Origin of the sequence: Blautia sp. MSJ-19, from assembly GCF_018918125.1 — a bacterium.
In the GTDB taxonomy this organism is placed as follows: Bacteria; Bacillota; Clostridia; order Lachnospirales; family Lachnospiraceae; genus Blautia_A.
The window spans coordinates 115,344-171,335 of record NZ_JAHLQA010000004.1 but is presented as its reverse complement, the minus strand read 5'-3'; the positions used below and the strand labels follow the sequence as shown (position 1 = coordinate 171,335).

Annotated in this window: 46 protein-coding genes, 1 pseudogene and 1 riboswitch (1 of these 48 cut by a window edge); of the genes and pseudogenes, 37 read left to right on the top strand and 10 right to left on the bottom strand. The window is 41.6% G+C overall.

Annotated elements, in window-relative coordinates:
* The 3 genes from KQI91_RS02335 to KQI91_RS02325 all read left to right on the top strand — a co-directional run.
* A partial coding sequence (locus KQI91_RS02335) for a hypothetical protein (protein ID WP_216391260.1) occupies positions 1–295 on the top strand: 295 nt, incomplete at its 5' end.
* A 203-nt stretch (positions 296–498) separates the two neighbouring features.
* Positions 499–2,469 carry a L,D-transpeptidase family protein gene (locus KQI91_RS02330; RefSeq protein WP_253288330.1) on the top strand — a complete coding sequence of 657 codons (1,971 nt, stop codon included), beginning with the start codon at positions 499–501 and terminating at the stop codon, positions 2,467–2,469.
* A gap of 24 nt (positions 2,470–2,493) precedes the next feature.
* The gene (locus KQI91_RS02325) at positions 2,494–2,790 is read left to right on the top strand and encodes a DUF3784 domain-containing protein (RefSeq protein ID WP_216391259.1); all 297 of its coding nucleotides are present in this window, start codon (positions 2,494–2,496) and stop codon (positions 2,788–2,790) included.
* Between the two features lie 82 nt (positions 2,791–2,872).
* On the opposite strand, the gene KQI91_RS02320 is transcribed toward KQI91_RS02325, so the two are convergent.
* Positions 2,873–3,493, bottom strand: a complete 621-nt coding sequence (locus tag KQI91_RS02320) for an HAD family hydrolase (protein ID WP_216391258.1) — start codon at positions 3,491–3,493, stop codon at positions 2,873–2,875.
* Positions 3,494–3,642: 149 nt separating this feature from the next.
* Between KQI91_RS02320 and mutY the strand changes: the two genes are divergently transcribed.
* Both mutY and KQI91_RS02310 read left to right on the top strand, forming a co-directional pair.
* Positions 3,643–4,701: an A/G-specific adenine glycosylase gene (gene mutY, locus KQI91_RS02315; protein WP_216391257.1), complete on the top strand. Its 1,059-nt coding sequence runs from the start codon at positions 3,643–3,645 to the stop codon at positions 4,699–4,701.
* Positions 4,698–5,711, top strand: coding sequence for a glycosyltransferase family 2 protein (locus tag KQI91_RS02310; RefSeq protein WP_216391256.1), 1,014 nt, complete (start codon positions 4,698–4,700; stop codon positions 5,709–5,711). The genes mutY and KQI91_RS02310 overlap by 4 nt, the downstream gene beginning before the upstream one ends.
* Before the next feature lie 95 nt (positions 5,712–5,806).
* On the opposite strand, the gene KQI91_RS02305 is transcribed toward KQI91_RS02310, so the two are convergent.
* A complete protein-coding gene (locus tag KQI91_RS02305; RefSeq protein WP_216391255.1) occupies positions 5,807–6,730 on the bottom strand; it encodes a diacylglycerol/lipid kinase family protein in 924 nt (307 codons plus the stop codon).
* A 168-nt stretch (positions 6,731–6,898) separates the two neighbouring features.
* Here KQI91_RS02305 and KQI91_RS02300 point away from each other — a divergent pair, with 168 nt between their 5' ends.
* From KQI91_RS02300 to KQI91_RS02275, 6 genes are all read left to right on the top strand, one after another.
* Positions 6,899–7,564, top strand: a complete 666-nt coding sequence (locus KQI91_RS02300; RefSeq protein ID WP_216391254.1) for a response regulator transcription factor — start codon at positions 6,899–6,901, stop codon at positions 7,562–7,564.
* 120 nt (positions 7,565–7,684) lie between these two features.
* Positions 7,685–9,874, top strand: coding sequence for a DNA topoisomerase III (locus KQI91_RS02295; protein WP_253288329.1), 2,190 nt, complete (start codon positions 7,685–7,687; stop codon positions 9,872–9,874).
* A gap of 87 nt (positions 9,875–9,961) precedes the next feature.
* A complete protein-coding gene (gene ade / locus KQI91_RS02290) occupies positions 9,962–11,665 on the top strand; it encodes an adenine deaminase (RefSeq protein ID WP_216391253.1) in 1,704 nt (567 codons plus the stop codon).
* 88 nt (positions 11,666–11,753) lie between these two features.
* Entirely contained in the window at positions 11,754–13,238 is a 1,485-nt protein-coding gene (locus KQI91_RS02285) for an AAA family ATPase (RefSeq protein ID WP_216391252.1), read from the top strand.
* A 126-nt stretch (positions 13,239–13,364) separates the two neighbouring features.
* A riboswitch (PreQ1 riboswitch) is annotated at positions 13,365–13,409 on the top strand.
* A gap of 90 nt (positions 13,410–13,499) precedes the next feature.
* Positions 13,500–14,483, top strand: coding sequence for a nucleoside hydrolase (locus KQI91_RS02280; protein ID WP_216391251.1), 984 nt, complete (start codon positions 13,500–13,502; stop codon positions 14,481–14,483).
* 12 nt (positions 14,484–14,495) lie between these two features.
* Positions 14,496–15,110: an ECF transporter S component gene (locus KQI91_RS02275; protein ID WP_216391250.1), complete on the top strand. Its 615-nt coding sequence runs from the start codon at positions 14,496–14,498 to the stop codon at positions 15,108–15,110.
* 451 nt (positions 15,111–15,561) lie between these two features.
* Here the strand turns inward: KQI91_RS02275 and KQI91_RS02270 are convergent, their stop codons facing one another.
* From KQI91_RS02270 to KQI91_RS02255, 4 genes are all read right to left on the bottom strand, one after another.
* Positions 15,562–17,367, bottom strand: coding sequence for an alpha-amylase family glycosyl hydrolase (locus KQI91_RS02270; RefSeq protein ID WP_216391249.1), 1,806 nt, complete (start codon positions 17,365–17,367; stop codon positions 15,562–15,564).
* Between the two features lie 126 nt (positions 17,368–17,493).
* Positions 17,494–19,098, bottom strand: a complete 1,605-nt coding sequence (gene pckA / locus KQI91_RS02265) for a phosphoenolpyruvate carboxykinase (ATP) (protein WP_216391248.1) — start codon at positions 19,096–19,098, stop codon at positions 17,494–17,496.
* Positions 19,099–19,460: 362 nt separating this feature from the next.
* The gene (locus KQI91_RS02260; protein ID WP_216391247.1) at positions 19,461–20,810 is read right to left on the bottom strand and encodes an MATE family efflux transporter; all 1,350 of its coding nucleotides are present in this window, start codon (positions 20,808–20,810) and stop codon (positions 19,461–19,463) included.
* An 82-nt stretch (positions 20,811–20,892) separates the two neighbouring features.
* The gene (locus KQI91_RS02255) at positions 20,893–21,954 is read right to left on the bottom strand and encodes an AraC family transcriptional regulator (RefSeq protein ID WP_216391246.1); all 1,062 of its coding nucleotides are present in this window, start codon (positions 21,952–21,954) and stop codon (positions 20,893–20,895) included.
* Between the two features lie 188 nt (positions 21,955–22,142).
* Here KQI91_RS02255 and KQI91_RS02250 point away from each other — a divergent pair, with 188 nt between their 5' ends.
* From KQI91_RS02250 to KQI91_RS02230, 5 genes are all read left to right on the top strand, one after another.
* On the top strand, positions 22,143–23,498 hold the full coding sequence (locus tag KQI91_RS02250) for an MFS transporter (protein ID WP_216391245.1): 1,356 nt from the start codon (positions 22,143–22,145) through the stop codon (positions 23,496–23,498).
* Positions 23,498–25,075 (top strand): alpha-L-rhamnosidase-related protein, encoded by a 1,578-nt coding sequence (locus tag KQI91_RS02245; RefSeq protein WP_216391244.1) that lies wholly within the window; start codon positions 23,498–23,500, stop codon positions 25,073–25,075. Before KQI91_RS02250 ends, KQI91_RS02245 begins: the two co-directional genes overlap by 1 nt.
* Positions 25,076–25,136: 61 nt before the next feature.
* Complete coding sequence (locus KQI91_RS02240; RefSeq protein ID WP_216391243.1) at positions 25,137–25,370, top strand: HPr family phosphocarrier protein; 234 nt, start codon at positions 25,137–25,139, stop codon at positions 25,368–25,370.
* Positions 25,371–25,372: 2 nt separating this feature from the next.
* Positions 25,373–27,886 (top strand): glycoside hydrolase family 3 protein, encoded by a 2,514-nt coding sequence (locus tag KQI91_RS02235; protein ID WP_216391242.1) that lies wholly within the window; start codon positions 25,373–25,375, stop codon positions 27,884–27,886.
* Between the two features lie 253 nt (positions 27,887–28,139).
* On the top strand, positions 28,140–28,844 hold the full coding sequence (locus KQI91_RS02230) for a hypothetical protein (RefSeq protein WP_216391241.1): 705 nt from the start codon (positions 28,140–28,142) through the stop codon (positions 28,842–28,844).
* A gap of 96 nt (positions 28,845–28,940) precedes the next feature.
* On the opposite strand, the gene KQI91_RS02225 is transcribed toward KQI91_RS02230, so the two are convergent.
* The 4 genes from KQI91_RS02225 to KQI91_RS02210 all read right to left on the bottom strand — a co-directional run bounded on the left by KQI91_RS02225 (position 28,941) and on the right by KQI91_RS02210 (position 32,438).
* The gene (locus KQI91_RS02225) at positions 28,941–29,750 is read right to left on the bottom strand and encodes a sulfite exporter TauE/SafE family protein (protein WP_216391240.1); all 810 of its coding nucleotides are present in this window, start codon (positions 29,748–29,750) and stop codon (positions 28,941–28,943) included.
* Positions 29,747–31,066, bottom strand: coding sequence for an amidohydrolase family protein (locus KQI91_RS02220; protein ID WP_216391239.1), 1,320 nt, complete (start codon positions 31,064–31,066; stop codon positions 29,747–29,749). The genes KQI91_RS02225 and KQI91_RS02220 overlap by 4 nt, the downstream gene beginning before the upstream one ends.
* A gap of 75 nt (positions 31,067–31,141) precedes the next feature.
* Positions 31,142–31,588, bottom strand: a complete 447-nt coding sequence (locus tag KQI91_RS02215) for a hypothetical protein (RefSeq protein ID WP_216391238.1) — start codon at positions 31,586–31,588, stop codon at positions 31,142–31,144.
* 1 nt (position 31,589) lies between these two features.
* Positions 31,590–32,438 (bottom strand): DUF3100 domain-containing protein, encoded by an 849-nt coding sequence (locus KQI91_RS02210; protein ID WP_216391237.1) that lies wholly within the window; start codon positions 32,436–32,438, stop codon positions 31,590–31,592.
* Positions 32,439–32,733: 295 nt separating this feature from the next.
* Here KQI91_RS02210 and KQI91_RS02205 point away from each other — a divergent pair, with 295 nt between their 5' ends.
* From KQI91_RS02205 to KQI91_RS02105, 21 genes and pseudogenes are all read left to right on the top strand, one after another.
* The gene (locus KQI91_RS02205; protein ID WP_216391236.1) at positions 32,734–33,429 is read left to right on the top strand and encodes a Crp/Fnr family transcriptional regulator; all 696 of its coding nucleotides are present in this window, start codon (positions 32,734–32,736) and stop codon (positions 33,427–33,429) included.
* A gap of 197 nt (positions 33,430–33,626) precedes the next feature.
* Positions 33,627–35,087: a hypothetical protein gene (locus tag KQI91_RS02200; protein ID WP_216391235.1), complete on the top strand. Its 1,461-nt coding sequence runs from the start codon at positions 33,627–33,629 to the stop codon at positions 35,085–35,087.
* Positions 35,088–35,106: 19 nt separating this feature from the next.
* Entirely contained in the window at positions 35,107–36,354 is a 1,248-nt protein-coding gene (locus tag KQI91_RS02195) for a DNA polymerase Y family protein (RefSeq protein WP_216391234.1), read from the top strand.
* A gap of 30 nt (positions 36,355–36,384) precedes the next feature.
* Positions 36,385–36,939, top strand: coding sequence for an NUDIX hydrolase (locus tag KQI91_RS02190; protein WP_216391233.1), 555 nt, complete (start codon positions 36,385–36,387; stop codon positions 36,937–36,939).
* 2 nt (positions 36,940–36,941) lie between these two features.
* Positions 36,942–37,598, top strand: a complete 657-nt coding sequence (locus KQI91_RS02185; RefSeq protein ID WP_216391232.1) for an SDR family NAD(P)-dependent oxidoreductase — start codon at positions 36,942–36,944, stop codon at positions 37,596–37,598.
* Positions 37,599–38,745: 1,147 nt separating this feature from the next.
* The gene (locus tag KQI91_RS02180) at positions 38,746–39,663 is read left to right on the top strand and encodes a DUF6602 domain-containing protein (protein ID WP_216391231.1); all 918 of its coding nucleotides are present in this window, start codon (positions 38,746–38,748) and stop codon (positions 39,661–39,663) included.
* Between the two features lie 66 nt (positions 39,664–39,729).
* Complete coding sequence (locus tag KQI91_RS02175) at positions 39,730–42,747, top strand: DUF3427 domain-containing protein (protein WP_216391230.1); 3,018 nt, start codon at positions 39,730–39,732, stop codon at positions 42,745–42,747.
* 2 nt (positions 42,748–42,749) lie between these two features.
* Entirely contained in the window at positions 42,750–43,151 is a 402-nt protein-coding gene (locus tag KQI91_RS02170; RefSeq protein ID WP_216391229.1) for a (deoxy)nucleoside triphosphate pyrophosphohydrolase, read from the top strand.
* Positions 43,152–43,748 (top strand): class I SAM-dependent methyltransferase, encoded by a 597-nt coding sequence (locus KQI91_RS02165; protein WP_216391228.1) that lies wholly within the window; start codon positions 43,152–43,154, stop codon positions 43,746–43,748.
* Entirely contained in the window at positions 43,712–44,884 is a 1,173-nt protein-coding gene (locus KQI91_RS02160) for an HNH endonuclease domain-containing protein (RefSeq protein ID WP_216391227.1), read from the top strand. Before KQI91_RS02165 ends, KQI91_RS02160 begins: the two co-directional genes overlap by 37 nt.
* A gap of 77 nt (positions 44,885–44,961) precedes the next feature.
* Positions 44,962–45,774, top strand: a complete 813-nt coding sequence (locus tag KQI91_RS02155; protein WP_216391226.1) for a hypothetical protein — start codon at positions 44,962–44,964, stop codon at positions 45,772–45,774.
* 69 nt (positions 45,775–45,843) lie between these two features.
* Entirely contained in the window at positions 45,844–46,539 is a 696-nt protein-coding gene (locus KQI91_RS02150) for a metallophosphoesterase (protein ID WP_216391225.1), read from the top strand.
* A gap of 440 nt (positions 46,540–46,979) precedes the next feature.
* Positions 46,980–47,603: an HNH endonuclease gene (locus KQI91_RS02145; RefSeq protein WP_216391224.1), complete on the top strand. Its 624-nt coding sequence runs from the start codon at positions 46,980–46,982 to the stop codon at positions 47,601–47,603.
* An 81-nt stretch (positions 47,604–47,684) separates the two neighbouring features.
* Positions 47,685–48,602: a DUF4268 domain-containing protein gene (locus KQI91_RS02140; protein ID WP_330654431.1), complete on the top strand. Its 918-nt coding sequence runs from the start codon at positions 47,685–47,687 to the stop codon at positions 48,600–48,602.
* 32 nt (positions 48,603–48,634) lie between these two features.
* Positions 48,635–48,859 carry a hypothetical protein gene (locus KQI91_RS02135; protein ID WP_216391223.1) on the top strand — a complete coding sequence of 75 codons (225 nt, stop codon included), beginning with the start codon at positions 48,635–48,637 and terminating at the stop codon, positions 48,857–48,859.
* A gap of 34 nt (positions 48,860–48,893) precedes the next feature.
* Entirely contained in the window at positions 48,894–49,235 is a 342-nt protein-coding gene (locus tag KQI91_RS02130; protein ID WP_216391222.1) for an arsenate reductase family protein, read from the top strand.
* Positions 49,236–49,423: 188 nt separating this feature from the next.
* A complete protein-coding gene (locus KQI91_RS02125) occupies positions 49,424–50,071 on the top strand; it encodes a TetR/AcrR family transcriptional regulator (RefSeq protein ID WP_216391221.1) in 648 nt (215 codons plus the stop codon).
* 45 nt (positions 50,072–50,116) lie between these two features.
* A complete protein-coding gene (locus KQI91_RS02120) occupies positions 50,117–51,478 on the top strand; it encodes an MFS transporter (RefSeq protein WP_216391220.1) in 1,362 nt (453 codons plus the stop codon).
* Positions 51,475–52,461 (top strand): alpha/beta fold hydrolase, encoded by a 987-nt coding sequence (locus KQI91_RS02115; RefSeq protein WP_216391219.1) that lies wholly within the window; start codon positions 51,475–51,477, stop codon positions 52,459–52,461. Before KQI91_RS02120 ends, KQI91_RS02115 begins: the two co-directional genes overlap by 4 nt.
* A gap of 190 nt (positions 52,462–52,651) precedes the next feature.
* Positions 52,652–52,750 (top strand): annotated as a pseudogene (locus KQI91_RS16375) (flavodoxin family protein); the annotation flags it as partial.
* Positions 52,751–52,837: 87 nt separating this feature from the next.
* On the top strand, positions 52,838–55,992 hold the 5' portion of the coding sequence (locus tag KQI91_RS02105) for an EAL domain-containing protein (protein WP_216391218.1). It continues 238 nt past the right edge of the window; 3,155 of the gene's 3,393 nt are visible here — the first part of the coding sequence; the start codon lies at positions 52,838–52,840; the stop codon falls past the right edge of the window.

Here is a 55,992-nt window from a genome sequence, read left to right as displayed (position 1 = left end):
ATTTACAGTACAGAATAAAGAAATCAGTGCGACCCTGACCGCATCGCCATCCGGAAGTGCAGCAAGTGGAATACAGGTAAAACTGAGTGCAAAAGCAACGGGAGGAAGCGGAAGCTATACTTATAAATTCATCATTTGCGATGCCAAAGGAAACTGGTATAAGATCCGCGATTTTGGAACATCCTCGACCTGCACATGGAAAACAGGAGCGAAAGGAAAGAAGACCCTGTATGTAGATGTCAAAGACAGTACAGGAACAGTAAAACGAGCAGCACTTTCATTTGAAGTCAGATAATGTACAACTTAAGTCGCTAAGGCATGGAAAATCACTCTGTGCTTTAGCGACTTTTTCTGTACCATATTGAGAAGAAAAAGAATTCAAAAAAGCGATAATTTAAGGTGCAAAAATACAGAAGTATGTTATAATGGAAACGTTACAGGAAAATATAGGCATATAATGAATGGCGTTTAATTGATTATATTCAGGGAGTATATTAAATGAGCAACGGAGAAAACAGGCGCAAACTGCCGGAGGGTGACACAGGAGTACCTGGCGGGAATGCAGACATTGAGGCAAAAATCAATGCAGCCATGGACAAGATCATAGCAGATACAGAAGATGATGAGCTGGATGATCTTGGAGATTATGATGATTCCGTACCGGAGTATGAAGAAACATACGAAGATCAGCATGAATATGAGGAAGCTGAAGAGGAGTATGAGGCAGAGGACGAATACGAATCCACAGATACGTATGAATCGGAAGATGAATATGATTCAGAAGAATATGACGATGATTCTGATGAGGAATATGAAAACGTCGATGACGAATACGAAGATGCAGAGGAATATGAAGAAGAGCCCCAGCCGGTGAGAACGAAGCGCAAATCTGCGAGACCCGGTCCGGTGGTATATGTTCCGATTGATGATTATGAAGAACAGTCACAGCAAAATGTACAGCAAAGGACAGTACCGCAGAAAAAAGCCTCATCTCAGTCGACCACTTCCAGAGAACCTGTTCAACAGGAAACGGAAGTTCCAAAGAAAAAAGGAAAACATAAAGGACTCCGTATCTTTGGATTGATCATATTGATGGTTCTGGTACTTGGAGGATGTGCATACGGTGCGGTCAGCTATTATTTTGCGGATCGATTTTTTGAAGGCACCTGGATCAATGGAGTAGACTGTTCACAGATGACTGCATATGAAGTAGAGGATGCTTTTAAACAGAAATTTCAGAGTTATTCGATTGAAGTTTCATCCAGAAATCTTGCGGCACAGTCAATTTCCGGGCAGGATATCAGTTATCAGTATCTTTCCACAGGTGAAGTACTGGCACTGTTGAAGCAGCAGAAGCCATACGAATGGATTAGAGGACTTTACGAACAGAAGAGCTATACGGTATCCGAAAATACAGGATACAATAAAACACAGCTTCAGGAACAGTTAAAGGCTCTGGAGTGTGCAAAAGCAGAAAATCAGACTGAACCAGAAAATGCATATGTTGCGTATCAAGATGGGCAGTTTGTGATTGTTCCGGAAACAGAAGGAAGTAAGCTGGATATCAAGGCAGCTTATCAGGTGCTGAATGAAGCTGTTTCCGAGGGAAAGACATCTATCGACTTTAATGATACACCAGAAGCATATGTCAGTGCAGATGTGAGAAGTGACAGTCCGGAATTGCAGTCCGCTCTGGAAGCGTGCAACAACTACACAAAAGCAAGTATCACATATACATTCGGAACGCAGACAACGACGCTGAATGGAGATACGATCAAAGACTGGCTGCAGTTTGACGAAAAAGGTCAGCTGATCTGGGATGACAATTCCTTCCAGCAGCATGTGGCAGATTATGTGGCACAGCTTGCTGCAACCTATGATACAGTTGGTACCGAGCGAGAGTTCCAGGCAACAAGTGGCAGAACGGTCTATGTTTCCAGTTCTGTATACGGCTGGAAGATTGATCAGGCAGCAGAAGCTGCACAGCTGAGTCAGGAGATACAGTCCGGTACACAGACAAGCAGAGAGCCGATTTATGCACAGACCGCAAATTCCTATGGTGTGAATGATCTGGGAGATACTTATATAGAAGTAGATCTGAGCGAACAGCATATGTACTATTATCAGAATGGAGCCGATATTTTTGAATCGGATTTCGTATCCGGTAACATGAGCTACGCAGACCGGCAGACACATTCAGGTATTTTCACTCTTTATTACAAAAAGAGCCCGGATGTATTACGAGGTGCACAGAAAGCGGATGGCACGTATGAGTACGAACAGAAAGTAGAATACTGGATGCCGTTTGATGGTGGTATTGGTTTCCATGATGCGACCTGGAGAGATGAATTTGGAGGAGATATTTATCTGACCAATGGTTCTCACGGATGTATCAATCTGCCGCCGGAAAATGCAGCAGTACTTTATGATCTGATACAGTATGGCGTACCGATTGTCTGCTTCTACTAAATAATTGGATTACAGGAGAGAAAAATGGACAGATCTTTTGATTTTATTCTTGCCGGAGCTGCACTGATCGTGGGGATCATGCTTCTGACAGGACACGGAGATATTTTCCTGAAAGGCGGAAATACCAAGCTCCGTAAAGAAAAATACGATGAGAAAAAAATGACATGGGGTTCCGGTGTAGCACTGATCCTGATCGGAATCGCAACATTTATTGATTCTTATACGACAGCACTTGCTGCAAAGATTGGTTATATCATAGTGTTGCTGGCAATCCTTGCAGGTCTGGTACTTTATCTCAAGTTTAAATGTGCCAGAAAATAAAGCATAACAAAAAAGTATGGAAGGCATTCAAACCTCCCATACTTTTTTTGTGCAATAATTATGTCGTGAGTAAAAAGAAAATTTACAGAGAAATTTTAACAAGGTCCATTGGCTTACTGATGCGTGCATCCGGATCAGAGACTTCTCCGAATCCATATTCTGCCAGAATAAAAGGAACACCGGCTTTCTGGCAGGCCTGGTAATCGCCGAGTGTATCACCGACATAGACGGGGGCTTTCAGACTATAAGTGTCTGCAATGCGACGAATATTAGAACCTTTATCCAGACCGGTATCTCCATTACAGAGATGCCCTTTGAAATATTTGCCCAGTCCGGAAGTTTGGAGAAAAACTTCGATATAGCCACTCTGACTGTTGCTTACGATGTAGAGAGGGTATTTCTGACTCATAATCTGAAGCATTTTTTCCAGATCCTCATAAAGAGGTGCGCATTCCTTAAGAAGTGCATCGTGTTCTGCCTGACAGCAGCCATCGATCAGGCGAAGCTGTTCTGATTCTGGAAAATCGGGAAAAATCTGTCGTGCAATATCTGAAAGGGGCTGTCCGAAAAGTGTCATCAGTCGTGCTGATGTCAGCGTAATATCCAAATGTTCTTCGTTTTGCAGATATGCGGTCCAGGCTGTGGCTACGATCTCGGTAGAATCCCATAAAGTGCCGTCAACGTCAAAAATAATGCTGTCCATAATATGATCCTTTCAAATAATCAGAATTATTAGAATTACTATTGTTAATATTCTATCTGCTAAAATAGAAAAAATCAACTGTCATTTGACATGATTTATGGTATACTAAAAGATACAGTATTCCGTAGCAACAAAACTGGAGGAACTTTATGCTGAATGACATTGTACAGCCACTGACGGACTGGTACAGAAAGAACAAACGGATTCTTCCGTGGAGGGATCAGGACAAAGCCTATTATACCTGGGTGTCTGAGATTATGCTTCAACAGACCAGGGTAGAAGCGGTGAAGCCCTATTTCCTTCGATTTGTCGGAGAGCTTCCGGATGTACAGGCGCTGGCAGAATGTCCGGAAGAGAAGTTGATGAAGCTGTGGGAGGGACTGGGATACTACAATCGTGTCCGTAATATGCAGATGGCGGCACAGACAGTCGTTGCTGAGTATGAGGGCGAACTTCCGGCCTCTTATGAAAAACTTCTGGAACTTAAAGGGATTGGCAGCTATACAGCTGGCGCGATCGCATCCATTGCCTATCATATTCCGGTACCGGCCGTGGATGGAAATGTTTTACGTGTCCTGTCCAGAATCACAGAAGACAGACAGGATATTATGAAGCAGTCAGTACGCCGTCAGGTCGAACAGAAACTACAGGAAGTGATGCCGCAGGATGCTCCCGGCGATTTTAATCAGGCACTGATGGAGCTTGGGGCTGTTGTCTGTGTGCCAAATGGTCCGGCACACTGCGAAACCTGTCCGGTGGCAGCATTTTGTATGGCTTACAGACATGGTACGGTAGAAGAACTTCCGGTCAAAGCACCAAAGAAAAAACGCCTTCTGGAGAGCAGGACCGTACTTGTGATTCAGGATGGAGAGCGGACTGCGATACAGAAACGTCCGCAGACAGGACTTCTTGCGGGGTTATATGAACTTCCGAATGTAGAGGGACATCTCAGTCGGAAAGAAGCCCTGGAAAAAGTAAAAGATATGCAGCTGGAACCACTTTATATAGAAGAACTTCCAGATGCAAAACATATTTTTTCACATATTGAGTGGAGAATGATTGGATATCGTATCCGAGTGGCTTCACTGGATACAGACAGAGAACTGCCATTTATTTTTGCAGGAAAAAAACAGTCTGAAAAGCAGTACGCGATTCCGTCTGCATTCAGAGCCTACGTTAAATACATGAAGGAGGAATCAGGAAAATGAAATTGTTGAGTATCGCAATTCCATGTTATAATTCAGAAGCATATATGGGAAAATGTATCGAATCCCTGTTAAAAGGTGGAGAAGAGGTGGAAATCCTTGTCGTTAATGACGGATCTTCTGACCGAACTGCTGAGATTGCAGATGCCTATGCCGAAAAATATCCGACGATCGTCAAAGCTGTTCATCAGGAGAATGGTGGACATGGAGAGGCGGTAAATGCAGGAATTCGCAATGCTACAGGGCTTTATTTCAAAGTTGTGGACAGTGATGACTGGGTAAATGAGGAAGCTTATATGCAGATCCTCCGAACGCTGGAAGAACTGACTCGTGGTCCGAAAACACTGGATATGCTGATCAGTAACTTTGTTTATGAAAAACAGGGGGCAACCCGCAAAAAAGTTATGCAGTACAGACACTGTCTTCCGGTTAATGAGATTTTTGGATGGGACAGTGTGCATATGCCAAAAGGCAAATATCTGCTGATGCATTCTATCATTTATCGTACAAAACTTCTTCATGAATGTGGATTAGAGCTGCCGAAGCATACGTTCTATGTGGATAATCTGTTCGCATTTGAACCGCTTCCGTCCGTAAAGAATATGTACTATCTGGATGTGAATTTCTATCGTTATTTTATCGGAAGAGATGACCAGTCAGTCAATGAAAAAGTAATGATCAAGAGAATTGATCAGCAGATTCGTGTGAATAAACTCATGGCGGACGCGTTTCACAGATGCCAGTTTGACAATAAGCATCTCAAGAAATATATGCTGAGTTATCTGGACATCATTACAACAGTTTCTTCCATTATGCTGGTACGTGCCGGCACACAGGAGGCACTGGACAAGAAAAAAGAAATGCTGGAATATATCCGTGAGCAGGATCTCTGGCTGTATCACAAGCTTCGTTACAGCATCCTGGGACGTGCTGCCAATCTTCCGGGAAGAGGCGGACGTAAGATGTTTGTAGCTGCGTACAAGATCTGTCAGAAATTTTATGGATTTAACTAATTAATCATGATTAATCAAAAAGACTTCTGGAGAGTTTTCTCAGAAGTCTTTTTGTGATTAATGGAACTATTGAACCGACAGGGACTCAACTTTGATCAGGAAAGCATATTAATCTGCTGATCTTCCATACAAACAGAAAAATCATGCAGAAGACCGGCAGATTCTCCGTCTTTATGTACTGCCAGTCTGGCTTCACTGTGGATATCGATTTTTTTGCAGCGGAAAATGTGAATTCCCTTAAAATGTGTATGTTTTCCGAAAAAAGCAGTCGGAAGACAGCACAGTACTTTGGGTTTACTTAAGCTGTCCACGACGATCACATCCAGATAACCATCAGACGGGCTGGCATCCGGGCAGAATTTGAAACCGCCACCCTCGTATTTCTGGTTCATAACAGCCGTAAAATAAACTCTGGAAAATTCTTCTTTTCTGTTTCCATCCATGATGAGCGTCATGGGGGAGGGGGTGAGGAAAAGCAGTTGCTTTAATGCCACAAAAAGATAGACCAGTTTGCCCAGCCCAAGTTTGTTCAGTACTTTTTTCATAGGAGTGACACCGACTTCGTGACATACAGCTGCATCGAAACCGATTCCGCAGCTGATCGCAAAGCGACTGCTGCTGGAGCCGCAGGAAATGTGCGGAACATCCATAGGATGCGGACGTTTGTCTGAAAGAATCAGTTCGAGAGCTTTCATAGGATCCTGGGGAAGTTTCATACTGCGGCAGAAATCATTTCCGGAACCGGTAGGGATATAGCCAAAAGTAATGAGAGAAAGATCTCTGACACCACTTAAGACCTCCTGGATCGTTCCGTCTCCGCCGACCGCGATTAATTTGAGGGTGTCTCCGTCGGGCAGATCTTCGGTAATAGATGCTGAAAGAAGAGCCGCATGTCCTTTGTATTGGGTAAAAAATGTTTTATATTCGATGTTGCGTTCCTGTAAAACCTTTTCCAGATCTTGCCAGATCAAAGCTCCTTTGCCGGAGCGGGAATTGGGATTTATAATAAAATAGTACATGATTTCCTCCATTATATTCTTGTTTATCATAGCATGTTCGACAGGAATTTACAAACATTTAACATGCTGCGGACTGGAAATTTAACGTTCGTTCCGTATACTTTGCAAAAAGATAAAAAAGGTCCTGGTCAGAGTGAAAGATGAAAAAGAACAGGCAGGAGGAAATAAATGATTTATCTCGTAGAAGATGATGAGAGTATTCGTGAACTTGTAGTATATACATTAAAGAGTCAGGGGATGGATGCAAAGGGATTTGAACGTCCCTCTCTGTTCTGGAAAGAGTTGGATAAAGAATTGCCGGCACTGATTCTTCTGGATATCATGCTCCCGGAAGAAGATGGTATTTCTATTCTCCGAAAACTTCGTACCAGACCGGATACACGCAAACTTCCGATTATCATGCTGACTGCAAAAGGAACAGAATATGATGTGGTCATGGGGCTGGACAGTGGTGCGGATGACTATATCCCAAAACCATTCCGCATGATGGAACTGATCTCACGTATCAAGGCGAGGATGCGAAGGGCAGAAGATACCGGAGCAGAAGAGTATCATCTGGAAAATTTGTATCTGTGCCCGTCAAAACACGTGGTGACTGTAGATCAGGAACCGGTAAATCTGACATTAAAAGAATATGAAATGCTTGCGCTTTTGTTGAAAAACAGTGGTATGGTACTCTCCAGGACACAGCTGTTGAATCAGATCTGGGGATATGAATTCGATGGAGAAAGCAGAACGGTTGATGTGCATATACGAACACTCCGCCAGAAACTGGGAAGCGCAGGAGAACTGATTGAAACCGTGCGTGGAGTGGGATACAAAATCGGAAAATAAAAGGAACAGAATCCGGAAAAACTATAAAGTTTCTGATACAAAGGAAGGTGGCTTACCTTCCTTTTTTAGTTGGGATATGCTATACTCACATCAAAGCAAATTTGAGAAAGAGGCAGAATTATGAAGTCATTGGTAATAGCAGAGAAACCATCTGTGGCGAGGGATATCGCAAGAGTGCTCCACTGTACGCAAAAAGGGAACGGAATCCTGGAAGGCAAAGAATACGTTGTGACATGGGCACTTGGACATCTTGTGACTCTTGCAGATCCGGAAGAGTACGATAAAAAATATATCAAATGGGATATGGAGACTCTGCCGATGATGCCGGACAAGATGAAACTGGTCGTTATCCGACAGACTTCCAAACAATACCAGGCTGTTAAGACGCAGCTGTTCCGCAAAGATATCGGAGATGTGATCATTGCAACGGATGCAGGAAGAGAAGGAGAACTGGTTGCACGCTGGATTCTGGATAAATCCGGATGTCGCAAACCGATCCGCCGTCTGTGGATCTCGTCTGTAACGGACAAAGCTATTCGCGATGGATTTAAGAATCTGAAAGATGGCAGAGATTATGATAATCTTTACCGTGCAGCAGTTGCGAGGGCAGAAGCTGACTGGCTGGTTGGAATCAACGGAACAAGAGCACTGACCTGCAAACATAATGCACAGCTTTCTTGTGGAAGAGTACAGACGCCGACACTTGCGATCATAGCCAGACGAGAAGAAGAAATCCGTAAGTTCCAGCCGGAAGATTATTTCGGAATGACTTTGCAGGCAGGTGGCATACAGTGGACCTGGAAAGACACAAGGAGCGGAAGCTATCGGACGTTCCAGAAAGAGCGTGTAGAAGAAATCCAGAAAAAGGTTTCCAATACAGCACTGGAAGTTGTGAATGTATCCAGAAAGCCTAAGAAAACCATGGCTCCGGGACTGTATGATCTGACCACGCTTCAGCGAGAGGCAAATCAGAAATACGGATTTTCAGCAAAAGAAACGCTGAATATCATGCAGAGACTTTATGAGAATCACAAAGTTCTGACATATCCGAGAACAGATTCCCGCTATATTGGCAAGGATGTTGTTCCTACGCTCAAGGAACGCCTGAAAGCCTGTGGTACAGGTCCGTACAGGAAATTTGCAGGAGCTCTGATCAGCAAACCAATCCACACAAACGGAAGTTTTGTGGATGACAAAAAAGTCAGTGATCATCATGCAATCATTCCGACAGAGCAGTTTGTACAGTTGGATCATATGACAAATGAAGAGCGCAAGATTTATGATATGGTCGTGCGGAGATTCTTAAGTGTGCTGTATCCGCCATTTGAATATGAGCAGACTTCTATGGAAGCGAAGGCTGCAGGACAGAGTTTTGTTGCAAGTGGAAAGGCAGTTGTAAGCGCTGGATGGAAAGAAGTCTACGAAGGTGGAAGTACGGAGGATGACGAAGAAGAGCAGACACTGAAGGATCAGAATCTTCCGGTACTGAAGCAGGGAGAGAAGCTTTCGATAGACAGCATCCGTATAATATCAGGAAAAACAAAGCCGCCGGCACATTTTACCGAAGCTACGCTGCTGGCTGCGATGGAGAATCCGGTAAAATATATGTCTTCAAAAGATGCACAGGCAGCAAAGACACTTGGAGAGACTGGTGGACTTGGAACGGTTGCGACCAGAGCCGATATCATTGAGAAACTTTTCCATACCTTCCTTATGGAAAAGAGAGGAAACGAGATTTATCTGACATCAAAGGCGAAACAGCTTCTGGAACTTGTTCCGGAAGATTTAAAGAAACCGGAACTGACGGCAGACTGGGAAAAGAAACTGTCCGATATTTCAAAAGGCAGACTGCAACAAAAAGTCTTTCTTGACGGAATCCGGGAGTACACAGAAGAAATTGTTGGAGAGATCAAGGCAGGAACCGGTACATTCCGGCATGACAACCTTACGAACAAGATCTGTCCGAACTGTGGCAAACGAATGCTGGCAGTAAATGGCAAGAACAGCAAGATGCTGGTATGCCAGGACCGTGAATGTGGATACAGAGAAACGATTTCCCGTACAACAAATGCGCGTTGTCCGAAATGCCACAAGAGAATGGAGATGCTGGTAAAAGGCAAAGAAGAAACCTTCGTATGTGGATGCGGATACAAAGAAAAGCTGTCTTCTTTCCAGGCGAGAAGAGCAAAAGAAGGGGCCGGTGTCAACAAAAGAGACGTACAGAAATATCTCAAAAAGCAGCAAAAAGAAGCAGCAGAACCAGTGAACAATGCATTTGCACAGGCTCTTGCCGGGCTCAAACTGGATTAATTTTCGGCTGCAGATTTTGGATAGAAATAAAAGAAGGTAAAAATAGAACTGCTGCTGGCAGCAGACATAAAAAGGAGAGTGGGCTTTATGAAGTTACAGAAGTATCAGAAATGTTCAAACGTAACCCGTGGACTGGAAAAAGCAGAACTTGTACTGAAGAATGCCCGTATTGTGAATGTTTTTACCAGAGAGATCCTGGATGGTGATGTTGCCATTACTGATGGTATGATTGTCGGAATCGGCAGCTACCAGGGCGAAGAAGAAAGGGACATGGGCGGCAGATATATCTGCCCGGGCTTTATAGACAGTCATCTGCATCTGGAATCCACTCTTGTGACACCCGCAGAGCTGGTGACTGTAGCATCCAGACATGGCACGACAACGTTTATCGTAGATCCACATGAATCGGCGAATGTGTCCGGTTTAAAGGGCATTGATTATATTCTGAATCAGACAGAAGATGTGGATGCAAATGTTTTTGTAATGATGCCGTCCTGTGTTCCGGCAACGGCAATTGATGATAATGGATGTACCCTTACAGCGCGGGATATGGAACCGTATCTTTCCAATAAGCGGATTCTTGGTTTGGGAGAAGTCATGGATTATGTATCTGTGGTGAATGGTGATGAAACCATGCATCGCAAACTGGAACTGTTCAGTGACAGAGTCCGTGACGGACATGCGCCTTTCCTTTCAGACACAGATCTGCAGGCATATGCGATGGCGGGAATCGCCACCGACCACGAATGCTCTGATTTTGCATATGCAATGAAAGAGCGGCGGAATGGAATGACCGTACATATCCGTGAGGGAAGTGCTGCAAGAAACCTGAAAGCAATCGTTACAGGAATCGTACAGAACCAGATGAATGGTGAAGGATTCTGTTTCTGCACCGATGACAAACATATCGAAGACATTGAAAAGGAAGGTCACATCGATCATAACGTGCGTAAGGCGATCAGACTTGGAATGAATCCGGTGGATGCGGTCTGTATGGCAACGATTAATTCTGCAAAATGCTATGGACTGTCTGATATCGGAGCAATCGCGCCGGGATATCAGGCAGATCTGCTCATTGTGGATGACCTGGACGCAATGACGATTCAGGAGGTCTATTATAAAGGAAAAAAAGTGGAGCAGGACGGTGAGATCATTGTACGGGAATGCCCGGAGAAATTAAAAAATACTGTTCATGTAGGAAAATTTTCAGAAGATGATCTCAGACTGGAATCACCGAATGGCATATTTACCGTGATTGGTATGCAGGAAGGTGAGATTACAACTGTACGTAAAAACGTACAGATACTTCCGGGGCAGGGAACATTTGCGTCGAATGAACAGTATCAGAAGATTGCAGTAATTGAGCGACACAAAGCAACCGGAAAAACAGGTGTTGGTGTCGTGAGCGGGTTTGGAATCCGGGGTGGTGCAATTGCATCGAGTGTTTCTCATGATTCTCACAATATAATTGTGATTGGAGATAATGATGCAGATATGTATCTTGCAGTACAGGAACTGATTCGCACACAGGGCGGATATACACTGGTGGCAGATCAGCAGATATATGATACACTGGAGCTTCCGGTAATGGGTCTGATGAGTGATGCCGGTTTTCAGTACAGCCACAGAAAACTGGAACGCATGATTCGAAAAGCGCACGAAATGGGTGTGCCGGCAGGAATAGCACCATTTATCACGCTTTCTTTTATGGCACTTCCGGTTATTCCGGAGATTCGTATCACTCCACGTGGAATCTACGATGTATGTACCGGTGAGTTTTATCAGAATTAGTGATACACTGTCCGCAGTAATGAGAAATGTGACTGTAAAATCAGTCATTGCAATAATACAAACAATAAAAGAGGAGTAGCAGTTTATTATGCCAGTATTTGATTTCAGCAACAGCAAAACAGAAAAGAAAGATCCGGAATGTACTTACACAACATTTCAGTCAAACGAAAAAGTACCGTCACCGGAGAAACCGATCCTGATCATTGAGAATAAGAGCCGTCAGTGGAAACACCATTCCTGTGGTGTCTTTTCCAATCCGAACCAGAAATCTTCTTTTGAGTTCAAAGAAGAGGATGGTGTTTTTCCGGCAGACATCCTCAAGATTGATGCTCGCTTTGTAAGTCTTGTGAAATGGCTTGGCGAAAACTATATCAGTGTACGATTATCCGGACAGAATACAGCGGAAGGGTATGCAGTATATAAGATCCGCGAGACTGCTTTTGGCGGTGGTGGAAAACTGTCTGCAGAGGATGGGTTCCTGCAGTTCATGATTGAACGTCTCCTTGCAAGTAATGCACCGACAGAACTTCCTGAGGGAGATGAGGAAGACGAAGACGGCGATGATATGAAGCTGACCAGTATTCAGAGCATCACTGACTTCATGACCTGTGCAGGAAGAACCATGCCGGATAACATCCGTCTCTGGGCAAGAAGAAACCTTGCGGTTGCAAGATCACATGAAGTATCTCAGGAAGAACGCAGACATGCACAGAGAGCACTGTCCATTATGATGAACATTCAGTGGAAGAATAACTACTTTGAATCCATTGATCCGGTGGAAGCACGCCGCATTCTGGACGAAGAACTTTATGGAATGGAAAAGGTAAAACAGAGAATCATCGAGACGATCATTCAGATCAACCGTACCCATACACTTCCGGCATATGGACTGCTTCTGGTTGGCCCTGCCGGAACCGGTAAATCTCAGATTGCCTATGCGGTAGCTCGTATCCTGAAACTTCCGTGGACAACACTGGATATGAGCTCCATTAACGACCCGGAACAGCTTACAGGAAGTTCTCGTGTATATGCCAACGCAAAGCCTGGAATTATCATGGAAGCATTTTCTATGGCAGGTGAGTCCAATCTGGTATTTATCATCAATGAGCTGGATAAGGCAACCAACGGCAAGGGAAACGGTAACCCGGCGGATGTGCTTCTGACACTTCTTGATAACCTTGGATTTACAGATAACTATATGGAATGTATGGTTCCGACTGTCGGTGTTTATCCGATTGCGACAGCCAACGACAAAGCACAGATCAGTGCTCCTTTGATGTCCCGTTTTGCGGTCATTGAACTTCCGGATTATACAGCAGAAGAAAAGAAAGTTATCTTTTCTAAATTTGCACTTCCGAAAGTTCTGAAACGTATGAGCCTCAAAGCGGAAGAGTGTGTGGTGGCTCCGGACGGACTTGATGCAGTGATTGAGCAGTTTGCAGATACAACCGGTATCCGTGATCTTGAGCAGGCGGCAGAGCATATTGCGGCCAATGCGTTATACCAGATTGAAGTAAATCATGTATCTTCTGTAACCTTTGATGCAGAGATGGTAAAGAAATTATTTGAATAAAAATTATCTCAGGATTCTATTTCGAGAATTTACTCCGGGATGCAAAAAGGGTCTTGCATTCCGGAGATTCTTTTGTTATACTACAGAAAGTTTCATAAGTAAGTTTTATGAAAAACTTTATAAATTTCATAACTGGTTCGAAACCCTCCCAGTATAAAAAACTAGGTCTTTTCAGGTATCTTCCGATCGTTGATGCCTTTTTCTGTGGAGGATTTTTTAATAGAAATTCTCGTAGAAGAAGGAAAGGTTGGAAGTTTTTTTATGTGCAAAATTATCATAGACTGTGATCCGGGAATTGACGATGCACTTGCAATCATGCTTGCTGTGAATTCTCCGGAACTTGATATTCTGGCAATTACAACAGTATCCGGCAATGTGCCGTCTGACATGGGAGCTGCAAATGCAAGAAAGGTACTGAAACAGCTTAATAGACTGGATATCCCGGTTTATATCGGAGAAGCGGTTCCGCTTCGGGAAAAATACATTGATGCGAAGGACACCCACGGGATGGATGGTCTTGGAGAAAGTTTTCTCCCGGAAGTAGAAGGGGAATGCGAACAGCAGAATGCCGTTGATTTCCTGACAGAACTTCTGGAAAGAGAAAAAATTTCTATTATCGCACTTGGGCCGATGACAAATCTGGCAAAAGTATTTTCCAGGAAGCCGGAGCTGATTGGCAATGTAGAAGAGCTTGTTTCCATGGGAGGAAGTTTCAAAAGTCATGGAAACTGTTCGCCGGTAGCGGAATACAACTACTGGTGTGATCCGGATGCAGCTGCAGTTGTGTATGATCTTTTTGCGAAAGCAGGAAGCAAGATTCATATGATCGGGCTGGATGTGACGAGAGAGATTGTTCTGACACCGAACAGGCTGGAATATATGTGTCGTCTGGATTCGGAAACGGGAGAATTTATCCGTAAGATCACAGGATTTTATATGGATTTTCACTGGGAACAGGAAGGTATTATTGGCTGCGTGATCAACGATCCTTTGGCAGTGGCATATTTTATTGACCGCTCCATGTGTGATGGGTTTGACAGCTTTACAGCAGTTGCAACCGACGGACTCTGTCGTGGGCAGACGGTTGTAGACTCCATGGACTTCTGGAAAAAAGAACCGAACAGCAGAATTCTTACAGATACAGATTCTGAGAGATTTTTTGCATTCTTTATGGAACGGGTACTCAGAAAAAAAGACGGAAGCAGATGGAAAAAAGAAGAGTTAAAACTTCTGCATGAGCTGTAAAGAGGTGACAGGATGAAGACAACAATGGAAAGAAACAAAAAAGTTCACACAGGTAACAGGATCAATGCGTATCAGATCTGTCTGGTAGCGCTTGCGGTAGGAATTAATATTGTCGGTGGTCAGATCGCACTGTTTATGAAACTGCCGATTTATCTGGACAGTATCGGAACGATTCTGACAGGAGCCGTTCTTGGTCCATGGTTCGGTATGCTGCCGAATCTGATCAGTGGAATCTTTATGGGAATGACAGTAGACATCTATTCTCTGTATTTTGCACCGGTAGGAATCATTACCGGTATCATGAGCGGACTTGTTTTTCGTAAGTTATCCGTAAAGAAAGCAAAAGTGTTGTTTGCGGCAGCTTTGATCACGGTTCCGGGAACCATTGTGAGTTCTGTAATCAATGCAGTATTATTTGGAGGCGTCACTTCTTCAGGATCTTCCATTCTGGTACAGCTTCTTTCCAGAACACCACTTGGACTGACGGGAAGCATTTTTGCAGTACAGTTCCTGACAGATTATCTGGACAGATGTATTTCTGTATTTGTAGTCAGTGTATTTGTGACAATGCTCAGTGGAGAACTGAGACAGAGACTGACCGGGAATGTGCATAACAAAGCAGCGTAGGAAACATCTGTAGAGATGTAGAACATATGTGCAGATAAGAATTTTTAACAAAACTGTGGAGCAGTTATTTGGTCATGAGCAAGTAGTCAAGCGGATTGTGAATATCCGTTTGACCTCCATAAAATAAAAAGTGAAAAGAGGAGCAGTCACACAAAATGATGTGTGAGTTGCTCCTCTTTCGTTGTGAAGTAAATTGTATGAAAAAGATTTCATCGATCTAACGGAAACTTACATTCTCCGATGCCACACTTTATCGATTTAATACTGATTTTCCTCGATTAAGGGATAAAACTAAAATTCCGATGTCGAAATTTAGCAATGTAAAACAAATATGCCCCGAATAAGAAGTAACTTCGGATTTCCGATGTTGATTTTTAGTAATTTGTCTTAAACGGGCACCGAGAATAAAGGCTAAAGAGATTCCGATGCAGTATGTTTTTTATGATATGAATCAGCGGAAACTCTTGATCCAGTTTACAAGTGAGTCGTGCCAGATGTTGTCATAGACAGTCTTCTTCATCTGGTCGGTAACTGGTCCGTTGTTTGCCATCTTCGCGAGGATGGCAGCCTGAAGCTCTTCGACAGTCATATCTTCCGGAGATTTGTTCGGATCAACTTTGATGGTCTCTTTTTCCACGGAGTTTTCTTCGGTTGTAGCAAGAGGCTCTTCGGTAGCAGCAGTTTCCTGTACAATGTTTGTATCTGTGGTTTCGTCAGCCTCTTCTTCCGTTGATCTAACAGTTTCTTCTGTACTGATGATTTCTTTAATGGAAGCTTTTTCTGCATCAGTTTCCTGTGCTGCACTCTGATCCTCTGAAATAGTTTCTTTTTCTGTCAGAGCACCAGCTTCTTCTACAGATTCAGCTTTTGGAATTTCAGCCTTTGCTGAGAATTCGGCCTTAAATGGCTGATATTCTTCAAGATCACCGGCAGGTACCCAAATTTCACCGCTGTTTGCACCCACAGATACATTGATGCGTCCACCTTCGACAGTAACTTTCTGTCCGGTTAGGGTACCAACATATTCTGAAGCATTTCCGGCAGGGAGATTCATCCAGGCATCGTTATCGTCATTGTTGACAGTTACGATCACACGGACACCATCCAGGTCACGTGCAAATGCAAACTGGCGGTTGGTAAGCTGCAGTTCTGCATAACTTCCGTAGTTGAGAGCAGGGATATTCTGTCTGATCTTTCCAAGAGCGGCAACCAAAGCTGTACATGGATTTGTTTCTTTCGCATTTGCGTAGTCTGCAAGATCCAGGGCAGGTCTCAGGCTGTCGTCGGAAGAACGTTCCTTGCGTCCTTCAATTCCAAACTCAGAACCATAATAGATACTTGGAACTCCAGGAAGAGTATAAAGAAGTACATGAACTGGATTAAAATGCGCTTTATTGGACAGTTTTGTATAGATTCGCTCTACATCGTGGTTATCGACAAAGTTGTACAGAGTAAGATTTCCCATGTTCTGGAGATATTTCACGGTATGAGCAATCTCGAAATAATTATGGTCATTATGGCCACTGTAAAGAGCTTTGTGCAGTGCATAGTTTGTGACACTGTGCAGTGTCTCGCCGTTTACCCAGCGGCTGTAATCACCGTGAATCACTTCCCCCATCAGCCAGAAATCAGGTTTGACTTCCTCGGCAGTACGGCGGAGTGCACGCATGAAATCAAAATCCAGGACATCAGCGGCATCCAGACGGATTCCATCAACATCAAACTCAGAAACCCAGAAACGGATCACATCACAGATATAATTCTGTACTTCCGAATTACGCTGATTTAATTTAACAAGCAGATTGTATCCGCCCCAGTTGTCATAGGAAAATCCGTCATTGTATTCGTTGTTTCCCAAGAAATTGACATTACAGTACCAGTTCAGATATCTGGAGTTCTCACGGTTCTGCTGAATATCTTTAAATGCAAAGAAATCACGTCCTGTGTGGTTGAATACACCGTCAAAGATTACCTTGATGCCTTTTTCATGACATGCTTTGACAAAAGCAGTCAGATCGTCATTGGTTCCAAGACGGGAATCCAGTTTTTTATAATCAGTGGTTTCGTATCCATGTCCGACACTTTCGAAGAGAGGTCCGATGTACAGGGCAGTGCATCCGATCGCTTTGATATGGTCGATCCATGGAAGAAGAGTGTTCAGGCGATGTACCGGTTCTGTGTATTCATTCTGTTTTGGAGCACCGGTAAGACCTAATGGATAAATGTGATAAAAAATAGCTTCGTTATACCAACTCATGTGTTATCATCTCATTTCATAGTATTTTCTTTTTCATATTTAAAATATTTTATCCTGTTTACAGGGATAAAAATTATGGGGCTGTCGTTAAACGGCAGCCCCTGGGTTTTGCTATCAGTTATGAAATTATGCCTGAGGACCAGCAGCAACAAGTGCTTTACCTGCAGCATTTCCTTCGTATTTAGCGAAGTTCTTAACAAATCTAGCAGCAAGATCTTTTGCTTTTTCTTCCCACTGTGCAGCATCTGCATATGTGTCACGTGGGTCAAGGATTCCAGCGTCAACGCCTGGAAGTTCTGTAGGAACTTCGAAGTTGAAGTAAGGAATTGTCTTTGTAGGAGCTTTCAGGATATCTCCGTTCAGGATTGCATCGATGATACCACGGGTATCTTTGATGGAGATACGTTTTCCGGTTCCGTTCCATCCTGTGTTAACGAGGTAAGCTTTTGCTCCGCTCTTTTCCATTTTCTTAACAAGTTCTTCTGCATATTTGGTTGGATGCAGTTCCAGGAATGCCTGGCCGAAGCAAGCTGAGAATGTAGGTGTAGGCTCTGTGATTCCACGCTCTGTACCAGCAAGTTTTGCTGTGAATCCGGACAGGAAGTAGTACTGTGTCTGCTCTGGTGTCAGGATAGATACTGGCGGCAGTACGCCGAATGCATCTGCGGACAGGAAGATAACGTTCTTAGCTGCCGGTGCAGAAGAAATCGGGCGAACGATTTTTTCGATGTGGTCGATCGGGTAGGAAACACGAGTGTTTTCTGTTACGCTCTTATCAGCGAAGTCAATCTTTCCGTCTTTATCAACAGTTACGTTCTCAAGAAGAGCGTTACGTTTGATTGCATTGTAGATGTCTGGTTCAGATTCTTTGTCAAGGTTGATAACCTTAGCGTAGCATCCACCTTCGAAGTTGAATACACCGTTGTCATCCCAGCCGTGTTCGTCATCACCGATCAGGAGACGTTTCGGGTCTGTGGAAAGAGTTGTTTTACCTGTTCCGGAAAGTCCGAAGAAGATAGCGGTGTTTTCTCCGTTCATATCTGTGTTTGCAGAGCAATGCATGGAAGCCATGCCTTTCAGTGGAAGGAAGTAGTTCATCATAGAGAACATACCTTTTTTCATTTCTCCGCCGTACCATGTGTTGATGATAACCTGCTCTTTGGAAGTAATGTTGAACATTACAGCTGTTTCAGAGTTCAGACCAAGTTCTTTGTAGTTTGTAACTTTTGCTTTGGAAGCATTGTATACGATGAAGTCTGGCTCGAATGTTTCAAGTTCTTCAGCTGTTGGTTTGATGAACATGTTTGTTACGAAATGTGCCTGCCATGCAACTTCAACGATGAAACGGATAGCCATACGAGTATCTTTGTTAGCACCGCAGAATGCATCAACTACGAAAAGTCTCTTGTTGGAAAGTTCTTTCTTTGCAAGATCTTTAACAGCTGTCCATGCTTCCTGAGTAGCCGGATGGTTGTCGTTTTTGTATTCATCAGAAGTCCACCAAACTGTATCTTTGGAGTTCTCATCCATAACGATGTATTTGTCTTTAGGAGAACGTCCGGTGTAGATACCTGTCATTACGTTAACAGCGCCAAGTTCTGTTTCCTGGCCTACCTCAAATCCTTCAAGACCTGCTTTGGTCTCTTCCTCGAATAATACTTCGTAAGAAGGATTGTACACAATTTCAGTTGTTCCTGTGATGCCATACTTAGTTAAATCGATTTTTGCCATCTTACATTTACCTCTCTTCTTTAATAGAGCCATCTACATGCTGGCTTCTTTAACCTCTAAGAAGTGGATGCCACCAACTTCTCATAGAGTTAATTATACATAATTCATCAATAAAAGCAATAAAAAAACAGTGAAAATTTAAAAAAATGATAATATTTTAACATGATACCAGGGGGAAAAGATCTAAATCCACATGAGCTTGCTCATATGTGGATGAAAGAGCTTGGACCCCGCCCCTATATGAGCATAAAAGTGGGATGGTAATCCCGCGATATGCGAATAGAGGGTAGGATTGTGAGAGTGCACAGCACGGAACAATCCGTGGGTATCATATAACCAACGATAAAAAATCACCTACAGGATCAGAGTTTCCTGTAGATGATTATAAAATAAGTGATCTCTGCGATGGATGTAATGATCCAGGAGAAGAGATAGAGAAGAAACAGTGCCGGAATAGTGTGAACCCAGGCAAATACGGTATAGATCCAGATAATACGGAAGACGCAGGATCCCATAATGATAATGAACGTAGGTATGATAGTTTTGCCAAGTCCACGTGAGGCTGCGATCGTACAGTCCATAAAGGAGGATACACAGTAGGAAAATGCCATGATCCGGATCCTCTGCATGCCGGCATCAATGACGGCTTTGTCAGTTGCAAACAGGGACAGGAACTGATGACCGAAGATAAATAGGAGCAGTCCCAGAAGCAGCCCCATGCTAAAAGAATAAAACAGGCTGACAAAATAGCTTTTGAGAACTCTTTTCTTATTCCCTGCACCGTAGTTCTGCCCCATGAAACTGGAACATGCGATATAAAACGCATACATGACATTATAAATGATCGTATCGGCATTGGTAGCTGCGGCATTGCCAGAAACCATATAAGTGTCAAAAGAATTGACGCCGCTCTGCACGAACAGGTTTGCAATCGCGAAGATTGCATTCTGTATGCCGGCAGGGATACCGATCATCAAAATATCAACGCAGGCTTTTTTGTGAAAACGAATCTTTTCCGGAGACACCTGACATTCATCTTTGCGGCGAAGCAGATGGGCCATGATAAGTCCTGCAGAAACATACTGTGCGATTGCGGTTGCGGTGGCGACACCTGCAGCAGCCATATGTAATACAATGACAAAAAACAGGTTCAGAATGACATTCAGTACGCCTGCAGCAGCCAGATAATAAAGAGGGCGCTTGGTATCTCCGCGGGCACTTAACACACCATTACCAAAGTTATAGACGCCCATGGCCGGCAGACCGATCGCATAAATTTTCAGATAAAGAGAAGCCTGTCCGATCAGATCATCTTTGGTGTGCAGCATTTTCAGCATTCCACCGGAAAAGAAAAAACAGACGGCACCGACCAGCAACCCCATCAGGGCACAGAGAATCAAGGCCGAGTGAACGGTTTCCTCTGTGTTATGACGGTTACCGGAGCCAAGTGCGTGGGCGGTTCGTACATTGACTCCACTTCCCATACCAATCAGAAAGCCGACAAATAATGTTACGAGCAGAGTAGTAGAACCAACTGCTCCAAGTGCTTTGTAATCTGCAAACCGGCCAACGACAGCGACATCACTTAAGTTAAATACAACCTCCAGAAGCTGTGAGCACATCAGCGGAATGCTGAACAGAAAAATATTTTTCCACAAAGAACCCGTTACCATCTCGATGGAACGGGCCTTTTTCTTCGTATTTTCACACATAAACAAATCCCCAATACTTCAAAAATTTCTCATCCTTTTAATAAGATACGACAGTTGCTGCGGATTGTAAAGATGAAGATTCTCAGGAACTTTCTTCTTTATATTTACGGCGGTATTCTCCCGGTGTCATACCGTAAGTTTTCTTAAAAGTACGCATAAAATGCTCCGGACTGTCGTAGCCGACCAGCTCGCAGATTGCACTGTTACTGAGCGTGCTTTCACGGAGTGCCCGGCAGGCCTGGCTCAGCTTGATATTTCGGATGATCTGGAGAAATGTCTGGCCGGTACCTTCTTTGATCAGTGTACTGAAATGAGAGGTACTGTATCCGAAGTGTTCCGCCGTCTCACTTAAAGTAGCAGTCTGATAGTGTTGATTCAGGTAATTCAGAATTTCCGTCATGGAATTCCCGGAAGTATCTTTTGTGAGAATAGATTCAATATCATTTTCGTGGTAGCGCAGCAACATTGCCCAGAACAGGATCAGCATGGAATTCAGAAACGTGTAGCTGTATTTTTCCTGAGCAAGATACTCAATGTACATCGTTTCCTGCATCTCGCGGATCGCGGAATCTTCTCCACTGTGGAAAATCAGATAGTTGCCCTCGGTCTTACGGTACAGAACGTGTGCAAAAAACTGTGCCAGTGCACTGTCGGCTGTCAGAGCCTGGAAAAATGTGGACTGGAAAGTAGTGCCGCGAATCAGGATGTTGAAGGCTGTGCTGTCATCAAAGATTCCCACACTGTGTTTCGTGTGAGGCGGAATGATGCAGACATCCCCGGTATGCAGGGTGTGATCAATTCCCTGAATCGAGGTATGAGCAGTTCCGTCATAGATGCACAAAATTTCAAAAAATTCATGTTCATGGACAAACTCAGGAGTATACCGGTAATGTTTGTAGAGCATGATGTTTTCGGCCATGTCATGGAACATAACTTTTTCTTCCAGATACGTATACCAGTTTTCTTTCAGGAGTTCCGGAACATAAAGAGCATGGCTTGCAATCAGATCACGGTCCAGATGAAGGCAGTATTCATGGAATGTTTTCGGTCGTTCTTTTTCCTCAAAATACAGTTTTTTGTAAAAAAGCTCATCGTCGTTATAAGCGTACAGCTGCTTGCGAAATTCTTCTCTGGTAAGTCTCATAATACTCCTCAAAATGTCTGTGTCCTGTAATTGTTTCCTAATATAATAGGCAGAAATCTCTGCCGGATGCCCACAGTATAACACCATAACTGTCGAAAAAAAAGTCAGTGTTTTGCAAAAAAAATCACAATTGGAGGAATTGTTAAAAAGAAGTAAAGTAATGTCAGAAAAAGTTGGAGGTAAGTAAAATGAATGAAGTTGAAAAGAAAGTAAAGGTCGGCCTGTGGCGTCAGAGAATCGGTTATGGTTCTTCCGACTTTGCATGTAACCTGATTTGGCAGATGATTTCTCTGTATCTGCTGTATTTTTACACAAATGTCATGCATCTGAATGCCGGTGCAGTCAGTGTCATGTTTCTTGTAACCAAAGTAATTGATGGAGTTTCTGACCTGATCGTAGGATTTCTGATCGATAAAACAAATACAAAATGGGGTAAATCAAGACCGTGGATTCTGTTTGGCGCAATCCCATTTGGTGTAGCGGCAGTTCTTGCATTTTCTGTACCGGATATCGGACAGACAGGTATGCTGATCTATGCATATGTTTCTTATATTTTATTATCCACAGCATATACCGTTGTAAATATCCCGATGGCATCCATTCTTCCGGCATTGAGCGAAGACCCGCATGAGAGAACTGTTCTCGCATCATGCAGAACTTTCTTCTCCTCCATCGGTTCCACAGTCGTCAGCGCATTTGCTCTGACATTGGTAGATAAGTTCGGAAACGGCAATGAGGCACTTGGATTCCGTATCGTTATGATGATCTTTGGAGTGATCGGATGTCTGGTATTTTTCTTCTGCTTTTTTAACACAAAAGAGCGTGTAACGATCAAACAGGAAAAAGTCAGTCTCAAAGCAAACCTTTCCTGCCTGATCCACAACAAACCGTGGAAACTTTTTGCGCTGAATATCGTATGGTTCTTCGGTGGTTACGTCATTCAGGCAAGTGCAGTTATTTACTACTTTACATATGTCGTACAAAATACTACACTGGTACAGGTTGTTGCAACTATTACCACACTTGTACCAATCGTAACAAACTTATGTGCACCGTTCCTTGTAAAGCTGACAACTAAGAGAAATCTGATGGTTGGAGGCAGTGTCGTACATCTTGGAGGACTTCTGATTATCTTCTTTGGTGGAACAAATGTACCGGTCCTTATCGCAGGTGCCATAATCGCAGCAGCAGGATATGGACTGAAAGGAAGTATGCATTTTGCGATGCAGCCGGACCCGGTTGACTATGGTGAATGGAAGAGCGGTGTAAACACAGCCGGAACTCTTTCTGCAGTAAATGGATTTATCGGAAAAGTCGGTATGGCGATTGCCAGCAGTATCGGAGCTGCCCTGCTTCAGTTTGGCGGATTTGACGCAAATCTGACCGTACAGACTGTAACTGCACAGCACTATATTACAGCAATGTATATCTGGGTTCCGATCGTAATGAACGTAGCAACGATTATCACAATGATGTTCTATGATCTGGATAAGATCTATCCGCAGATCGTAAAAGAACTTGATGAAAGGAGAGCCAACGCATAATGGCAGAAGTAAGTATTGATCTTAACATGGTCCGCGTGACCAACGATGATTTTGTAAAAAAAGCAGAAGCATGTACACCGGAACTCATCAGGACAGTAGTCCGTCCGGTTTCTATCGTGGATATCGTAAAAACAGAGGACATTTATCCGGACGTCCGCAAAAAAGATGATATCGAAAACCTTTCCACCTATCATATGGCGAAGGGAGACAAGATCTGCCTGGATTTCGGAGATCATCAGGTAGGATATGTTACCCTGAAACTGAATTCCGTAGGAAGCCCGCAGGATGCACCGGCATTTTTCAGACTGAAATTCGGTGAGATCGCAAAAGAAATGACTGAGGATTCCGCAGATTATGACGGATGGATCAGCCGTGGCTGGATCCAGGAAGAATTCATCCATATCGATGTCCTTCCGGCAGAACTGAAACTTCCGAGAAGATACGCATTCCGTTACATGGAGATCGAAGCAATCGACACCTCCCTGAAATGGCAGATGGTAGTGGAAGATGTATATTGTACCAGTGTCTCTTCTGTTCGCATGGAAGATGTGAAACCAGTAGAGCGTGATGACGAAATGATCCGTAAACTGGACAGAGTGAGCCTTCGTACCCTGCACAACTGCATGCAGTCCGTATTTGAGGACGGACCGAAGAGAGACCGCCGTCTGTGGCTCGGAGACCTGAGACTTCAGGCACTTGCAAACTACGAAACATTCCACAATATGGATCTGGTCAAAAGATGCCTGTACCTGTTCGCAGGACAGACAAAAGACAATGGTCAGGTAAGTGCCTGCCTGTTCACAGAGCCAAAATTCATCGTAGATGATACCTTCCTTCTGGATTACTCCATGTTCTTCGGGGCAACGCTGCTGGATTATTATGAGGCATCCGGTGACAGAGAAACTCTGGAAGATTTAAGCAAATGTGCCTATCGCCAGATGGAGATTGCAGGGGAGCAGTTTGATGAGAAACATCTGATGAAAAACGGCGAAGGATTCTGGGGCTTCATCGACTGGACCGAAGGACTGAACAAACAGACTGCCATGCAGGGTGTCTACATCTACTGTGCAAAAAAAGTACAGAAGATCGCAGAGATCCTCGGAGACACCGCAAAGGCAGAAGAACTTGCAAAAGAAGCAGAAGAAAAGACTGCAGCAGCAAAAAAATATCTTCTGGATGAAGAAACAGGACTGTTTGTAAGCGGCGATGAAAAACAGGTCAACTATGCAAGCCAGGTATGGCTGATACTTGCAGGCGCAGTCAGCATCGAAGAAGGTACTGCAATGCTCGAAAAACTGGATGAGCTGAAACCGGAAAAAGGAATGGTTTCTCCGTATATGAACCATCATTATGTAGAAGCACTTCTGATGTGTGGCAAAAAAGATCAGGCAATGGAATATATGAAATATTACTGGGGCGGCATGATCAGCCACGGTGCAGATACTTTCTGGGAACTCTACAATCCGGAAAATCCGGCAGAATCTCCATATGGAAGCAGCATTGTAAACAGCTACTGCCACGCATGGAGCTGTACACCAACTTATCTTCTCAGAAAATACTTTAACAAAATTAAGTAAGTAGCGAAGCGGATTGCGAATATCTGCCTGAATAAGAACGTGAAAAAGGAGGAGTCTGATTATGGTAAAATTAACAGTAAAGATCGTATCTATGCAGGATGCAGATAAATTCAACAAACTTTGCAGTAAATTTGACTGTGATATGGATCTGCAGAGTGGGAAATATTATGTAGATGCCAAGTCCATTATGGGAATTTTCAGCCTGGACTTAAGCAAGCCGCTGGTTCTGAATGCAGACCTGGATGATGAACAGCTTGTAAGAGAAACCTTTGCAGATTTTATCGGAGAGGAATAATTATGACACGTATTTTAAAAGAAAGAACATTTTCCGGAACTACAAATCCGGAAAGCCAGCCATGGGAAATCGAACACCGTAAGCTTGCCCGCCGTGCCGCAGCAGAGGGAATTGTCCTTTTGAAAAATGAAGATCACGTTCTTCCACTGAAAACAGGAAGCGCAGTTGCTCTTTACGGTGCAGGAGCAGGCAGGACGATCAAGGGAGGCACCGGTTCCGGTGACGTTAATGAGAGAGAAAAAATCTCTATCTGTCAGGGAATGAAAAATGCCGGTTTTCAGGTGACCACGGAAGACTGGATCAACAGCTATGATAAGATTTATGCTCAGGCACGTCAGGACTGGAAGAATGACATTCTTTCCAGAACAGGAGCCGGGGCAGATACGATGGATTTCTTTTCTGTCTACAGTACAACACCATTTATCATGCCGGCTGGTGACCCGATCCGGAAGCCGGCAGAAGGTGAAAGTACAGATACAGCAATCTACATACTCAGTCGTATTGCCGGTGAAGGAGCCGATCGCACAGCTGACAGAGGCGACTATTATCTGAAAGAGGAAGAACATCAGATGCTGGTTGATATCTGTACATATTATCGTAACGTGATCGTAGTGATCAACGCGGGTGCACAGGTAGATCTTTCTTTTATGGATGAGTTTGAGAATATTAAAGCACTTCTGACCGTTGTACAGCCGGGAATGGAAGGCGGAAATGCATTCGCAGATATTGTTTCTGGAAAAGTAACTCCATCCGGAAAATTGACAGATACATGGGCTTACAAATACGAGGATTATCCGAACTCAGAAACATTTTCTCACAATAACGGAAATGTTGAGACAGAAGTTTATAAAGAAGGTATTTATGTGGGATACCGCTATTTCGATACTTTTGATGTGCCGGTTCGCTATGGATTCGGATACGGACTTTCCTACACAGATTTTGAGATATCCGACTACAGTCTGGAAAGTGTAAGTGGCGGTAAGCTTAAAGTGGCTGTACAGGTGAAGAACAGCGGTGAAGTTTCCGGTAAAGAAGTAGTACAGATTTACGTTTCACTTCCGGGCGGTATCCTGGAAAAAGAAGCACGCCGTCTGACTGCTTATGCAAAAACATCTGAACTGAAACCGGGAGAGAGTGAAAAGGTATCTCTGGAGATTTCTGTGGATCAGCTGACATCGTATGATGAAAAGAGAGCTGCATGGATTCTGGAAAGTGGATTCTATGGAATCTGGACTGGCAACAGTCTTGCATCTGCAAAACTCTGCGGAGGCATAAAACTGGATAAAGAAGTCATTCTCCGTCAGGTGAAAAATCTGTTCCCGCTGAAACAGGAATTAAAAGAGATGGGACAGGAAGCAGGAAACACAACCAGTCGCGAAAAAGCGGCGGAGCAGCAGGCGCAGAAAGAAAATCTGACAGTTGTGGAACTGCATGCAAAAGATTTTACTACAGAAGTTGTAGAGTACAGGAAAAACAGTACATTATATGAAAAAGAGGCAATGGATTTTGTTGATACACTGTCTGAAGAAGAACTGATCGATCTGGCAGCCGGAGATCCGGGAAAAGCACAGGGAGGAAACCTTGGCGCGGCAGGAATCTCTGTTCCTGGATCAGCAGGGGAAACACACAGATGTGCTATTGATAAAGGACTGGCAAGTATCGTTCTTGCTGACGGACCTGCAGGACTTCGCCTTATGAAATACTATCATGTAAATGAGGGCAGCATTGTTACCATGCCGTTCGAGTTCAGCCTGGAGGGCGGACTTTTCTATGATGATTCAAAGGAGCTTCCGGGAGAAAGATACTATCAGTACTGTACAGCGATTCCGGTCGGAACTCTTCTGGCACAGACATGGAATCAGAAGCTGATCCGAGAAGTTGGTGCAATGATCGGTACAGAGATGGAGCATTTTGGCGTGACACTCTGGCTGGCACCGGGTATGAATATTCACAGAAATCCACTTTGTGGAAGAAACTTTGAGTATTATTCCGAAGATCCGTATGTGGCAGGAACAATTGCAGCAGCCATGACAGAGGGTGTGCAGTCCAATTACGGATGTGGCACGACCATCAAACATTTTGCATGCAATAACCAGGAAGACAATCGTATGGGATCTGACAGTGTAGTATCAGAAAGAACGCTTCGCGAACTTTATCTGAAAGGCTTTGAGATTGCAGTAAAAGAATCTCAGCCGCTGTCCATCATGACAAGCTACAATCTGATCAATGGTGTTCATGCAGCAAATAACTATGATCTCTGTACAGACGTTGCTCGAAATGAGTGGGGCTTTAAAGGCATGATCATGACAGACTGGACAACGACAGAAATTGATGAGAAATGTACAGCATCCGGATGTATGAGAGCAGGAAATGATCTGGTAATGCCGGGATGCTTCGGCGATCATGACAATATGCGTAAAGAACTGGCAGAGGGAACTCTTAAGATTGAAGATTTGAAGGCCTGCATTGCCAGACTGGTAAGTGTAATCTGGAAATCAAATCAGTATCTGCAGTAAATTGGATAATGTGAGAACGGAATAACAGAAGATAAAACAAGGCAGAGTAGAGAGAATCTATTCTGTCTTATTTTTTGCAGAATTTTGAGCGGATCAGATTCAAGAAAGCTTTTGCTGTGAAAACAGGTTTACAGATGAAGGCTTTCGGTATATGATTAAAAATCAGTAAAGAATGTTTTTAATAAGAAAAGATTTCTGCTTTACAAGAGACAGATAAAATTATGCAGGAAATTTACAGATAAATGGAGGATTCATGGCGGACAGAGATTACACAGAATTATATGCATCGCTGCAGAAAGAAACAACGATTCTGACGGCACAGATTCGTGCACTGTACCGGGAACTGGACAAAAAATATCATCTTCGCGGAGCTCAGATTCCGATTACATTTGGCTTCGAAACGGACACTCTGGGTTCCTATACAAGAGCAGGACATCATGAGAAAGAACACTTTCATTTTTCTCTTCTCTTCGTAGGATACGGGGTAAAAAATCCACTGAAAAAAGAAGACCGGCTGGACCTTTACAGACACGAATATGCCCACTACATGGAACATCATATCACGATTCCACGGGAATACCAGTGGCAGCCGGGACTTCATGGAAGTGCGTGGAAATATTGCTGCTCGCTTGTCGGAGCTACACCGACACCGTATTACAAAGCGGGTGAGGCACTGATGAAGCATGACTATGAGAAGAAACTGAAAAGTCCGATTCATGATAAGACCGTGGCGATCCGTGATACCTACCGGAGACAGCAGGAACACAAAAGCAGTCAGGCGAGCATCGTGCAGTATGAAGTCGGCGAGCAGATCAAACATCCGAAATTCGGAGAGGGATGTATTGAGAAAATTGAACAGGCGGCAGGTTCTGTGACACTGCATATTCGATTTGGAGTGGGTGTAAAGGTGATTGATCAGAAATGGCTGTTGCGGACGAAATATCAGAAAAAAGAGTAAGATAAGAAATACGATATGAAATAAAAAGAGCTTCGAAAAGGGCAGATCTGAACATATAGAGTGTCATATGAATCCGCCTTTTCGGGGCTCTTTTGTTTAGAAAAGCATATAAATTGCGATGCAGACGGAAAATACTGCAACAAAGATTTTCAGTCCCTGTACCGGAACCTTGCCGGCAAAGCGGCTTCCAAGCCACACACCGATCCCGTGAGTGATTATGATCAGTACCAGAAGTTCAAGGATTTCTGACCAGGAAATTCTGGAAAGATAACCAATGCATGCAGGTACGGCGATAAATACAGAATCAAACAGTGCAACACCGACGGCGATACGGGCAGATACACCGCAGGCTACCAGAAGCGGCATGACAAGTACCGGACCGCCGGCTCCGGAAAGAGAGCAGATTGCACCGGTTGTGATTCCAAGGAAGACAAGGAATATAACATTATCGGCGATAGTTTTAGTGCTTGTGTTGTTGGTGGCTGTTGGTTCGGTATTGCCCGAAGTGGCTCTGTCAGCATGTCTTTTTTCATTCCACATACGTACCAGAATGGATGCACCGGAGAATAAAACAACAAGATAGAGAATTGTTTTTGCTGTGCTTTTTTCAATCATAGACTGGAGAAACACACCTCCGACAGCACCGATCAGGCTGCCGATGCCAAGCTTTATGGACATTTTGATATCCAGATTTCCTGCTTTGTAATAGTTAAAAGAACCGATGATTCCGGAAACAAGAAAAGCAAGAAAACTTAAGGCGAGTGCATAGGTAACATCAAATCCAAGAGCTCCGGAGTACAGCATTGGAAGCAGGAAACCGGCGATTCCACAGATGCCGATACAGCCTCCGACTGCCATGTTTGCAGCTCCGATGATAACCAGAGTAAGAAGTGTCAGTGTACTCATTCGATAACCTCCCCTGTGGCAAAATAATGTTCTGCCTGCCACATCAGTTTTTCTTCATCTAATGTCTGAACCTGGCGGTTACGCATGAGAAGTTTTCCGTTTACGATACTGTCATTTATATCATTTCCAACGACACATTCCAGCAATGTATTTACTTTATTATTGGTGGCAAGAAGCTGTGGCTGTCTCCAGTTGACAGAGATCATGTCAGCTTTGTAACCCTCCTTTAACACACCACAGTTTTCTTCTCCAAGGATTTTGGAACCATTTTCTGTTGCTATTTTGAGAATCGTTCTGGCTGGCATGACTGCCGGATCTGCATTTCCGGTTCCCCAGAAAGCGTTCATGACAGAGCGGAAAATTTTCATTTCATTCCAGAGACTTAATCCGCCATGTGCTGTTCCGTCCGTACCAAGCCCGGTGCAGATTCCACGTTCCAGAAGGTCAGGCGTATTCGGAACACCTTTTCCACAGTTGCTGAACGGGCAGTGGACTACCTTTGCACCGACTTTTTCCAGAAGTGCACGTTCGTGGGAAGAAAGCATGATTCCGTGTGCAGCAATGAAACGGTTATTTAAAGCATTCAGAGATTCCAGATATTCTACCGGACGCATCTGATAATTCTGCAGAGTGTAATTGACTTCACCGGCATATTCATTCATGTGTGCCTGATAAAACGTATTACGATCCAGCGCACGCTGTGCAGTGGCAGCAGTAAGTTCCGGTGAGCAGTTCATCAGTGCACGGAGAGAATAGAATACTTTGAGATTGCCTTTTCCGTGAAAAGCATCATACAGACGATCCTGAGATTTCAGTACTTCCTGTGTAGTCTGACGGATGGAATCAGGGAAATTGCCCTGGTCCATGGAAGAGTGAGAAAGCGCACCACGCAGACCGGAAATGACGTAAACTTTTGCAGCTTCTTCCATATAATAGCTGCCTGCATCTATGAATCCGGTAGTTCCGTTTTTAATCATTTCCAGAGCAGCGAGACCGGCACTCAAACGCATCTTTTCTGGTGTCAATGTGCTCTCAAATGGAAGCATGATACGTGTCCAGATCATTGGAAGCTCATCAAGAACAGCCCCTTTCAGAAGCTGCTGACCGGTATGCATATGCCCGTCTACAAGACCCGGCATCCAGAGAAGTCCGGATCCGTCAATAATGTCGACGGCCTGAAGAGCGGTTGGATTTTCTGTATATATTTTCTGGATAGTTCCATCTGAAACAGCGATGGAAACATGTTCTTTAACCTGGAAGTTCTCATCCAGATAAGAGGTGTTTTTGATTAAAATATCTACTTCTTTTTTGTTCATTTTGTCCTCGCAAATAAAATCTGTGGGTGACTGAATAGGATACCTGCGGATTTAGACCTTTTGACCCTGGTATCGTTAGATTACATGAGTCAGAGACAGAACTACCTGTGCGATGATCGCAGAGCAGGTAAAAGTTCCGACCATTACAAGTGCCGCGATGAGCAGCATTTTCCATCCCTGTTTTGCAAATTCTTTCAGCTGATCGCTGATGGAGATTCCGGCATAAGCACCAACCATAGTAAGTGGTGCAGTGAAGTTGATCTGTCCTGCAGCATCGATCACGAACTGACGGATCGGGCTCAGCGGACTTGCGATAAACAGACCGATCAGAGAACAGTAAGCAATCACCGGAAGCTTAAAAGGTACGATGTTACTGATCACTACAGATACAAAAGAGATCAGAAGAAGGATTGCAATTCCCGGAAGAGAATCCATAAAATTCACCTGAAATCCTACAAAGTTTGCAAGAGCAATTCCAAGCCCTGCGACAATAAACATTACAGCCCATTCAATATATCTCATCTTATCTGTATCCTTTTTTTGCAATCTTGTCATGGATTGGTCCAAGCTTCGGTTCAAGCTTTCGGTACAGCCAGTTACATAATGGAATACCGACAAACAGTGCCATGTAAATGCCGTCAATACCGGAAATTGTCTCACTGGCACTTGCCAGAGCAGAAATCTGATCGGCCATTGCCGGGAACATTTCGGAAAGGGTAGCGGTGGCTGTTGCCATCATGATACCGGCACCTACACCAGAAGCCATACCAAGTGAATATGGATGGAAAAGACCTGTGGATGCAATGACAGTAGCCATGAATCCGAAGAAAATAGTTCCGACCATACCACCGATGATATAGATGGAAAGGCTTCCTCTTGCTTCAGCAGAATCCGGTCCAAAAACGTCCTGCATAAGAGCCAGGTTTGTTTCACGGTTGATGGAATGACATGCTCCGACAGCTTCTCTTTTCAGTCCCAGGAGAAGTGCGATCGGAAGAGATAAAAAGATGGTTCCAAGGTTTCCAAACTCCTGCAGAAGCAGTGCCGGACCGGCAGAAATTACTGTTTCGATACTTGCACCTGCGTTAATGCCAAGCTTTGCAATAAACGGACAGATACATACAATAACAAGTTTGGATGCCGCTTTAACCTCGGGTTTTTTGAAAATCTTCAGGATCTGTGGACCTGAAAGAATTCCAAGAAAAATAGAATAAAAGATAGGAAACAGAATCAAGGTTCCTGGCCCCAGGGGTACTTTGATCTGGCCTATGGAATCAGCAATAATGATAAAGATCAGTGCAGCGAGATAGATTTTCCATTCTTTTTTCAGACGCTCGCCTACGCCTGAATACATGTAGTTCTGTTGCTTCATTTCTTCCTCCCTAGTGTTTGAATAGACGACAGCTTTTCGGGGCTCCCATGATATTGCAACTGGTTGGATGCAAAAAACTGTCGGTATTAAGTTTTACGAGGAGGATTGTACTCTTATGAAAAAATAAAAAAAAGGACAAAAGGTACTTTTTATAAAGATTCTGTAAAATTTTGTAGGATGCTGTCGAGGGGGCATGGTATAATGAATGAAAACTGTAATATAAGAGTATTGCATTCTTAGAGAAGATTCAATAGCAGAGCCGTTATAGGGAATACATATTTTGTGAGGGAAAATTATGACACTCGAAGAACTGATCACGACATATCCGGATGTGGCGACATATTTTGAGCATATGCCGGATGAATTAAAGACAAGATATACCATAAAGACATTTCCGCCGGGAACCATCATTCATCAAAAAGATTATCCTTTGGATTATTTCGGAATTGTGTGCAGCGGAGATCATCGTGTGATTAACGAATTTGAAAATGGAAATGTCTTTATGATCGAAAAGAACGAGGCAATTGATTTCGTAGGGGAAGTGGCGATCCTTGCGGAAAAAGAAAAAACTTCCGTATCCATTGAGACTCTGACGGAATGTGTTGTTTTTATGATTTCAAGAGAAGATTTTGAGATGTGGATCGCACAGGATATACATCTTCTGCGACTTGTGGCACATAAGATCGCCTACAAACTTTACCGTTCCTCCTATAATCGGGGAGCACGACTGTTTTATCCGCCGACATTTCTTCTGCTGGACTATATGTTGAAATATGCGGCGGCGCATGAGATTGAAGAGAATGGTGAAGTCACACTTCGCAAGACCAGAGAAGGCATCCGTGAAGAACTTGGTATGACAGTCAAAACCATCAACCGCACGATCACAAAACTCAAAGAAGATGGAATGATCGACACACGCAAAGGGAAGGTCGTTATGTCACTGGAACAGTACCGAAAAGCACAAAAAGAAATTACTTATTATGTATCGTAACAAGGTCTGAAAATGGTGAGAATTGCTGAAAAGTGATTCAAAAATAATAACAATAAAAAAGCTGTGTGACATTGAAAAAAGAGTAATGTCTAGAAATGCAGTAAAATCAATGCTTTCAGAAAGTTAAAAAAACGTATAAGGTAAGTATATATTAATATTATAAATAGTGTAGTGTGACAACAGAGAAGGAGCAAAGCATGTCTGGGAGAGCTATAAAGGTACTGGAAAAATATGGACCGATGCTTTCGGGTGAACTTGCCCGAAGAATAGAAGAAGATTATGGAGTGTCAAATACTACTGCACGACAGATTCTGTCACGAGCTAAAAAGCCGGTCAATAAGATAGCAACATTATCGTTTACAAAAAATCAGAAATTTTTTTATCTTGAAAGTCAGTATATGAAGCAGAAGTATGCGGAAAGTCTGATGAAAGCAATAGAAAAAGATTCAATGATTAACTGGATCTATATACGGGCATTTCAGAACCAGTACGGATATGTTTCAAAGGGCATACTTCCGGCACTTGTGGCAGCACCTGTAAAAAATGTAAAGGGTCATAAGAAACATGAGAGAATTATACAGGATTTGTTAAAATGCAATATCATTGAAGAGGCTGATGAGGAGCACTGGAAATTATGCGATTGGGTACCGGCAGCAGAAATGAATGCTATGCGTTCAACTGGTATCGAAGTTGTCAAAAAACAAATTGTTCATGATTTTGCCGGTTGGGCCAGAAATATAAATATGGTTGGGTATGATTCTGCAAAAACTCTTTTTGAAGAGGCAGAATTTGCAAATTTCCAGTGGGCGTTTTCTGCACCATCTTATGTTCAGCCACTATATAATATGCAGCTTGAAAAAAATGGATTCGTTGTTGCGGATGTTTTTTATGGGAAGACAGCAGATGTAGAAGACATTCGCTTTTTTCTTGATAAAATATCTATAATAAGACGCTTCAAAAAACTTCCGGTGTTTCTTCCGATCCTGCTGGTTGAAAGTGTTACTCCGGAAGCTTTGGCAGAGCTGAAAAAGCAAAAAGTCCTGATTGCTCTTATCAGAAATTTGTTTGATGAAAAATATACGGAATTGCTGGCAGATATTGTAAATATATTTACTCATGCGAGTGCAATCGTATCGAAAAACCCGACACAGATAGAAAAACTTTTTGCAGAGATTGCAAAGGCAGATGGAAAGTTTAATGATATTGTCGGAGACCTGTTTGAACTTATGGTAGGATACTATTATTATCGAATTGGCAGCAGTTTTCTTATGATTGGCAGGAAAATACGCATTCCGGACAGTGAAAAAACAAACGAACTGGATGTTCTGGTGCAGCGTGAGGGTAAAGTGATCATTGTTGAATGCAAGGCAAAGCACTCCATGCTTGATGCAAAATTTGTGCAAACATGGTTGAATAAAAATATACCTCAAACCAGGAAATGGTTGTTGAACCAGTATACGGATTATAAAAATATGGAGTTTCAACTTTGGGCATTGGGAGGATTTACCCCGGAAGCAGAACAATTACTTAAAAAGGCTGTTGATAGTGCAAAAAAATACAAAATAGAATACCTGGACAGAAATCAGGTAATGCAAAGATTTCGAGAAGGAAATGTACAACATGCAATTGATCTTCTGAATCAGTATTTTCGGAATTAGGGATAAACAGGAGAACGAGATGAGTCGATTGATCTTTCATATAGATGTAAACAGTGCATTCCTTTCCTGGGAATCCGCACGAAGAGTAAAACAGGGATTACCGGATCTCAGAGACATTCCGGCATGCATTGGAGGTGATCCAAAGAAGCGTACCGGAATCGTTGTGGCGAAATCTATTCCGGCAAAAAGATACGGAATCACGACCGGGGAATCGATGGCAATAGCGGTCCGAAAATGTCCGGAGCTTGTCATAGTAAAGAGCGATTTTGAACTTTACATTAAATGTTCCAAAGCGTTTAAAGAAATTTGTGCGTCCTATGCACCTGTGATGGAATCCTTTTCTATAGATGAAGTTTTTCTTGATATGACCGGGACTTCTCTGATCTATCCGGACCCCATACAGACAGCTCATGAGATCAAAGATAAGATCAGAAATGAACTTGGATTTACAGTTAATATTGGAGTTTCTACGAACAAATTGCTGGCAAAAATGGCATCAGATTTTGAAAAACCGGACAAGGTGCATACCCTTTTTCCTGATGAGATTCCGACAAAAATGTGGCCTCTTCCGGTACGTAATCTGTTGTTTCTGGGCAAGGCATCTGAGAAGAAACTGACCGAAGCAGGCATCCATACAATTGGCGATATGGCACATGCACGCGAGCGAGAGATTCAGGCATTGCTGGGTAACAAAGCAGGGCATCAGCTGTATCAGTATGCCTGTGGAATCGATGATTCTCCGGTCAAAGCACAGCCTGATGAGGCAAAAGGATTCAGTGTGGAAACTACTTTTAATGATGACATTGTTTCGGTAGATCAGGTACTTCCGATACTGCTTGAACAGTGTGACATTGTAGCGACGAGAATGCGCCGACAGCAGAAAAAATGCCTGTCTGTAGCTGTTACCTTCCGAACTTTGGATTTCAAAAACAAATCTCATCAGACCACACTTCCGAATGCAACAGATACGACCGATGAAATCTATAAAAATGCAAAAAAACTCTTCACAGAAGCATGGAAGGGCGAACCATTACGCCTGATCGGTGTTGCATTGACGAACCTTACAGACGAAAGCTTTGAGCAACTGTCACTGTTCGAAGACAACGAAAAGAAAGAGCGAAAAAGAAAACTTGATGCGACGATGGATGCGATTCGCCAGAAGTTTGGAAATGATAAGATCACCCGTGCGAGTATCATGAACAGCAACGCAGGTATCGCACGGAAGGCACGCGCGCAAATGAAAAATGAGGATGAAAAGACAGAGTAGCAAAATAATAATAAAACGAGGATAACAAAAATGGAAATATTTGATGTAATAGATAAAGAAGGAAATCCGACGGGAGTGACTGTCACCCGCGAACGGGCACATGCAGAAGGCATTCCACATCGAACTGCACACATATGGATATTACGCGAAAAAGAAGGACGCATACAGGTTTTACTGCAGAAAAGATCAAAGAATAAAGATTCTTTCCCGGGAATGTTTGATACCTCTTCAGCAGGTCATATCCAGGCAGGAGATGAACCACTTGAGTCAGCACTGCGCGAACTCGAAGAAGAACTTGGAATTCATGCAACACCAGAACAACTTTATTTCGCCGGAACGTTTCCAATCTCGTTTGCAAAAGAGTTTCACGGCAAGATGTTTCGAGATGAAGAACTGGCATTTGTATATAGCTATGACCAACCAGTGAAAATTAATGATCTGGTTTTGCAGAAAGAAGAAGTAGAATCCGTAGAGTGGTTTGATCTCGAAGAAACCTACGAAGAATGTAAACGATGCAGAGACAGGTTCTGCGTACCGACAGGTGGACTGGAAGTTGTAAGAGAATATCTGAGGAGGAAAAAATGATTATGAGAGTACTGATTACAGGAACAAGTTCCGGCATTGGAAAAGGAATTGCAGAAAAATTTCTGAAAGAGGGACATAACGTCACAGGCATTGACCGCAAAGAAGCATCAATCAGACATGAAAGTTATACACATATCTGCATGGATATCCGCGAAAAAGAAAAGTATCCGGAACTAGAGTCGTTTGATATTGTGATCAATAATGCAGGCGTGCAAAACGAAGAAGACATTGATGTAAATTTAAAAGGAACCATCGGTATTACGGAAAAATACGGAATTCATCCAGGCATCCGTTCCGTGCTGATGATTGGCTCAGCCAGCGGGCACAATGGATCAGAATTCCCGGAATACGTAGCAAGCAAAGGCGGAGTCCTTTCCTATACAAAAAACATCGCACTTCGCATTGCAAAATACGGTGCGGTATGCAACAGCCTTGATTTTGGCGGAGTCCTTACCGAACTGAACAGACCGGTCATGGAGGACAAAGCTTTGTGGGACGAGATCATGGAGCAGACGCCCTTGAAACGATGGATGACCGTGGAAGAGACCGCAGACTGGGCATATTTTATGACCGTTACCAACCGCTTCTGCACCGGACAGAATATCCTGATTGACGGGTTGGAGGCAGGAAATGCACATTTTGTATGGCCGGAGGAATGAAATGAGAGACAGTGAAGTTTTTAGATTTGTTTAGCAGAAATGAATTGGGAGAGCTATTCAGCGTTTGCAAATACAGATGGCGGTACAATATTTGGTCAACAATATCCTCACCCGCACAAGACAACATTATCAAAACAGAACACTGCAAAAAGATGCCACACTTTACATCATCGGACACGAACATTTGTTTTTTAATGTGGATTCATCCTGCGAGTAAGGCAAAGGGGAAGAAAGAGAAATATAATAGGTTGTAAGAGTGTATGGGGAGCCGGATTCTGAAAGGAGTCCGGTTTTTGTAGGCCATAGAATGATACAAGCAGATGAAATATATTGCAAATATGATGTTTAAAAATGCGAAAATTGTCGAAAAAATTATATTATATAGAAAACATGTCGAATATCAGGTATAATATCATAAAAATAATCAAAATAAAATTTGGTGAATTAATTGATTAAAAATGAGTTGCGTTAAGAAAAATTAGTATGCAGCATTCTATAATTAAAATTAGAAGGCAAGTAGTAGAGTACAGAGTAAACCAAACCTACTGAGGAGGAAAGATTAGTGAATTGTAAATTCGTTGCACAGTTAAGTAGACTTCGTAAGTTGTCGGCTGAGTCGGTTGAGAACACAAGTATGTTTGATTCATTTAAAGAATAGTTACATGTTGAACGACAAGTAGGGATAGAACTTCGGAAGTTATTACGCAATATAAATGCAAATCAGAAAAAAAGTTTAGTGTTACTTTGTGGTAGCGCCGGAGATGGTAAATCGCATTTGATTTTTTACCTTAAGAATGCAGATGAAGAAGCTTTACTTATGGATTGGGAACCATACAATGATGCAACGGAAAGTACCATTGGAAGAGATTGAAAATTCAGTTAGAATCAGTTGGGGAGCGGATATTCAGAGCGAAGAATTTCGTGAGAGTATTGAACAGTTATTGATGATTGTGAAAAGTTTTGTGTTTTAAAATTAATGGATTATTGATGAATTGAGAAAAGGAGTGTTGTAGTGCAATGATGAAAACGGGGCGGTGTTTATAGAAATGGTTGTATATATACAGAGATTTAAAATATAACACAAAAATCGATTTATGAATATATGAAATAATTAAAAGAGGGTTATATATAGAATGGGAGGAGAAATATGAGCACTTCGACGCATGATTTATTCGATTTTTTTAAAAAAGCAAATACCAATATTTCAGATGAATATACAAGAATTTGTAGAAGAGTGAATGAGGATCCGGGAACTGCAGGAGATCAGGGAGAAGAAAATTGGAAAGAACTTTTAGAATCTTGGATTCCTCCATATTTTCAAATAGTTACTAAGGGAAGGATATTAAGTGATTCAGGAGAAACGAGTCCGCAAGTAGATGTGATTGTTTTATCACCAGATTATCCTAAAAGTTTGTTGAATTGTAAGGAATACTTGGCCGGAGGAGTAGTGGCTGCTTTTGAGTGTAAAACTACATTAAGACGTAAACATATTGATGAATTTGTAGAACATTCAAGGAAGATAGAAAAATTAGCAGTTAATGAGGGGGGAACTCCGAGAAAAGATTTGCAAAGTAAAATTTATTACGGATTATTAGCACATTCACATGAATGGAAAAAAGAAAATTCTAAGCCAAAAGAAAATATTGAAAATGCTATTTGGGAATATAATGAAAAGTATATTACACATCCTAGAGAAATTCCAGATGTTATATGTGTTGCTGACTTAGGAGTATGGAAGTCCCAGAAGATAATTGCCCCAAACTATGATAATGGCAAAGGACTAAAGGGAGATTATGTTATGAGTGGGTATATAGCATCGGACAGCAAAGAAGAATTTTTTACTCCTGTAGGTGCGTGTGTTTTTTATCTGCTTCAGAACATTGCATGGAGATATCCGAGCGTAAGAGATATTGTAAATTACATGAGAAAATTAAATGTTTCTGGTGGGGGTAGAGGATATTCGCGATCATGGGAATGGACTACATTGTCTGAAGAAACACGAGAAAAAATATATATGTTAAAAAATGGGGGATTTTGGAATGAATGGAGAATGGTGATAGATTAAAAATTATATCTGAGGTGGGAAAATAATTATAGAAATACAAAAAGGTAAAAACAGGAGAGAGTCATTTTGAAAAAGAATCTTATTCATGAAATAAATACTGGTCTAAAAACAGCTTTTATCAACAGCACAATAGATTCTAACCTTGCTTACAGACCGCAGTTTATAACCAATGACCACAAACGAGGAATTAAAGTATTAACGCACATAGAAAATCAGCTAATGCATTGTGACGAGTTTTCAATAAGTGTGGCATTCATTAATCGGAGTGGCTTCGTCGAACTGTCAGAAACTCTCAGAGAGTTGGAACGTCGTGGCATTAAAGGGCGTATTTTAACGACAGATTATCTGTGCTTTAGTGATCCATATGCATTGGACAGGCTGACTGCATTGAAGAATGTAGAATTAAAAATGTATCATGTCGATGAAGCAGGGGTGGGATTTCATACAAAGGGATATTTATTCAAAGAGAATGGAATTTATAGGATTATTATCGGAAGTTCCAATATGACACAAACGGCTTTGTCGACAAATATGGAATGGAATACGCAGCTTGTAAGCACTGAACAGGGTGAAATGGCGCAGTCTATTGTGAAGGAATTTGAGGCGCTTTGGTCAGATGAGGCAGCCAGACCTTATGATGAGTTTATAGAGATATACAGAAAGAAATATAACAGGAAAAAACAGATTGATAAGTTAATCCGTGAGCAACAAAAAATTGCTTTGCAGGAAGATATAGTTGATTATGATGCATACAAATTAAAGCCAAATAAAATGCAGGAAGAATTTACTTGTAGTGTGCATGATTTGATTGAACGAGGGGCAAAAAAAGCATTACTTATCAGTGCAACAGGGACCGGAAAAACATATGCTTCTGCGTTCGCAATGAGAAATGAAAGACCGAAAAAAGCTTTGTTTATCGTACATCGTGAACTGATTGCAAAACAAGCATTGAAGAGTTATAAAAAGGTGTTTGGGAACACGAAGAAACTAGCTTTATTATCGGGAAATTCAAAAGAATATGATGCAGATATTTTATTTGCAACAATGTCTATGATGGCAAAGCCAGAGACACTGGAAAGATATAAGCCAGAAGAATTTGACTGGATTTGTATTGATGAAGTGCACCGGGCAGGAGCTGAAAGTTATCAAAAAATCATGAGTTATTTTCAGCCGAAATTTTGGCTGGGAATGACTGCTAGTCCGGAAAGAACGGACGGTTTTGATATATTTAATTTATTTGACCACAACATTGCTTATGAGATCAGGCTACAGCATGCTTTAAAAGAAGATTTGCTTTGTCCATTTCATTATTTCGGAATTACAGATATAGAAATAGATGGACAAACAGTAGATGACAAGACTGATCTGAGAAACTTTTCATATTTGGTTTCGGATGTACGGGTTCAATATATTTTGGAACAAGCGAATTATTTTGGCTATAGTGGGGAAAGAGTAAAAGGTTTAATTTTTTGTAGCGGGAAGAATGAAGCGCAGGAACTTGCAACAAAATTTAACGAGCGTGGTTATTATACTTCTGTATTAACAGGGGCTGATTCAGAGAAAGAAAGAGAACATGCAATTAACCTTTTGACGAAAGAAATTTCAGAAGACGAGATCGAAAAGCATGAAAAAAATATCTGTAATCATGTCAAAAATGATACAGATGAGATGCCGTTTCTGGATTATATTTTTACAATAGATATTTTTAATGAAGGTGTAGATATTCCCGAAATTAATCAGGTCTTAATGCTTAGACCGACGGAATCACCGATTATTTTTGTTCAGCAGTTGGGGCGAGGACTCCGTAAAGCAGAGGGAAAAGAGTATGTAGTTATTATCGATTTTATTGGGAATTATACGAATAACTATATGATTCCGATCGCACTGTCAGGTGACAGAAGTTACAACAAAGATTCTATCCGAAGATATGTTTCTGAAGGAACCAGAATTATACCTGGAGCGTCAACGATTCATTTTGATGAAGTTTCCAGAAAGAGAATTTTTCAATCGATTGACAGTGCAAGAACCAATGATGTGAAGCTGTTGAGAGGGGCTTTTGAACAGTTGAAATATCGTCTTGGGCGTATACCAACGGTGCTGGATTTTCGGGAATATGGTTCAATTGATGTGAATAAATATTTTACGAAATTTGGTTCATATTATGCATTTTTACTCAAGTATTATTCAAATGAATATGGAGTAAGACTGACTTCAGAAGAAGAAAATATTATAGAATTTCTTTCAAAAAAAGTGACTAATATGAAGAGAATTCATGAGTTGGTTTTGTTACAGCAGCTTTTGAAACAGCAAAGAAGAGTCTTTACTTATTATAAAAAAATATTGGAAACGATCTACCATAAACAATTAAATTTGCAGACAGAAGAATCGGTTGTAAGAAATCTTACCAATGAATTTTTGAAAAAAGAGGATCGTGAGAAGTACAAAGATTGTGTTTTGATAAGAAAATCTTCAGCTGGATATGAACTGGAAGATAAATTTGAAAAAATGTTAAACGATAATAAGGACTTTTTTCAAATGGTAAATGAACTGATTCAATATGGCATTGAAAATTATTTGGAAAATTATTCGGAGTCTTACAGGGATACAGAATTTCAGTTATATCAGAAGTATACATATGAAGACGTATGTCGACTGTTGAATTGGCAGCGCAATATGAATGCACAAAATATTGGTGGGTATTTTTATGATACCACGACGAAAACTTTACCAGTATTTATTAATTATGATAAGGCAGAAGATGCAATCGCATATGAGGATAGATTTGTAACAAGAGAAAATTTAATAGCTTTATCGAAGCATCCAAGAAAAATTAATTCCAGTGATGCGGATCATTTCTTTAAAAGAACAGAAGCGGATAAAGAAAACAAAATTCTATTGTTTGTAAGAAAGAATAAAGATGACAAAGAAGCAAAAGAGTTTTATTTTCTGGGAGAAATATTTGCGCAGGGAGAGCCAATTCCAATTAAGATGGAAAAGACTGGTGATGATGCCTTTGAAATTAATTACAGGTTGGATGTACCAGTAAGAGAAGATATATACGAATATATAGTAAGTGAGGCTTAAAGATGAAAACAATACGAGTAGTAGCGGCAGTAATAAAGGCAGTAAATAAAGATGGAGAGCCCATTATTTTTGCAACTCAGCGAGGATACGGTGAATTTAAAGACGGATGGGAATTTCCAGGAGGAAAAATCGAAGAAGGAGAAACTCCACAAGATGCATTAAAGAGGGAAATCAAGGAAGAATTGGACACAGAGATTTCTGTTGGTGAACTGATTGATACGATAGAATACGATTATCCGGCATTTCATCTTTCTATGGATTGTTTCTGGTGTGAGATTGTAAAGGGTGATCTTGTTCTTAAGGAACATGAGGCGGCACGATGGTTAGATAAAAAGTCTATTGAAGATGTGGAGTGGCTTCCGGCAGATATTACTTTGATTGAAAAAGTTAAGGGAAAATTATAAGTGAGTGACAAAACGTTACAGTATTATAATGCAAATGCAGAATCTTTTGCTACAAACACATTCGCTGTAGATTTTTCACAAATCCAGCAAGAATTTCTAAACACACTTTCACCAGGTGTCCACATCCTCGACTTTGGCTGTGGCTCAGGAAGGGACACCAAATATTTTCTTGAGCAAGGCTACAAAGTAGATGCAATAGACGGTTCATCTGAGCTATGCAAACTTGCAAGCGCACACACAGGAATCAAAGTTCGCCAGATGCTGTTTCAAGAACTGCATGTAAAAGAAAAATACGACGGCATCTGGGCGTGTGCATCTATTTTGCATGTGGCAAAAAACGAGCTGCCGGATATTTTACAGAGAATGTACAATGCGCTAAAACCAGACGGGACCATTTACGCATCCTTCAAATACGGAGATTTTGAAGGCGAGCGGAGCGGGCGTTATTTCTCTGATTTTACAGAGGAGAGTTTCTGCAACCTGGTGAAAGACATTCATGGACTGGTCATAGAAAAAATGTGGATAACAGGTGACGTAAGAGACGGAAGGGAAGAGGAAAAATGGCTCAATATTATCCTGCGCAGGAAAATGTATTAAATATTAAAGCACAATATTATAACACGCTTGATATTGAGGGCTTTTCTCAGATGATGAAAGACCCGTCTTTCTGTTACAAGTTTTACTGGCTGGAAGCGATTGTCAATATGATTTCGGAAAGTGTGACGGAAACGACGTTTGATGCGATCATTGATGAAATGATTGCAAATGCGTGGTATTCTGTACGGGAATTTCACATTCATCTCAGTGGTTTGCAGTTGGATGGAATGGTGCGGGATGGTCTGGAACGTGCAATTTTGAGACTGACAGAACTCAGTACGCTTCCGGCGAATGCTTCTAAAGTAGAAATCAAAAATGCGATTGATGAGTATAACCCTGAATTGAAAAAATTCAAAGAGCAGCTTACCAATATGGTTCCATATAGGGCACTGGCAGGATTTTTTGCACACAGCAAAGAGCGGGCTGACTGGAGTAGTGTTCGTCGTATGACGACATATATTAAGAAGATCAATGATACAGTAATGTCTCTTCCATATGTATTGGGCGAGGAAAGTAAGTTAAAGAAAAAGGTATATTTTCATCCGGACTGGATCAAAATGATTCAGGATAATACGGTCAGTATTCTTGGATGGATTCAATATGAAAAGGTTAAATGGCTCCAGAATAATAATCCCGAAGTACCGGGGCTTATTTATAAACTGGCTCCGATGAATGATAAGATGCGGAAGCTTTCCAATGTACGGAAATTGTGGGAAACAGTTCTGGAAATGCACGAGATACATGATGTATTTACCGGGCAGAAAATTGTTCCGAAACAGTATGATGTGGATCATTTTATTCCATGGTCTTTTGTAATGAATGATGAACTGTGGAACCTTATGCCAATGGATTCTTCATTGAACTCATCCAAAAGCAATCGACTTCCGAAGTGGAACCCATTTTTTAAGGGTTTTGCAGGGAATCAATATATTTTGTATGGAATGATTCATCAAAATGAGAGTATACATAAATGCTTTGAGGCATGTTACCGGGATAACCTGCACTCCATCTGGGCAGGGCAGGAATTATATCGCAGGGGCAATACGAAAGAGGAATTTTATAATATTCTGGAGAAAAATATGCAGCCGGTGTATGATTCAGCCAGGCGACAGGGATATGAGGTTTGGGCGTATTAGATGGGGGAGGGAAAGTATGGAATCTGGGGGTATTAGAATGAAAAGGATTTAGATAGAAGTGAGGGAAGGCGTTCGTTATGAAAAAAGAAATTTTACTGGGAGTAGCATTGGTAATAACAGTCATTGCAGTTCCACTTATTTTTATTAAAGGTGAGGAATTTTCTAAAGCTCGAGCCGAGGAGCTACGAGAAACTCAGAATAAGGAATTGTACCGAGAAGCGAATACATATATGGATTCAGAGAAATATGAGAATGCCTTGGAAGTGCTAAATAAGCTTCCGGATGATTATGAAGATGCGGAATACATGCTTCAATATGCTGAATTTTGTAAGGCTGTCAAAGATGAAAAAAGTATTGAAGAACTTTATAGGCTTACATGGCATTTTCCAAGTGAAGATAAATATAGTGGTAAATATGCGGAAGAGATGAGAGCTGCTGAAAAGGATATAGATGCTCAATATGAAGAATATACAGCACGGAAGGAGAAAGAAAAAAGAGAAGAGATTAAGAAAGAACCACCCTATAAAGGAATGGAAGAAAAATATATCAACAGCACAAGTCTCGGAAGAGCACAGGAAAAAAGAACAGAACATTACTGGCGTAATACACCTGGAAAAAGAACTCAGGATATTCAATATAGATATATGTGGTACGACAGTAATGGAGCAAAGAAATTTATGGCCCTTTGTAGGAATGGGCGGGTAAGCAGTACAGTAACATTTGTTCATTCTTCTAGCTGGGGAAATGGAAATAGTTACAAGGAAACATATGGTAGTAAGGATATGTATGATGTTCAGGATTATGATGATCCGGAAGATTTTTATTATGATCATATAGATGAATTTGATGATATTCAGGATGCAGAAGATTATTGGGAAGAGGCACAGTAATAAATTCATAATTATGGAGAATTAGCAGAGGTTCTTTCCGGCGATGCAGAAAATGGAGGAATATATAGAATGGCACTATGGGCGATGGGGGATTTTCATCTGGCTTTTTCGGTGGACAAGCCGATGGAAGTTTTTGATCCTGTATGGAAAAACCACGAGAAGAAAATTCAAAAGTATGTCAGAAAATCAGTGAAGGATACGGATACGATTGTCATTACGGGAGATCATAGCTGGGGGAGAAATCTTGAAGAGTGCGAGTTAGATTTAAAATTTATAGAGGACCTTCCCGGAAAAAAGATTTTACTTCGGGGAAATCATGATATGTTCTGGGATGCAAAGAAAACTGCGAAATTAAATGATGCCTTTGATGGGAAAATGTATTTTCTTCAGAATAATTATTATACCTATGAGGATTATGCGCTTGTGGGAACCAAAGGATATTGTTATGAAGGGAAGGACTCAATCGAACATTTTATGAAAATCAGGGAAAGGGAGCTGGAACGGCTGCAGATATCCTTTGATAAAGCAAAAGGGGACGGATATTCTAAATTTATTATGTTTTTGCATTATCCGCCGACTTCTATCGGAGAACAGGAAAGTCCGTTTACACAGATTGCGGAAGAATACGGTGTCGAACAGGTGATTTATTCTCATTGTCATGGACAGAAAAGATATGATGACAGCTTTAAGGGAGAAGTGAATGGCATTATGTATCGACTGGTTTCAGCAGACTATTTGAGATTTAAACCACAGAGGATTTTGTAAACGAGAGAAGCGTTAGAAAATTAGAAATGATGGATATAGTTAAGGAAGCCGGTGTGATTTGACCTGACGGATAGTTGGGAAATGGCATCGGCTTTTTTATTTTTATAAGAGTAATTAAAATAATAAAAAAATTTGGTAGTACAGATTTTTGCACCACCATTCTGAGATAATATGGATATTAAATGAAGCGACAGTAAAAGATTTCAGAAAGGCTGAGGTGAATTTCATGAAAGGATATTTCGTTACAGATGGTTACATGGGGCTGGTAGATGGCGTGTACAGATTATTTGCAGATGAATCAGATTACTATGAATACATGAATGACTGAGGAATATCCGGATGAAAAAGCTTTACAGCTGAAACCAGGATCCTTATGAAGCATATCTGGATTATTTTGGAATCCTGTATTAAAATATGAATGAGCCAGGAGGAAAAGCACTTTGAGCGAAAAAGAATCAATAAAAACATCAAAAGAAGAAATTGTATCGTATTGGGTAAAGTATCAGGACGAATGTGGTCTGAGTGTTGACTGGGCGGAAGCGAATGAAAGATGCTGGAGATGTGGATACAAACGTCCATTAGAAAGAGCTCATATTATTCCGGCTGCTTTGGGTGGAAAAGATGAACCGCAGAATTTAGTGCTTTTGTGTAAGAGATGTCATGCAGATGGACCGAATGTTGCAGATCCGGAGATTATGTGGGACTGGATTCGTGGATATGGGTATCCATTCTATGATATGTTCTGGACTACAATGGGAATGAAAGAATATAGATTGATTTATAAACATAGTTTTAAAAATGCACTGGAGTTTATCATTGATCATGCGAAAAATTTGAAAAATGATGAAGAGATAGAGGAATTTATACAACAAAGATTAAAGAAATTAAATGACGAAGTAAGCACACACTGGGGACAGAATTATTGGAATACGGCTACATATGCTGGGAAGTACAGGATGCTCATTAAAGCATTTGGAGAGTATATGGGTGTTGATATAAAAAGACTGGATGAAATAAAAGGAGAGGAAAATAAACCCTGGTGGGTAGAGGATTTGTTTTTATAAGTGCAGATGCTAAAAAATAACTTCCGGTCAGAAGTGAAGGCAAACGAAAAAATTAAATGTTGATAAAAGGAGAGGACAATAGTGAATCTTGGCACATTAAAGGAAATTACAGATTTAAGGAGTATATGGCCGCATGAAGCATTGAATTTTACTCCATGGGTAGCTGAGAATGTAGATCTGCTTGCAGATGCTGTAGGTTTGGATATTACTGTGGATGAGACGGAATCTTCAGTTGGCGATTTTAATGTAGATATTTATGCCTCTGAAACGGGAACAGACAGGAAGATTATAATTGAAAATCAGTTAGAGGATACGGACCATGACCATCTTGGGAAATTGATTACATATGCATCAGGAAAAGGTGCAGATGTGCTTATCTGGGTGGTGAAACATGCTCGCGAGGAACATAAAGCAGCAGTAGAATGGCTGAATAATCACACAGATGATAAGATAGGGTTCTTTTTATGTGAAATAAAATTGTTTCAGATTGGAGATTCGAAGATAGCACCATCGTTTACAGTTGTTGAAAGACCAAATGACTGGACAAAGGAAATCAAGAAAACAACATCTGCCAATCCAACTCAGCAGCAGAGATTAGAATACTGGCAGGCATTCAATGATTATGCGTTTAGTGATGCAAATTTTTCAAGGATTTTTAATAAAAGAAAACCGACAACGGATCATTGGATGGATTTCAGCATCGGCTCATCTGCCTGCCATATCGCTGTGTCGCAGATTCAGAAAAGAAAAGCGGTTGATGTTGAGCTGTATATAAATGACGACAAAGAATTGTTTAAGAGTTTGTTTACTCATAAAGATGAAATAGAGAAGGCTATGGAGATGGAATTGGAGTGGAAAGAACTGCCGGAAAGAAAAGCAAGCCGTATTTTGATTGAAAAAACGGTAGATTTGGATGACAGAGCGACATGGCCGGAGCAGTTTGATTACATAATGGACACTTGTATAAAAATGAAAAAGTCATTTAAACGTTATTTATAATAGCGTTTAAATGACGAAGGGAAATGATGATTATGGAAATAAAAAGTATATTGATTAAGGATACAACAAAAGAAGAAAGAATTCGTATTGTTCAGGAGGGCCTGAATCAGTGCGGTGGTGCATGTGATTTCTGTAATGGCTGCGATAATCTGGGAGGCGGATCTGTAGATGCTTTTTATGAACCGTACATTAATGGCGAAAAAGAACTGCGTGAGCTTAATGAAGAATACAGAAGCAACACAGGGCTTGTAAAGTAGGCCGTATTAGATTTAAATAAGACAGGAGAAGATTATGAACATACAGATTTTTGGTACGAAGAAATGTAATGATACGAAGAAAGCAGAACGTTTTTTCAAGGAACGTGGTATTAAGTACCAGTTTATTGATATGAAAGAAAAAGGCATGAGTAAAGGTGAGTTTACATCCGTTGCACAGGTCAATGGTGGTCTGGAAAATATGATCAACTGGGACGGCAAGGACAAAGATACACTTGCGTTGATTAAATACATTGCCGATGAGGATAAGTTGGCGAAGATACTCGAGAATCCGCAGGTAATAAAAACACCAGTAGTTCGAAATGGAAAACAGTCTACACTGGGGTATCAGCCTGATGTGTGGAAAAGCTGGAAATAATTCACTAGTTAAATGAGAGGCATCTGTCCTAAGTGGCAGGTGTCTTTTTATATAATATACAAAATGCACAAAGATATGAAAAATAATAAAAAACCATTGTACAACAGAAATAAAAATGATAGTATCACTATCATAAAGAAGAATAATATTTACACCAGAAATTAATACAAAGAAGGTGGTGAGAGAAAATGAATGCAACAGAAAAAGTAACTTCAACAAGAGAACGTCAGGCGCAGCAGAGACGGGAAAAAATCATTCAGACATCAATGAAACTGTTCTGGGAGAAGTGTGTGGAGGATACGTCTATGGAGGAAGTTGCGAAATGCTCTGGCGTGGGGGTCGCAACGATATATCGATATTTTTCTACGAAAATCGAACTGGTGATAGAGACGGCAGAATGTTACTGGCAGAAAGTTTCAGAGAAATATCTGATAGAACTGAAGACGGTCGGTACGGGCTATATGCAGCTTCAGAAAATCATGAATGTTCTGGAAAGAATATTTCAGGAGGAAAAAGCATTTCTGAAATTTCTGCAGGAATTCGATGTTTTTGTAAAAAAATACCAGATATCCGAAGAACGATTGGCAGATTATGAGAGTGGTATCCTTCGATTGAAACCACATGTGACAGATGCACTGGAAAAAGGGCTGGCAGATGAAAGTCTGTTTTTTACCTGTTCAATAGACGAGATGTATTTTTCGTTGACACATACTCTTTTGGCAGTGATGCAGAAACTGGTGGTGGGAGGAGAAATTCTCTCTTCGGACCAGGCGGTTGAAGGAAATCGGCAGTTCCATATTGTCACAGAGCTGCTGTTGAGGGGAATCAAGGGATAAAATTACAATATGTAGCAAGATAAAAGTAGTATCAGGAGGCACAATATGAAGAAATTAACAACAGCAAAAATATGGCAGTTTGCAGCAGGACAGTTTGGATGGGCAATGCTATCCGGAATCATATCCAACTGGCTCGTTTATTTTTATCAGCCGGACAAGACGGCAATCAGTCAGGGACAGACGGTATTTATCCCACAGGGACTGGTTGTCCTTGGAATTTTCACGATCATTGGCGGAATTACAGCGTTTGGAAGAATTTTTGATGCATTCACAGATCCAATGATCGCATCCTGGTCTGACAGATGTACCTCGAAAAATGGCCGAAGAATTCCTTTTTTGAAATGGGCATCTCTGCCATTGGCATTATCTACGGTACTGGTATTCTGGTCGCCGGTTAATAAAAACAGTTGGATCAACGCGGCTTTTCTGCTACTGATGATCCTGGCATATTACCTTTCCATCACTGCGTATTGTACTCCGTATAATGCGTTAATTCCGGAATTAGGGCACACACAGCAGGAGCGTCTGAATATTTCTACAGTAATCTCATTTACTTTTATTGCAGGAACGGCAGTGGCTTATCTGGCACCGACAATCTGGGGGACATTTATTCCGGCATTTGGAAGAGTCGGAGCTATCCGTGTGACATTTACATTGATGGCTGCAGTGGCTTTTATCTGTATGCTGGTACCGGTGTTCTGCATCAGGGAAAAAGATTATGTAAATACAGTTCCTGCAAAAGAGTCGGCTTTTCGTTCGCTGGTTGCGACATTTAAGAATGGTGAGTTTCGAAAATTTGTAGGTTCGGATATTTTTTACTGGATCGCACTTACGATGTTTCAGACAGGGCTGCCGTTTTTTGTAACCAGTCTGCTGAAACTTCCGGAGACCATGACAACACTGTATTTTGTCGGAATGACTGCGTTATCTCTGGTGTTTTATGTGCCGGTAAATAAACTCACACCGAAACTGGGAAAGAAAAAGATGATTCTTTTTGCGTTTGCGGTATTTAGTCTGGCTTATTTTTATACAGGTTTTATGGGAAAAATGACACTTATTCCGGCAACAGTTCAGGGGCTGATTCTGACGGTTGTGGCTGCACTTCCTATGGCAATCTTTGGAATTCTTCCACAGGCAGTAGTGGCTGACATTGCACAGAGTGATTCGATTAAGACTGGAAGTAACCGTGAAGGAATGTTTTATGCTGCGAGAACTTTTGCGTTTAAACTTGGACAGAGTCTTTCTATGCTGATCTTTACAGCAGTGTCCACGATTGGGGCAGGAGACGGAACCGGATATCGTGTGGCTGCCTTTGGTGCAGCAGTATTTTGCTGCATAGGTGGAATCATACTGGTATTTTATAATGAGAAAAAGATTAATGGAATTATTGGTGGGAAGAGAGAATGAAAATCATACAGGAAGATAAATTTGCGGATATTATGAAAGATGAAGTAGAACCGTATTTGCATGCACATTGCAGGGAATGTTATATTACAGGAGCAAGAGAGGCTGAACAAAGAGAAAAAGCCGGGAAACTTCATGTGAAGTTTTATGAGACAGATAAGCCACAGGGTGTTATTATCATCAGCCATGGCTTTACGGAAGGCGCACCGAAATATGATGAAATGATATACTACTTCATGAAAGCCGGATACCATGTGTGTATGCCGGAACATACGGGGCACGGTTTGAGTTATCGACTGACAGAGGATTTGTCACTGGTACATATTGACACCTGGAAGCGTTTTGTGCGGGATTTTATGAAAGTGTGTCATGTGGCAAAAAAAGAATATTCTGATTTGCCGCTGATCCTGTTTGCCCATTCTATGGGAGGGGCAATCGGTACGATCGCAGCCTCATGGGAACCGGAGCTCTTTCAGAAGATCATACTCAGTTCGCCAATGATACGGCCACTTACCGGAAATGTACCCTGGCCCGTGACGGTTGCGATTGCACAGGCGGAATGTCTGGTGGGAAGGGACGCAAAGTATGTGATTGGACAAAAGCCTTATGATGGAAGTGAAACGCTTGAGACAAGTGCAGCGGTTTCGGAAGCAAGATTTATAAGGTATCATGAGATTCGTAAACGGCGCAGGGAAATTCAGACAAGTGCTGCTTCTTATGGATGGCTGCTGGCTTCAATAAGAATGAGCTGGTATATAAGATACTATGGATGGAAAAGACTTACTGCACCGATACTGTTGTTTCAGGCAGAGAAAGATGCGTTCGTTTCTGTCCGTGCGATACAGAAATTTGCGAAGAAACTGCAGCAGAAAGGCAGGACTTCATGTGAATATGTATATATGCCCGAAAGTAAACATGAAATATTTGGAAGCGATGACGAGACGATGCAGGTATATGTAGAACAGATTTTGTGTTTTTTAAAATAAAAAGAAATACATTTCTTAACGGTGAAAGCGAAAAGGAATGGACGGGAAAGGTTTAGTGGAGGATTCTGCTCCTAAAATAATCAATAGTATGCTATACTGGAAGTGTGACAATAGGGGACACGACATGAACCAAAACGAATCCCAATGGGATACACTGCTGAAAATAAAAATTGAAAGTGAGGAAAATACGATGAAAATCGCAATCATTAACGGAAGTGCAAGAAAGGGAAATACATTAGCGGCGATTGACGCTTTTATGGCATCTGAGAAATCAGATCATGAAAATATATCGTTATTTTAGAGCGAGAAAAAGAAAGACTGCAGGACAAAGATATTGATGCAGAACAGATCACTAAATTTACGGATGAGGAACGAGATGAGAATAGAAAAAAAACTGTGGATTACGCTGGTTGCCTTCGGGCTGTTTGCCATTGTTTTTTCCAGATGGATATATACACAGAGTACGTCGCGGGAGCGGATATCTTTTGACGGTACGGTGCAACTTGAGACCGCACAGGAATCGGAAGGCGAAGTGAAAACAGAGAATATAGTTTTACCGGAAAAATTTAATGGACAACAGTCGGTTTTGTTTAAAACGACTCATACGGGAGTGGAAGTTCTGCTTGATGGCAAAGAGATTTATCAGTATGGAAAAGAGGAAAATACACTCGGATTTATGAAGTCACCAGGTTCATGCTGGCATATTGTAGATATTCCGGAGAACAGTGCAGGTAAAAAACTGGAGGTGAGGATACTTCCGGTATATCCGAAATATTATGGAAATGCGTTTACGCTTTCTTTTGGAACAAGAGGCGACTGCATACTGAGAATTTTGAGGGACAGCTTTGGAATATTGCTTATCAGCTGTGGGATTTTGTTTTCCGGGGTAGTCAGCCTGATTCTGTATTTTTCCAGTATGAGAAAGAAGAACAGAGAAAAATCAGATGGCAGAAATGAGATTTTACTGAATCTGGGAATCTTTTCTTTGGTGATTGCGATATGGTCATTGCAGCAGTGTGGATTCATGCAGTTCCTGATTCCGGACGGAAGAACCCTTTACTTCGTGGATTTTTTCTCATTTTTTTTATTTCCAGTGCCATTTACGTTTCTTTTGTATGATATCTGTAAAAGTAAATATCGTAAAGGTGCGTTATATCTGGCGATTCTGTTTTTAATGAATATGGCAGTACAGGTCATATTTCAATGTGCGGGAATTATAGATATTTTTCAGCTGCTTCCGATCACACATATATTGATGGTGGTTACAGTTATTTATACATTTGCTTTGATTCATTATGAAGCAGGAAAAACAGAAAACGAAGCAGCCCGGGAATTTAAGTATCCATTGTATATTATAATGGTATCTGGCACGGTGGAACTTGCACTGTATTATATCAGAAATTTTAAAACTACATCGATATTTCTTCCACTTGGAACTATGGGATTTATTGTCGGGCTGATCTGGATACAGGTATACAGATATTATGATCAGTATGTGCAGAAACAGAAACTTGCATATCTGCAGAAAATGGCAAATATGGATATGCTGACAGAAGCTATGAACAGAAATGCCTATGAAAATATGATCAAGTATCTGGATGAGCAGGAAATTGAGCTGCGGACAACAGGAGTTGTATTATTTGATGTAGATGATCTTAAGAAAATCAATGACAATTTCGGTCACGAGAAAGGAGACGAAGCACTGAAGCTTTGTTATCAGTGTATCCGGCGTGCGTTTAAAAATGAGAAAAACTGTTTTCGCATTGGTGGCGATGAGTTTGCGTATGTGTATCATAGTGAGGAAAAGAATCAGATTCCGGGATGTATAAATGTACTGGAAAGGATTCTGAAAGAAACGTCACGTGATCTCAGTTATCCTTTAAGTATTTCAGCAGGATATGCATATTATATTCCGGATACAGATATTGATTTTAAAGATATTGTAAGGCGAAGCGATACAATGCTGTATCGTCAGAAAAGAAGAAAAAAAGTTGCAAAGACAACGGATTCTGAAAATACAGTTTCTTATATGGAAAAACGTCCTGCGGAAGATATTATTGATGAAGTGATTCTTCACGAGAAAAAGTACCAGGATATGACCTTGAGTGAACTCTGCAGCATGATCGATCTTATCAGTCCTACCACCGATAATTATCCATACATTGTAGATTTCAGAACAGATTATTATTATATTGCACCACAGGCATTGGAACGATTCTGTATTCCGAAAAATGCGTTTCACAAAGTGATGGAATATCACAGAGAATTTGTATATGGTCCTGATTATGCAAAACTGAAAGCAGAATTTGATGACCTGTTAAGCACGGAGCGCTGTACACACAACATGGAGTATCGATGGATGGATCTGCAGAAAAGACCTGTCTGGATTAAATGTAAGGGATATCTGGTGCGTGACGATAAAATGAATCCGGTTTATATGATCGGTTGTATAAATGAGATTGGAGGAAAACAAAAAGCAGACAATGTAAGTGGACTGTTGAGTGAAAAGGGATTCCGTGAATATATAAGCAATCCGGTTCCGACCTGGAAAAAAGGATATCTGCTGCGTGTCGGAATTGATCATTTCAGGGAAATTAATGAGAAATTCAGTATGGAATATGGAGATTTTATACTGAGAGAAACAGCAGCATGTATTTCAGCGTGCATGTCAGAAAATCAAAGCGTATATAAACTGATGGCAGATGAATTTCTGATTCTGGACGTTTCCTCTGATGATACAAAAGAGGCAGGGAAACTTTTTACAAAGATAAGAGAGTCTGTGGATCAGTTTATTGAAGAAAATGATTTTGAGGTAATGTATACAATTTCTGGAGGAAGTCTGGCATTGCACAGTTCTGAGAATATCGAATATTCAGAAGTTATGAAGCTCACAGATTTTTCGCTGAATGAGGCAAAGAAGCGAGGAAGAAATCGCTGCTATGTATTTGATGAGAAAGACTATGCACATTTTATCCGAAAGGGAGAGATCACACAGGAACTCAGAGAGGCGACAAGAAATGGATTTCAGGGATTTGTAGCATTCTATCAGCCGGTGATCGAGGCTGAAACTGGCTGTATGAGTGGCGCAGAAGCGCTGATGCGTTTTTCTTCTTCAAAATTTGGAATGGTGTCTCCGGCAGAATTTATTCCTATTTTGGAGGAGACCGGTCTGATCATTCCGGTGGGCCGTTGGATGATGAAGGAAGCAATGGAAAAGTGCTGTGAGATCAGAAAAATGCTTCCTGGATTTAAAGTCAATATAAACATCTCTCAGATACAGGTATCAAAGTCGGATGTGATCCTGGACATTGCAGCTGAAATGGAAAAGGCAGGTATTTCACCGGATGCAATGAATATTGAACTGACGGAAAGTGATCTGCTGGAGGGAGATATTAATACACAGCATTTCCTAAGAGAATTGAAGCGTATGGGAATTAAGCTGGCATTGGATGATTTCGGAACCGGATATTCTAATTTTCACTATCTCAGTGAGCTTGATCCGGAGATCATCAAAATCGACCGTTCTTTTAC

Bases quoted from the DNA above. Each gene is read 5' to 3' on its own strand.
- KQI91_RS02120 (WP_216391220.1), top strand. From the start codon at position 50,117: ATGAAGAAATTAACAACAGCAAAAATATGGCAGTTTGCAGCAGGACAG.
- KQI91_RS02185 (WP_216391232.1), top strand. From the start codon at position 36,942: ATGAGAGTACTGATTACAGGAACAAGTTCCGGCATTGGAAAAGGAATT.
- KQI91_RS02320 (WP_216391258.1), bottom strand. From the start codon at position 3,493: ATGGACAGCATTATTTTTGACGTTGACGGCACTTTATGGGATTCTACC.
- KQI91_RS02135 (WP_216391223.1), top strand. From the start codon at position 48,635: ATGGAAATAAAAAGTATATTGATTAAGGATACAACAAAAGAAGAAAGA.
- KQI91_RS02250 (WP_216391245.1), top strand. From the start codon at position 22,143: ATGAATGAAGTTGAAAAGAAAGTAAAGGTCGGCCTGTGGCGTCAGAGA.
- KQI91_RS02170 (WP_216391229.1), top strand. From the start codon at position 42,750: ATGAAAACAATACGAGTAGTAGCGGCAGTAATAAAGGCAGTAAATAAA.
- KQI91_RS02295 (WP_253288329.1), top strand. From the start codon at position 7,685: ATGAAGTCATTGGTAATAGCAGAGAAACCATCTGTGGCGAGGGATATC.
- KQI91_RS02205 (WP_216391236.1), top strand. From the start codon at position 32,734: ATGACACTCGAAGAACTGATCACGACATATCCGGATGTGGCGACATAT.
- KQI91_RS02240 (WP_216391243.1), top strand. From the start codon at position 25,137: ATGGTAAAATTAACAGTAAAGATCGTATCTATGCAGGATGCAGATAAA.
- KQI91_RS02285 (WP_216391252.1), top strand. From the start codon at position 11,754: ATGCCAGTATTTGATTTCAGCAACAGCAAAACAGAAAAGAAAGATCCG.
- KQI91_RS02150 (WP_216391225.1), top strand. From the start codon at position 45,844: ATGGCACTATGGGCGATGGGGGATTTTCATCTGGCTTTTTCGGTGGAC.
- KQI91_RS02245 (WP_216391244.1), top strand. From the start codon at position 23,498: ATGGCAGAAGTAAGTATTGATCTTAACATGGTCCGCGTGACCAACGAT.
- KQI91_RS02180 (WP_216391231.1), top strand. From the start codon at position 38,746: ATGAGCACTTCGACGCATGATTTATTCGATTTTTTTAAAAAAGCAAAT.
- KQI91_RS02310 (WP_216391256.1), top strand. From the start codon at position 4,698: ATGAAATTGTTGAGTATCGCAATTCCATGTTATAATTCAGAAGCATAT.
- KQI91_RS02160 (WP_216391227.1), top strand. From the start codon at position 43,712: ATGGCTCAATATTATCCTGCGCAGGAAAATGTATTAAATATTAAAGCA.
- KQI91_RS02115 (WP_216391219.1), top strand. From the start codon at position 51,475: ATGAAAATCATACAGGAAGATAAATTTGCGGATATTATGAAAGATGAA.
- pckA (WP_216391248.1), bottom strand. From the start codon at position 19,098: ATGGCAAAAATCGATTTAACTAAGTATGGCATCACAGGAACAACTGAA.
- KQI91_RS02330 (WP_253288330.1), top strand. From the start codon at position 499: ATGAGCAACGGAGAAAACAGGCGCAAACTGCCGGAGGGTGACACAGGA.
- KQI91_RS02190 (WP_216391233.1), top strand. From the start codon at position 36,385: ATGGAAATATTTGATGTAATAGATAAAGAAGGAAATCCGACGGGAGTG.
- KQI91_RS02270 (WP_216391249.1), bottom strand. From the start codon at position 17,367: ATGAGTTGGTATAACGAAGCTATTTTTTATCACATTTATCCATTAGGT.
- KQI91_RS02325 (WP_216391259.1), top strand. From the start codon at position 2,494: ATGGACAGATCTTTTGATTTTATTCTTGCCGGAGCTGCACTGATCGTG.
- KQI91_RS02255 (WP_216391246.1), bottom strand. From the start codon at position 21,954: ATGAGACTTACCAGAGAAGAATTTCGCAAGCAGCTGTACGCTTATAAC.
- KQI91_RS02200 (WP_216391235.1), top strand. From the start codon at position 33,627: ATGTCTGGGAGAGCTATAAAGGTACTGGAAAAATATGGACCGATGCTT.
- KQI91_RS02280 (WP_216391251.1), top strand. From the start codon at position 13,500: ATGTGCAAAATTATCATAGACTGTGATCCGGGAATTGACGATGCACTT.
- KQI91_RS02230 (WP_216391241.1), top strand. From the start codon at position 28,140: ATGGCGGACAGAGATTACACAGAATTATATGCATCGCTGCAGAAAGAA.
- mutY (WP_216391257.1), top strand. From the start codon at position 3,643: ATGCTGAATGACATTGTACAGCCACTGACGGACTGGTACAGAAAGAAC.
- KQI91_RS02130 (WP_216391222.1), top strand. From the start codon at position 48,894: ATGAACATACAGATTTTTGGTACGAAGAAATGTAATGATACGAAGAAA.
- KQI91_RS02305 (WP_216391255.1), bottom strand. From the start codon at position 6,730: ATGTACTATTTTATTATAAATCCCAATTCCCGCTCCGGCAAAGGAGCT.
- KQI91_RS02225 (WP_216391240.1), bottom strand. From the start codon at position 29,750: ATGAGTACACTGACACTTCTTACTCTGGTTATCATCGGAGCTGCAAAC.
- KQI91_RS02155 (WP_216391226.1), top strand. From the start codon at position 44,962: ATGAAAAAAGAAATTTTACTGGGAGTAGCATTGGTAATAACAGTCATT.
- KQI91_RS02275 (WP_216391250.1), top strand. From the start codon at position 14,496: ATGAAGACAACAATGGAAAGAAACAAAAAAGTTCACACAGGTAACAGG.
- ade (WP_216391253.1), top strand. From the start codon at position 9,962: ATGAAGTTACAGAAGTATCAGAAATGTTCAAACGTAACCCGTGGACTG.
- KQI91_RS02235 (WP_216391242.1), top strand. From the start codon at position 25,373: ATGACACGTATTTTAAAAGAAAGAACATTTTCCGGAACTACAAATCCG.
- KQI91_RS02125 (WP_216391221.1), top strand. From the start codon at position 49,424: ATGAATGCAACAGAAAAAGTAACTTCAACAAGAGAACGTCAGGCGCAG.
- KQI91_RS02260 (WP_216391247.1), bottom strand. From the start codon at position 20,810: ATGTGTGAAAATACGAAGAAAAAGGCCCGTTCCATCGAGATGGTAACG.
- KQI91_RS02220 (WP_216391239.1), bottom strand. From the start codon at position 31,066: ATGAACAAAAAAGAAGTAGATATTTTAATCAAAAACACCTCTTATCTG.
- KQI91_RS02300 (WP_216391254.1), top strand. From the start codon at position 6,899: ATGATTTATCTCGTAGAAGATGATGAGAGTATTCGTGAACTTGTAGTA.
- KQI91_RS02195 (WP_216391234.1), top strand. From the start codon at position 35,107: ATGAGTCGATTGATCTTTCATATAGATGTAAACAGTGCATTCCTTTCC.
- KQI91_RS02210 (WP_216391237.1), bottom strand. From the start codon at position 32,438: ATGAAGCAACAGAACTACATGTATTCAGGCGTAGGCGAGCGTCTGAAA.
- KQI91_RS02215 (WP_216391238.1), bottom strand. From the start codon at position 31,588: ATGAGATATATTGAATGGGCTGTAATGTTTATTGTCGCAGGGCTTGGA.